At 66.5% G+C, this 53,705-nt stretch carries 55 protein-coding genes and 1 tRNA gene; 19 read left to right on the top strand and 37 right to left on the bottom strand.

The genetic code is table 11. The features are described from left to right. The 6 genes from ACLFRM_RS01100 to ACLFRM_RS01075 all read right to left on the bottom strand — a co-directional run. The coding region (locus ACLFRM_RS01100; RefSeq protein ID WP_410753747.1) for a hypothetical protein at window positions 1–797 on the bottom strand (797 nt) is incomplete at its 3' end. Beyond that, window positions 794–1,423: a histidine phosphatase family protein gene (locus ACLFRM_RS01095; RefSeq protein ID WP_410753746.1), complete on the bottom strand. Its 630-nt coding sequence runs from the start codon at window positions 1,421–1,423 to the stop codon at window positions 794–796. The genes ACLFRM_RS01095 and ACLFRM_RS01100, both read right to left, overlap by 4 nt. A 188-nt stretch (window positions 1,424–1,611) precedes the next feature. After that, window positions 1,612–1,818, bottom strand: a complete 207-nt coding sequence (locus tag ACLFRM_RS01090) for a DUF3185 family protein (protein WP_410753745.1) — start codon at window positions 1,816–1,818, stop codon at window positions 1,612–1,614. 133 nt (window positions 1,819–1,951) lie between these two features. Beyond that, complete coding sequence (locus ACLFRM_RS01085) at window positions 1,952–2,863, bottom strand: hypothetical protein (RefSeq protein WP_410753743.1); 912 nt, start codon at window positions 2,861–2,863, stop codon at window positions 1,952–1,954. 39 nt (window positions 2,864–2,902) lie between these two features. After that, entirely contained in the window at window positions 2,903–3,484 is a 582-nt protein-coding gene (ampD, locus tag ACLFRM_RS01080) for a 1,6-anhydro-N-acetylmuramyl-L-alanine amidase AmpD (RefSeq protein ID WP_410753742.1), read from the bottom strand. Beyond that, complete coding sequence (locus tag ACLFRM_RS01075; RefSeq protein WP_410753741.1) at window positions 3,460–4,128, bottom strand: CinA family protein; 669 nt, start codon at window positions 4,126–4,128, stop codon at window positions 3,460–3,462. Before ACLFRM_RS01075 ends, ampD begins: the two co-directional genes overlap by 25 nt. A 142-nt stretch (window positions 4,129–4,270) precedes the next feature. On the opposite strand from ACLFRM_RS01075, the gene mutS reads away from it, so the two are divergent. Continuing rightward, the gene (mutS, locus tag ACLFRM_RS01070) at window positions 4,271–6,853 is read left to right on the top strand and encodes a DNA mismatch repair protein MutS (RefSeq protein WP_410753740.1); all 2,583 of its coding nucleotides are present in this window, start codon (window positions 4,271–4,273) and stop codon (window positions 6,851–6,853) included. 12 nt (window positions 6,854–6,865) lie between these two features. Here mutS and ACLFRM_RS01065 read toward each other — a convergent pair whose 3' ends face one another. Both ACLFRM_RS01065 and ACLFRM_RS01060 read right to left on the bottom strand, forming a co-directional pair. Next, entirely contained in the window at window positions 6,866–7,126 is a 261-nt protein-coding gene (locus ACLFRM_RS01065) for a type II toxin-antitoxin system RelE family toxin (protein ID WP_410753739.1), read from the bottom strand. Beyond that, complete coding sequence (locus tag ACLFRM_RS01060) at window positions 7,113–7,346, bottom strand: CopG family transcriptional regulator (RefSeq protein ID WP_410753738.1); 234 nt, start codon at window positions 7,344–7,346, stop codon at window positions 7,113–7,115. The genes ACLFRM_RS01065 and ACLFRM_RS01060 overlap by 14 nt, the downstream gene beginning before the upstream one ends. A gap of 154 nt (window positions 7,347–7,500) precedes the next feature. Here ACLFRM_RS01060 and ACLFRM_RS01055 point away from each other — a divergent pair, with 154 nt between their 5' ends. From ACLFRM_RS01055 to ACLFRM_RS01040, 4 genes are read left to right on the top strand one after another with little or no spacing between them, the layout of a single operon-like run. Beyond that, window positions 7,501–7,962: an NUDIX domain-containing protein gene (locus tag ACLFRM_RS01055; protein ID WP_410753737.1), complete on the top strand. Its 462-nt coding sequence runs from the start codon at window positions 7,501–7,503 to the stop codon at window positions 7,960–7,962. Beyond that, window positions 7,959–9,086 (top strand): tRNA 2-thiouridine(34) synthase MnmA, encoded by a 1,128-nt coding sequence (mnmA, locus tag ACLFRM_RS01050; RefSeq protein ID WP_410753736.1) that lies wholly within the window; start codon window positions 7,959–7,961, stop codon window positions 9,084–9,086. The genes ACLFRM_RS01055 and mnmA overlap by 4 nt, the downstream gene beginning before the upstream one ends. Before the next feature lie 38 nt (window positions 9,087–9,124). Then, window positions 9,125–9,751 (top strand): lysogenization protein HflD, encoded by a 627-nt coding sequence (locus ACLFRM_RS01045; RefSeq protein WP_410753735.1) that lies wholly within the window; start codon window positions 9,125–9,127, stop codon window positions 9,749–9,751. 29 nt (window positions 9,752–9,780) lie between these two features. Further along, window positions 9,781–11,844 carry a site-specific recombinase gene (locus ACLFRM_RS01040; protein WP_410753734.1) on the top strand — a complete coding sequence of 688 codons (2,064 nt, stop codon included), beginning with the start codon at window positions 9,781–9,783 and terminating at the stop codon, window positions 11,842–11,844. Window positions 11,845–12,031: 187 nt separating this feature from the next. Here ACLFRM_RS01040 and ACLFRM_RS01035 read toward each other — a convergent pair whose 3' ends face one another. The 24 genes from ACLFRM_RS01035 to ACLFRM_RS00920 form a co-directional block, all read right to left on the bottom strand. After that, on the bottom strand, window positions 12,032–12,349 hold the full coding sequence (locus ACLFRM_RS01035; protein ID WP_410753733.1) for a DUF2818 family protein: 318 nt from the start codon (window positions 12,347–12,349) through the stop codon (window positions 12,032–12,034). A gap of 52 nt (window positions 12,350–12,401) precedes the next feature. After that, complete coding sequence (nuoN, locus tag ACLFRM_RS01030) at window positions 12,402–13,838, bottom strand: NADH-quinone oxidoreductase subunit NuoN (RefSeq protein ID WP_410753732.1); 1,437 nt, start codon at window positions 13,836–13,838, stop codon at window positions 12,402–12,404. Between the two features lie 10 nt (window positions 13,839–13,848). Next, a complete protein-coding gene (locus ACLFRM_RS01025) occupies window positions 13,849–15,369 on the bottom strand; it encodes an NADH-quinone oxidoreductase subunit M (RefSeq protein WP_410753731.1) in 1,521 nt (506 codons plus the stop codon). Between the two features lie 36 nt (window positions 15,370–15,405). After that, window positions 15,406–17,367, bottom strand: a complete 1,962-nt coding sequence (gene nuoL / locus ACLFRM_RS01020; protein ID WP_410753729.1) for an NADH-quinone oxidoreductase subunit L — start codon at window positions 17,365–17,367, stop codon at window positions 15,406–15,408. A gap of 4 nt (window positions 17,368–17,371) precedes the next feature. Continuing rightward, complete coding sequence (gene nuoK, locus ACLFRM_RS01015) at window positions 17,372–17,677, bottom strand: NADH-quinone oxidoreductase subunit NuoK (protein ID WP_058575727.1); 306 nt, start codon at window positions 17,675–17,677, stop codon at window positions 17,372–17,374. Beyond that, window positions 17,674–18,330, bottom strand: coding sequence for an NADH-quinone oxidoreductase subunit J (locus ACLFRM_RS01010; RefSeq protein WP_410753728.1), 657 nt, complete (start codon window positions 18,328–18,330; stop codon window positions 17,674–17,676). The genes nuoK and ACLFRM_RS01010 overlap by 4 nt, the downstream gene beginning before the upstream one ends. A gap of 129 nt (window positions 18,331–18,459) precedes the next feature. Beyond that, entirely contained in the window at window positions 18,460–18,948 is a 489-nt protein-coding gene (gene nuoI, locus ACLFRM_RS01005; RefSeq protein WP_410753727.1) for an NADH-quinone oxidoreductase subunit NuoI, read from the bottom strand. A 13-nt stretch (window positions 18,949–18,961) separates the two neighbouring features. Continuing rightward, a complete protein-coding gene (gene nuoH, locus ACLFRM_RS01000; protein WP_410753750.1) occupies window positions 18,962–19,984 on the bottom strand; it encodes an NADH-quinone oxidoreductase subunit NuoH in 1,023 nt (340 codons plus the stop codon). 32 nt (window positions 19,985–20,016) lie between these two features. Continuing rightward, on the bottom strand, window positions 20,017–22,407 hold the full coding sequence (gene nuoG / locus ACLFRM_RS00995) for an NADH-quinone oxidoreductase subunit NuoG (RefSeq protein ID WP_410753726.1): 2,391 nt from the start codon (window positions 22,405–22,407) through the stop codon (window positions 20,017–20,019). Between the two features lie 28 nt (window positions 22,408–22,435). Further along, window positions 22,436–23,743 (bottom strand): NADH-quinone oxidoreductase subunit NuoF, encoded by a 1,308-nt coding sequence (gene nuoF, locus ACLFRM_RS00990; protein WP_410753725.1) that lies wholly within the window; start codon window positions 23,741–23,743, stop codon window positions 22,436–22,438. Window positions 23,744–23,747: 4 nt separating this feature from the next. Then, window positions 23,748–24,245: an NADH-quinone oxidoreductase subunit NuoE gene (gene nuoE, locus ACLFRM_RS00985; protein ID WP_410753724.1), complete on the bottom strand. Its 498-nt coding sequence runs from the start codon at window positions 24,243–24,245 to the stop codon at window positions 23,748–23,750. Further along, the gene (locus ACLFRM_RS00980) at window positions 24,245–25,498 is read right to left on the bottom strand and encodes an NADH-quinone oxidoreductase subunit D (RefSeq protein ID WP_410753723.1); all 1,254 of its coding nucleotides are present in this window, start codon (window positions 25,496–25,498) and stop codon (window positions 24,245–24,247) included. The genes nuoE and ACLFRM_RS00980 overlap by 1 nt, the downstream gene beginning before the upstream one ends. A gap of 3 nt (window positions 25,499–25,501) precedes the next feature. Then, entirely contained in the window at window positions 25,502–26,197 is a 696-nt protein-coding gene (locus tag ACLFRM_RS00975) for an NADH-quinone oxidoreductase subunit C (RefSeq protein WP_410753722.1), read from the bottom strand. A 33-nt stretch (window positions 26,198–26,230) separates the two neighbouring features. Next, window positions 26,231–26,710, bottom strand: coding sequence for a NuoB/complex I 20 kDa subunit family protein (locus ACLFRM_RS00970; RefSeq protein ID WP_058575719.1), 480 nt, complete (start codon window positions 26,708–26,710; stop codon window positions 26,231–26,233). Next, window positions 26,701–27,057, bottom strand: a complete 357-nt coding sequence (locus ACLFRM_RS00965; RefSeq protein ID WP_410753721.1) for an NADH-quinone oxidoreductase subunit A — start codon at window positions 27,055–27,057, stop codon at window positions 26,701–26,703. Before ACLFRM_RS00965 ends, ACLFRM_RS00970 begins: the two co-directional genes overlap by 10 nt. 137 nt (window positions 27,058–27,194) lie before the next feature. Continuing rightward, window positions 27,195–27,279 (bottom strand) — tRNA-Leu (locus ACLFRM_RS00960). 55 nt (window positions 27,280–27,334) lie between these two features. Further along, a complete protein-coding gene (secG, locus tag ACLFRM_RS00955) occupies window positions 27,335–27,742 on the bottom strand; it encodes a preprotein translocase subunit SecG (protein WP_410753720.1) in 408 nt (135 codons plus the stop codon). Next, entirely contained in the window at window positions 27,739–28,509 is a 771-nt protein-coding gene (gene tpiA, locus ACLFRM_RS00950; protein ID WP_410753719.1) for a triose-phosphate isomerase, read from the bottom strand. Before tpiA ends, secG begins: the two co-directional genes overlap by 4 nt. Window positions 28,510–28,882: 373 nt before the next feature. After that, window positions 28,883–29,386 (bottom strand): 2-C-methyl-D-erythritol 2,4-cyclodiphosphate synthase, encoded by a 504-nt coding sequence (ispF, locus tag ACLFRM_RS00945; protein WP_410753718.1) that lies wholly within the window; start codon window positions 29,384–29,386, stop codon window positions 28,883–28,885. Further along, the gene (ispD, locus tag ACLFRM_RS00940; RefSeq protein ID WP_410753717.1) at window positions 29,379–30,149 is read right to left on the bottom strand and encodes a 2-C-methyl-D-erythritol 4-phosphate cytidylyltransferase; all 771 of its coding nucleotides are present in this window, start codon (window positions 30,147–30,149) and stop codon (window positions 29,379–29,381) included. The genes ispF and ispD overlap by 8 nt, the downstream gene beginning before the upstream one ends. Before the next feature lie 19 nt (window positions 30,150–30,168). Further along, window positions 30,169–30,510, bottom strand: a complete 342-nt coding sequence (locus ACLFRM_RS00935; RefSeq protein WP_410753716.1) for a septum formation initiator family protein — start codon at window positions 30,508–30,510, stop codon at window positions 30,169–30,171. Between the two features lie 103 nt (window positions 30,511–30,613). Further along, the gene (eno, locus tag ACLFRM_RS00930) at window positions 30,614–31,891 is read right to left on the bottom strand and encodes a phosphopyruvate hydratase (RefSeq protein WP_410753715.1); all 1,278 of its coding nucleotides are present in this window, start codon (window positions 31,889–31,891) and stop codon (window positions 30,614–30,616) included. Window positions 31,892–32,001: 110 nt separating this feature from the next. After that, entirely contained in the window at window positions 32,002–32,850 is an 849-nt protein-coding gene (gene kdsA / locus ACLFRM_RS00925; protein ID WP_410753748.1) for a 3-deoxy-8-phosphooctulonate synthase, read from the bottom strand. 2 nt (window positions 32,851–32,852) lie between these two features. Further along, window positions 32,853–34,502, bottom strand: coding sequence for a CTP synthase (locus tag ACLFRM_RS00920; RefSeq protein WP_410753714.1), 1,650 nt, complete (start codon window positions 34,500–34,502; stop codon window positions 32,853–32,855). Window positions 34,503–34,755: 253 nt separating this feature from the next. Here ACLFRM_RS00920 and ACLFRM_RS00915 point away from each other — a divergent pair, with 253 nt between their 5' ends. The 9 genes from ACLFRM_RS00915 (at window position 34,756) to ACLFRM_RS00875 (ending at window position 44,128) form a co-directional block, all read left to right on the top strand. Beyond that, window positions 34,756–35,220 (top strand): MarR family winged helix-turn-helix transcriptional regulator, encoded by a 465-nt coding sequence (locus tag ACLFRM_RS00915; protein ID WP_410753713.1) that lies wholly within the window; start codon window positions 34,756–34,758, stop codon window positions 35,218–35,220. A 76-nt stretch (window positions 35,221–35,296) separates the two neighbouring features. Next, entirely contained in the window at window positions 35,297–35,857 is a 561-nt protein-coding gene (locus tag ACLFRM_RS00910; protein ID WP_410753712.1) for a DUF2062 domain-containing protein, read from the top strand. A gap of 281 nt (window positions 35,858–36,138) precedes the next feature. Then, window positions 36,139–39,834, top strand: a complete 3,696-nt coding sequence (metH, locus tag ACLFRM_RS00905; protein WP_410753711.1) for a methionine synthase — start codon at window positions 36,139–36,141, stop codon at window positions 39,832–39,834. A 270-nt stretch (window positions 39,835–40,104) separates the two neighbouring features. Next, a complete protein-coding gene (gene zapD / locus ACLFRM_RS00900) occupies window positions 40,105–40,884 on the top strand; it encodes a cell division protein ZapD (RefSeq protein WP_410753710.1) in 780 nt (259 codons plus the stop codon). Window positions 40,885–40,986: 102 nt separating this feature from the next. Next, complete coding sequence (gene minC, locus ACLFRM_RS00895) at window positions 40,987–41,775, top strand: septum site-determining protein MinC (protein WP_410753709.1); 789 nt, start codon at window positions 40,987–40,989, stop codon at window positions 41,773–41,775. Between the two features lie 138 nt (window positions 41,776–41,913). Next, the gene (gene minD, locus ACLFRM_RS00890; RefSeq protein WP_410753708.1) at window positions 41,914–42,729 is read left to right on the top strand and encodes a septum site-determining protein MinD; all 816 of its coding nucleotides are present in this window, start codon (window positions 41,914–41,916) and stop codon (window positions 42,727–42,729) included. Between the two features lie 3 nt (window positions 42,730–42,732). Continuing rightward, the gene (gene minE, locus ACLFRM_RS00885) at window positions 42,733–43,017 is read left to right on the top strand and encodes a cell division topological specificity factor MinE (RefSeq protein ID WP_410753706.1); all 285 of its coding nucleotides are present in this window, start codon (window positions 42,733–42,735) and stop codon (window positions 43,015–43,017) included. A gap of 166 nt (window positions 43,018–43,183) precedes the next feature. Further along, on the top strand, window positions 43,184–43,699 hold the full coding sequence (locus ACLFRM_RS00880) for a YeeE/YedE thiosulfate transporter family protein (RefSeq protein ID WP_410753704.1): 516 nt from the start codon (window positions 43,184–43,186) through the stop codon (window positions 43,697–43,699). 3 nt (window positions 43,700–43,702) lie between these two features. Next, on the top strand, window positions 43,703–44,128 hold the full coding sequence (locus ACLFRM_RS00875; protein ID WP_410753703.1) for a DUF6691 family protein: 426 nt from the start codon (window positions 43,703–43,705) through the stop codon (window positions 44,126–44,128). Window positions 44,129–44,143: 15 nt separating this feature from the next. Here ACLFRM_RS00875 and ACLFRM_RS00870 read toward each other — a convergent pair whose 3' ends face one another. Continuing rightward, window positions 44,144–44,809: a glutathione S-transferase family protein gene (locus ACLFRM_RS00870; protein ID WP_410753702.1), complete on the bottom strand. Its 666-nt coding sequence runs from the start codon at window positions 44,807–44,809 to the stop codon at window positions 44,144–44,146. Between the two features lie 98 nt (window positions 44,810–44,907). Between ACLFRM_RS00870 and ACLFRM_RS00865 the strand changes: the two genes are divergently transcribed. The 4 genes from ACLFRM_RS00865 (at window position 44,908) to ACLFRM_RS00850 (ending at window position 47,776) form a co-directional block, all read left to right on the top strand. After that, a complete protein-coding gene (locus ACLFRM_RS00865; protein ID WP_410753701.1) occupies window positions 44,908–45,336 on the top strand; it encodes an RNA-binding S4 domain-containing protein in 429 nt (142 codons plus the stop codon). A gap of 73 nt (window positions 45,337–45,409) precedes the next feature. Further along, window positions 45,410–45,643: a nitroreductase family protein gene (locus tag ACLFRM_RS00860; protein WP_410753700.1), complete on the top strand. Its 234-nt coding sequence runs from the start codon at window positions 45,410–45,412 to the stop codon at window positions 45,641–45,643. Between the two features lie 194 nt (window positions 45,644–45,837). Continuing rightward, window positions 45,838–46,050: a hypothetical protein gene (locus ACLFRM_RS00855; protein WP_410753699.1), complete on the top strand. Its 213-nt coding sequence runs from the start codon at window positions 45,838–45,840 to the stop codon at window positions 46,048–46,050. A 508-nt stretch (window positions 46,051–46,558) separates the two neighbouring features. Next, window positions 46,559–47,776 carry an APC family permease gene (locus tag ACLFRM_RS00850; protein WP_410753698.1) on the top strand — a complete coding sequence of 406 codons (1,218 nt, stop codon included), beginning with the start codon at window positions 46,559–46,561 and terminating at the stop codon, window positions 47,774–47,776. Between the two features lie 167 nt (window positions 47,777–47,943). Here ACLFRM_RS00850 and ACLFRM_RS00845 read toward each other — a convergent pair whose 3' ends face one another. From ACLFRM_RS00845 to ACLFRM_RS00830, 4 genes are all read right to left on the bottom strand, one after another. After that, entirely contained in the window at window positions 47,944–48,570 is a 627-nt protein-coding gene (locus ACLFRM_RS00845; RefSeq protein WP_410753697.1) for a phosphoribosyltransferase, read from the bottom strand. 37 nt (window positions 48,571–48,607) lie between these two features. Next, on the bottom strand, window positions 48,608–48,946 hold the full coding sequence (locus ACLFRM_RS00840; RefSeq protein ID WP_410753696.1) for a zinc ribbon domain-containing protein YjdM: 339 nt from the start codon (window positions 48,944–48,946) through the stop codon (window positions 48,608–48,610). Window positions 48,947–49,017: 71 nt separating this feature from the next. Further along, window positions 49,018–50,469, bottom strand: a complete 1,452-nt coding sequence (locus ACLFRM_RS00835; protein ID WP_410753695.1) for an HDOD domain-containing protein — start codon at window positions 50,467–50,469, stop codon at window positions 49,018–49,020. A 92-nt stretch (window positions 50,470–50,561) separates the two neighbouring features. Then, window positions 50,562–51,512 carry a LysR substrate-binding domain-containing protein gene (locus ACLFRM_RS00830; protein ID WP_410753694.1) on the bottom strand — a complete coding sequence of 317 codons (951 nt, stop codon included), beginning with the start codon at window positions 51,510–51,512 and terminating at the stop codon, window positions 50,562–50,564. Window positions 51,513–51,963: 451 nt separating this feature from the next. On the opposite strand from ACLFRM_RS00830, the gene ACLFRM_RS00825 reads away from it, so the two are divergent. Then, a complete protein-coding gene (locus tag ACLFRM_RS00825) occupies window positions 51,964–53,631 on the top strand; it encodes an NADH-quinone oxidoreductase subunit L (RefSeq protein ID WP_410753693.1) in 1,668 nt (555 codons plus the stop codon). The last annotated feature ends 74 nt before the right edge of the window (window positions 53,632–53,705 follow it).

Below are 53,705 nucleotides of genomic sequence, written 5' to 3'. Positions count from 1 at the left end.
CCATGCGGCCAGAAGCTGCTGATAATGGGTTGCCCCCTGGCGGCGCGCGCGTCGTTGAGCGGCTGGGGGTACAGCCACATCTGCAGCTCGGTCAGCCATTGGCGCAGCACCGGGTCGCTGCGCTCCTCGTCGATGAACACGCCGGCATTGCGATTGAGCAGGCAGGCGAGCGGCGCACCCGCCCGATGGAAGGCCGCGCTCGCCGGGCCGACGCCGTCCACGCGGGATTCGGCCAGCAGATAGGTCTGGCGGCCGATGCGGACGGCCTGCATGCCATCCGCCGCGAGCCAGGGGTTGATCCCCTCGAGCAGGCCAACGAGTTCCTCTTCGCTCAGGGCGAGAAAGCGCGGACCAAAGGTGATGGCGTGATCGGTCTCGGGCTTCAAGTGAACCGGGTCGAGACACAGCAGGCGCGCAAAGCCCTGCCGGCGCCAGTCGGCGACCTGCACGGCAAAGCCATCACGCGTCCCACCGGCCAATCGCCAGTCCCCGAGGGCACGGGAGAGCGCATTGACCGGAGGCGGCGTGGCGTCACTCACGGTAGCCAAGGCGGCCACGGCGAGCGCGTCCGGGTCGTCGCAGACCACCTCGTTTTCGACTTCGCCGGCGCTGGGGCCGGGCTCGAAGCGACCGTCGAGGCATCGAGCCAGTGGATGGTCGGGCGACTCGCCGCCACCGGCCGGCTCCTGCGGCCAGGTCCAGACGGGATGCGAGAAACCGCTTTGCTCGTCGGCGGCGGCATCGAGCGGCTCCAGGCCGAGGATGCCCAGTTGCAGGTCGACGTCCTGGCGCGTCACGCCTCGTCTCCCGGCAGGGCGTTGTCGAGACACAACAGGCGTCGGCCGCGTGCGTTGTGGCGGATGGAGAGCATGGCAGCGTACTCGGTCTCGACCTTGGCGATCGCGGCCATCGGCGCACCCAGCACCCAGGCGCAGGCGGCGCGCATGACGATCGCGTGCGAGAGTACCAGCACGGACTGGCCGGCGTGGTTTCGCTCCAGGCGCTCGAGCCCGCGCGTGACGCGCTCGAAGAAGTCGCCCATCGGTTCGCTGCCCGGCGGGCGGCCGTCGACCGGGTCGGCGAGAAAGGCCGCGTGCTGTTCGGGATAGCGCTCGGGGATCTCGGCGTGGCGCAGGCCCTCCCAGGGACCGAAGCCGATCTCGCGCAGGTCCGGGTCGACTACCAGTTCAAGACCGCGACGCTCGGCCACCGAGGCGGCAAACGCCCGGCAGCGGCGCATCGGCGAGGTGGCGATCACGTCCCAGTCGGCCTGATCGCGCGCCTCGAGCATTTCCAGGCGCCGCTCGAGCTGCTGCCAGCCGAGCTCGCTCAGCGGGTCGTCGACGGCATCGCCGCGAAAACGGCGGCCGCCGACGGGCTCACCGTGACGAATCAGGTCGAGTCGGGTGGTCTGGGCGGTCATGGACGCTCGCGGTTCGAATTCGAGGCGGGATTCTATCAGTCACGCCAGGGGAACTCTGCACGAATGCCATACCGCTCTGCACGCTCTGAGCCGGGTGAATGCAAGGCGCTGTCCTCCGCCAGGACTTTGCGACGAAGGGTGAGCGACGGCGAGGACTGCCGCCAGAAAAGGCGGTTAGCGGGCGATCGTCATTTCTTGCCGAACACGAGCAGGACCAACCCGACCACGGTGCTTACGCCGCCGGCAATCCAGTAAAGCATCGTCTCGTCCGTGAACTCCCCGGTAACCGCCTCGGCAACCTGGTCATCGAGACCCTGCGAGGCCTGGTAGCCGAAAAAGAGCAGGATGAGGCCCAGCACCAGCAGTGCCAGACCGATGATTTGCTGCGTCTTCATGATTACTCCTCCTGGAGCGGAAAGCCGCTTCAAGTGTAGGCGTTCGCTCCAGCTTGCGCCCGGGCGTCCGGGCTGCAGCCGCGGTGTGTGCGTGCACGAACCGACCGTAGCAGGCACAGGAAACGGTGTTCGATCACGGCACCCAGCCGATCATGGTGAGCACCGCCACCAGCGCCATCCCGAACAGCAGGGCCCGCCACACAATGGCGTGGGCGGCCCGGTACCAGGTGCGCTGGTCGGCCAGGCAGGCGTTCTCGTCGAGACATTCGTCGGCGCGCTCGATGTCGATGACCGCGTGTCCGACTCGCGCGATCAGGCCGATCGAACCGGCCTCCCAGGTATCCAACGCACCGTGTTCCCAACCCTGGGATGCATCGCCACGCCAGGCGTTCAATCCACGCTGGAACGAGCCGGCCAGCAGCATCAGCACGGTGAACACGGGGGCGGCGGGCAGGACCAGCAGGGCATGGGCCTTTCGCTGCCAGCGACGCACCCACCCCGAGTCGTCTGTCTCGTCGGCGTCGCCCACCGGTTCCTGTGCCAGCCATTCGGTCAGGCGGTAGAACAGTGCCCCGGCCGGCCCGAGCAGCACGAACCAGAACAGCACCAGGAACCATTCGCTGAAGGCGAGCACGATGATGCGCTCGCCCGTCTGGCGGGTGGTCGCGGTGGCCGGGTCCACCGGCGTGCCGTCGAACAGCACGCGGCGTGCCGCCTCGACGGTCTCCTGATCGTCTTGCCCGGCGGCATCCAGCAACTGGCGGTTGATCTCCGAGGTGTTGCGCGGCGTGATCACCAGCAGCAGCACGAGCAGCGACACGACCCAGCCGATCCAGCCGTTACCGCCGGCCCCCAGCCAGGCCAGCAGCACCACGGGCAGTAGCAGCCAGACGAGCAACCGGGCGGTCGTGTCGCCGATCATGCCGGCGAGCGTATCGAACACCTCCACCGTAGCGCGGTGCGGCCAGCGCTCCGACCGCCATCGCTGGAAGAACTCCAGGAAGCGATCGATGGCGACGACGAGGATCAGGACCAGGAGTTTCATCGCGCGGTTGTCCTCAGGGGTGGCGGGAATGGAATGACGTCATGCCGTGGCCAGCCCCTCGGGCAGCCGGGAGGCCAGGTGCCCCCAGTCGAAGGCCGGGCCGGGATCGGTCTTTCGCCCGGGGGCGATGTCGCTGTGACCGCGCACCGCATGCACGCTCGGATACGCACGCTTGATCGCCGCGAGCACCCGGGCGAGCGTCTCGTACTGGACGGAGGTGTAGGGCTCGGTGTCCGTGCCCTCCAGCTCGATGCCGATGGCAAAGTCGTTGCAACGCGTGCGTTCGCCGAAGCGCGATTCGCCGGCATGCCAGGCGCGCCGATCGAAGGGCACGAACTGCGTCACCGAGCCATCACGGTAGATCACCACGTGGGCGGAGACACGCAGGTCGCGGATCTCCGCGAAATACGGGTGTTCGCCGGGGTCGAGCCGGTTGGTGAAAAAGCGCTCGATCGCCGTGCCGCCGTATTCGCCCGGCGGCAGGGAGATGCCGTGGATCACGACCAGCTCGATGCGCTCCTCGCGCGGGCGAGCATCGCAATTCGGCGAGGCGACGTAGCGCACGCTGTCGAGACGCTGGGTGGCAGGATCGATGTTCACGCAGTCGAGCCCTCGGACCATTTGAGACCGGCTACGGGCCAGTGTGCCGGCGACCAGCCATCGGCGGCCGGTACGCTCCATTCCTTGCCACCAAGATGCGCGCACAATCCCCGTAACGCCACATCGACCGCCGCCTCGCGGATCGCCCCGCGGTCACCGGGAAACCGAAACCGGGTGGCAAGGTCATGGATGCCGGCCTGAGGCGTCTCCCGCCCCGCGGACGGCCGCACCGCCCAGCCGATCCAGACCGTGCCGACCGGCTTGGCCTCGCTGCCGCCGCCCGGCCCGGCCACCCCGCTGATGGCGACCGCGTAGTCGACCGACGCGCGTTCGAGCGCCCCTCGTGCCATCGCCGTGACCACCTCGCCGGAAACCGCGCCCACCTCGGTGAACAACGCCGCCGGCACACCGAGGTCGCGCTGCTTGGCCCGGTTGCTGTAGGTGACCCAGCCGCCCTCGAACCACGCCGAGCTGCCGGCCAGCGCGGTGAGATTGGCGGCCAGCAGCCCGCCGGTGCAGGACTCGGCGACGGCCAGGCGCAGGCCGCGCGCGGCCAGTGCCTCGCCCAGGCAACGGATGCGCGCAGCGCGATCGAGGTCGTGATCGTCCATGGCATCCAGCCCGTGCCAGTCGGGTGGGTGTTGCGCCTCGTCGGGTTGAGTCATCCGGTTCCTCCGCCCCTCGTGTTACCCGTTCCGTGGCCGGGTTTTCGTTACAATGCCGCGCATGACGAAAACGACATCGCCCCGCCCCGCCCCGTCGTCGCAGACGGCCGGAGAGACGGACGACCTCAGCGCGCATACGCCCATGATGCAGCAGTTTCTCCGGATCAAACAAGACTATCCGGACGTCCTGCTGTTCTACCGTATGGGCGACTTCTACGAGCTGTTCTTCGAGGACGCGCGGCACGCGGCGAGGCTGCTCGACCTCACCCTGACACAGCGCGGCAACTCGGCCGGCGAGCCCATCCCGATGGCCGGGGTGCCGGTGCATGCCTACGAATCCTACCTCGCACGCCTCCTGAAGGCCGGCGAGTCGGTCGCCATCTGCGAGCAGGTAGGCGACGTGCAGGCCAAGGGGCCGATGAAGCGCGAGGTGGTCAAGGTGGTCACCCCGGGCACCGTCACCGACGAGGCCCTGCTCGAGCAGCGCCAGGCGCATCGGCTGGTGGCGGTCTCGCGCACCCGCGCCCGGGGCCGCGAACGCCTGGGACTGGCGCACCTGGATCTCTCCAGCGGCCGCTTCGCCATCATGGCCCCTGCTGGCCCCGACGAGCTGGCCACCGAGCTCGCCCGCGTCGACCCGCGCGAGCTGCTGCTGCCCGAGGGGCTGTCCATCGAGGCGCTGACCGACGGGCTGTTCCGCGCCGAGGGAATCAGCCGCGAACGCCCGGTGTGGCACTTCTCGAGCGACACGGCCAGCGAGACGCTGTGCGCGCAGTTCGGCACCCGCGATCTCGCCGGCTTCGGCATCCACGCGGACAACCGCCAGGCACTCGATGCCGCCCTCGGCGCGGCCGGCGCGCTTTGGCAATACGTCAACGACACGCAGAAGACGCATCTGGGCCACATCGACGGGCTGGCCGTGGAGCAGACCAGTGATGCCCTTCTGCTCGACGTGCACACCCGCCGTCACCTGGAACTGTTCGAGGACAGCCAGGGACGGCCGGACGGGGCCTTGATCGGACTGCTGGACCGCACCGCCACGGGCATGGGCGCCCGTCGCCTGCGCGAGTGGCTGGCCCGCCCGCTGCGCGATCACGAACGGCTTTCCGCCCGGCACCAGGCGATCGGGGAATTGCGCGAGCGCGCGTTGCCCGCGGCACTCTTCGAGGCCCTGCGCCAGGTCAACGACATCGAGCGGATCACCACCCGCATCGTGCTGCGCACCGCCCGCCCACGCGATCTGGCCGCCCTGCGCGACTCGTTGCACCAGTTGCCCTCGTTGACCGCGACGCTCGCCGGCTGCGAGCAGCCGCTGCTGGCCGAGCTGGTCGACGAGCTGGCCGACCTGCCGGAGGTGCGCGAACTGCTGGATGCGGCCATCGCCGAGAAGCCCTCGGTCTGGCTGCGCGACGGTGGCGTGATCGCAAGCGGCTTCGACGCGGAGCTCGACCGCCTGCGCGGGCTGTCCGAACGCGCCGACACCACGCTCACCGCCATGGAGGAGGACGCGCGCCGCCAGTCGGGAATCGAGAACCTGAAACTCGCCTACAACCGGGTGCACGGCTACTACTTCGAGGTACCGCGCAGCCAGTCGGCGCGCATGCCCGAGAGTTTCACCCGTCGCCAGACGCTCAAGTCCGTCGAGCGCTACACCAACGACACCCTGAAGACCTTCGAGCAGGAGGTCCTCACGGCCCGCGACAAGTCGCTCGCCCGCGAGCGCGAGTGCTTCGAGGCCCTGCTGGTCACCCTGGCCGGCCACCAGGGCGAACTGCGCCGACGGGCCAACGCCCTGGCGGACCTGGACACGCTGGCCGCGCTCGCCGACGTGGCCGAACACCACGGCTGGAGCGCGCCGCGGTTTCGCCGCGCGCTGGGCGTGGACATCCGCCAGGGGCGCCACCCGGTGGTCGAGGCCAGCAGCGAGGCGGTGTTCGTGCCCAACGACGCCGAGCTGGCGCCCGACCGGCGCATGCTCCTGATCACCGGCCCGAACATGGGCGGCAAGTCCACCTACATGCGCCAGACCGCGCTGATCGTGCTGCTGGCCCACGCCGGGGCGCACGTGCCGGCCGAGGAGGTCGAGATCGGCCCGATCGACCGGATCTTCACCCGCATCGGCGCCTCGGACGACCTGGCCTCGGGGCGCTCGACCTTCATGGTGGAGATGACCGAGACCGCCGAGATCCTCCACCACGCCACCGAGCGCTCGCTGGTGCTGATCGACGAGATCGGCCGCGGCACCTCGACCTTCGACGGCCTGGCGCTCGCCTGGGCGGTCGCCGAGCACCTGCTGCAGAAGAACCGGGCGATGACGCTGTTCGCCACCCACTACTTCGAGCTGACCACGCTGGCCGAGCAGTTCGAGGCGCTGGTGAACGTGCACCTCGAGGCGATCACGCACAACGGCGAGCTGGTGTTCCTGCACGGGGTCAAGGAGGGCCCGGCCAACCAGAGCTACGGCATCGACGTGGCCCGGCTGGCCGGCCTGCCCCGCCCCACCATTGGTCGGGCACGCCGGCTGCTGGAGAAGCTCGAGTGGCAGTCGCACGCCGGCGGCGAGGCGCCGCAGATGGACCTGTTCGCCGCCGAACCGGTCGCCGAACCCGTCGAGCCCGACCCCGACCCGTTGCTCGAGGCGATCGACGCGCTCGACCCAGACGAGATCAGCCCGCGGCAGGCGCTGGAGCTATTGTACGAGTGGAAGGCGCGGCGTCAGGAGTAAGGGTCACGACCATCAACGCCGGTAGACATGCCGGCGATGTCCAACCTTGACTACGGTCACCACGAGTTCGTCATCGACGATCTCGTACAGAATCCGGTAATTGCCCTGTCGGACGCGGTACCGCTCCTGTCCGGAGAGCTTCTCGCTTCCGACCGGACGAGGGTCGTCCGCCAATGCCTCGATCCGCTTGAGAATCCGCCGCACATCGCGCACGGGTATCGGGCGAAGGTCCCGCCTGACGGATTTTCGGAATCGCAGCCTAAAGCTTGCCATCGGCCTTCAGTTCATCGAGCAGTGCCTCGTAGCTGATCGTCGGCTCGGCCACCCTCTCCTCGAACGTCGCCAGGTCTTCCTGGTCTTCGGCCAACGCCGCACGCACCGCTTCGTTCACGATCTCGGAAATCGAGCGCTGTGACTGCGCCGCCTTCATGCGCAGGGCACGATGCAGGCTCTCGTCAAAGTAGATCGTGGATCGTCGGGTTTCCGTGGTCATGGCAAACGCCTCCGTTGAGCATGTCTGATATGGAACATAGCATCAAGACGTTATGACGTCACGGTGTCTTCAAGCCGTCCTTGCCGTCACCAACACCCGAGATGAACATCACGTATCCACCCTCCCGGCATGCACGGGCCGGTATAATGCCGGGATGGATATCGAGCATGCCGATCGCCCACTCGTCTCGCTGACCGTCGCCGGCATCGCCCGCCGGGGCCATGAATACCTGCTCGTCGAGGAGCACATCCGCGGCCAGCGGTTCCTCAACCAGCCGGCCGGGCACGTCGAGCCGGGCGAGACCCTGCTCGAGGCGGTGATCCGCGAGGTGCGCGAGGAGACCCGCTATGCCTTCGAGCCGACCGAACTGCTGGGCGTCTACCATGACAACCCGCGTGAAGGACGTCGGGTGCTGCGCGTGGCGATCATCGGCGAGATCGGCGACGACACGGACGACCACCCCCTGGACGACGGCATCCTCGCCGCGCACTTCATGAGCCGCGAGGCGCTCGAACGCACCGAGATCCCGCATCGATCGCCGTTCGTCACCGCCGCCATCCGCGACTTCGAACAGGGGAATCGCTATCCCCTCGACCTGCTGCACTCGATCCGATGACCGAAACCTCTCTGGACGATCCGATCCCCCCTGCCCCAAAGGACGCCCCCCGCATCATGGTGGGCCTGTCCGGCGGGGTGGACTCCTCGGTGGCCGCCCTGTTGCTCAAGGAGGCGGGCTATCGCGTCGAGGGCCTGTTCATGAAGAACTGGGAAGGCGACGACGATGACGAGTACTGCGCGGCCAAGGACGACATGCTCGATGCCATGGCCGTGGCCGACAAACTCGGCATCGAGTTTCATTACGTCAACTTCGCCGGCGAGTACTGGGACCGGGTGTTCGAGCATTTCCTGCACGAATACCGGGCCGGCCGGACACCCAATCCCGACATCCTCTGCAACCGCGAGATCAAGTTCCGCGCGTTTCTCGATCACGCCCGCTCGCTGGGCGCGGATGCCATCGCGACCGGCCACTACGCCCGACGGATCGACGATGCCGACGGCGTGCACCTGGCGCGTGGCGTGGATGCGAACAAGGACCAGAGCTACTTCCTGCACGCACTCTCCCGAGAACAGGTCGGGGCGGCGTACTTCCCGCTGGGCGAGCTGGAAAAACCGCGCGTGCGTGAAATCGCCGCCGCCCATGGGCTGATCACCGCGGAGAAAAAGGATTCGACCGGCATCTGTTTCATCGGCGAACGACGCTTCGCCGATTTCCTCAGGACCTACCTGCCGGCGCAGCCCGGCCCGATCGAGACCCTCGAGGGCGAGCGTCTCGGCACCCACCAGGGGCTGATGTACCACACCATCGGCCAGCGCCAGGGGTTAGGGATAGGCGGGACCAAGGCCCACGGCGAGGCGCCCTGGTACGTGGCCGGCAAGGACCTCGCAAGCAACACGCTGCTGGTGGTACAGGGCAAGAACCACCCGGCCCTGTTCGCCGACCGGCTCGAGGCCGAGCAAGTCCACTGGATCGAACCGCCACCGGCCGACCGGCCGCTGACGGCCAAGATCCGCTATCGTCAACCGGACCAGGCGGTGCGCATCGAGCAGGACGGCGACCGATTGTTCGCCACCTTCGAGGCCCCGCAACGCGCCATCACCCCCGGGCAGTCGATCGTGTTCTACGATGGGGCCATCTGTCTGGGAGGCGCGGTCATCACCCGCGCGCTGCCCCGGGCCTGAGACTGACCACCACTCATCACCACAGCGGCTTCGATTGCATGGCACGAGATACCGACGACCAACTGATCGCCATGGCCGGCATGACCCAGGCCTTGCAACTGATCCAGACACTCGCCTGGGAGGGGCGTGTCGCCGACCAGTCGGCGCTCGAGGCGAGCATCGGTTCGCTGTTCGCCTTCGACGCGCCGGACACGGCCAGCATCTACGGCGACCTGCCCGGGGTGCGCTTCGGCATGAAACGCCTGACCGAGCTGCTTGCCGGCAAGTCGCGCGAACCGAGGGACCTGGAACTGACCCGCTACGTGGTCACCCTGTTCGCGGTCACCAAGGCCTTCCGTCGCGATGACGAGATGGCGGCAAAGCTGTTCTCCCGCCTCGAGGAGCTCAAGCCCGCCTTCGACCAGCACGGCGCCGACAGCGGCCTGATGGCCGACCTGAACAACCTCTACCGCAGTACCTTGAGCAACCTGCCGCAGAAGTTCGTGATCAACGGCGAGAAGCACCATCTCGAGGACATGGCGATATCGTCAACGGTCCGCGCCCTGCTGCTCGCCGGGGTGCGCGCCACCATTCTCTTCGACCAGGTGGGCGGGCGGCGCTGGCGTCTGCTGTTCCAGCGCGGCAAGTATCTGGCCCGCGCCGAGGAGATGGCCCGACGCCTCTGAACCGCCCGCCCTTCCCACAGGATCGCCCCATGCCCCAGCAGTTGCTCCGGACACTTGTCGAACGCCATGCGGACGATCCCGTCGCCACGCTGGTCGCCATCATCGACTGGCTGCGTCCCGGCCCGGCGGAGGATGCCGCGGCGGCCATCGAGCGCATCGAGCGACTGCAGGCCGCTCTCGAGGCCGACCCCGGCGCGCAGCAGGCCCTGCACGAGCGCCTGGGGGAATGGCTCGACCAGGCACGCTTCTTCCAGATCCTGGCGGGACTGGGCCTGTTCTCCCGGCGCGGCTTTCTGCGCGAGCTGGGCCAACGTATCTACGAGCGCCTGAACCCCTCCCCTGCCGACCCGATGAACGCGCGAGACGTGTTCTACCTCGCCTTCCACGAGGCCGACGATCCCGACTGGGTGGCGCAGGTGCCGCCGGCCTGCTGGGAACGACTGATGCGCACGCTCTGGCCGTGGGAGCCTGACGAGGCCGGGCAGAGAGGCAGGGACCGCCTGACCCGCGAGGCACTCTACGCCCTGGAGATGCTGGCCATCTGGATCGCCGCCGAGGAATTCGAGCCCGACATCCTGCGCCTCGACCCAAACATGGCCACCCGCGATTCCAGCTTCATCGCCCTGCAGCGAGAGGTCGGCGCCTACGTGCGCGACTACATCGGCTGGCTGGAGGGCAAGCTCGAGGACTTCTACGACGACGCCCACATCCGCGTGCTGCTCGAGCAGTGCCGTGAGGAGGTCGAGCGCCTGCGCCGGCGCGCGGTCACGCGAGGTACCAGCATCTCGCTGACGCATTTGCTCGAACGGCTCGGCCAGACCATCGCCCGGATCGAACGCCTGCTCGACATCCTCGATCCCAAGGCCTGCGATCAGTGCAGCGACCGCGCCACCGCCCTGTTCACCGAGCTGGTCGAAGCCAGTTCAGAACGCCACGGCATCCGCCCGCTGATCCGCCGCAGCATGCGTCAACTGGCGCGCAGCGTCACCGAGAACGCCGGTGACAAGGGCGAACACTACATCGCCGCCGACCGCCCCGCCTATTTCCGAATGCTGGCTTCCGGACTGGCCGGGGGGCTGGTCATCGCCGTGATGGCCCTGATCAAGATCCACATCCTGGAAAGCGGCTTCGCGCGCCTGCCCGAAACCGTGCTGGTCAGTCTCAATTACGGGCTGGGTTTCGTCCTTATCCACATCCTGCACGGTACGGTGGCCACCAAGCAGCCGGCCATGACGGCGGCGAGCATCGCCGGACAGGTCGAGCTGGGCGAACGTGGCCGGGCGAATCCCCGCAAGCTCGCCGACCTGCTGCTGCGCGTCGGGCGTACCCAGTTCGTCGCCATCGCCGGCAACGTCATCGCCGCCCTGTCGCTCGCCTTCGTGATCGCCTGGTGGTGGCAGCAACAGGCCGGCACCGCACTGATCAGCCCCGAGCGGGCCGACTACATCCTCGAGGGCATCAACCCCGTGACCGGGCTGGCGCTGTTCTACGCCGCCATTGCCGGCGTCTGGCTGTTCCTCTCGGGGCTGATCGCGGGCTTCTTCGACAATCGCGCCGCCTACCTGGGCCTCGAGGCGCGCCTGCGCGAACACCCGCTGCTGCGACGGTTGCTGCCGGAAAGGGCGCGCCATCGTCTGGCCGCCTACATCGATGGTCATTACGGTGCCCTGATCAGCAACTTCGCCTTCGGCATCATGCTCGGCTCGACCGGTTACGTGGGCTACCTGCTCGGTCTGCCGCTCGACATCCGCCACGTGGCGTTCTCCTCGGCGGACCTGGGCTACGCCATGTCTCACGAATTCGCCGGCCCGCTGATGTTCGCCCTGTTGCTGGGATTCGTGCTGCTGATCGGCGCGGTCAACCTGACGGTGAGCTTCGCCCTGGCCCTCAACGTCGCCCTGCGGGCGCGCGGAACGCGTATCTCGCGTCCGCTCAACCTGTTGCGGGCCTACTGGCACCTCGTCCGTCAGCGCCCGTCCAGCCTGGTCTATCCACCGGCCGCTGACGGTGACACATCGACGGAGGACGCGCCCGACGACAGCGCACCTGGGACGCCATCTCGCGACGAGCCCGGCAACCACGGCGATCGATGACAGGGCGTCGCCGAACGGCCCGGCAGGGATTACCCCACCCATGGAGCAACGCTGGCGAGCGATCCCACTGCCGGCAGAGCCAGCGCGCCACACCGGCCACGAGTACGAAAAACCGCCAGTGAGCCTTGCTCGACTGGCGGTCTTTTCCGGCGCTTTCCTGGCGAGGCCCGGAGACCCGGGGCGACGATCAGGCCTGCAGGTACTTGCGCAACTGGTACTGCCAGATGAAGCCGATTACCGAGAATACCGCGAAGATCGACGCGCTCACGGCCCAGAACTCCCAGCCCTTGGGCTCGATGCCGCCGATCGAGTATTCGAGGTAGAGGCCGATGCCGATGCCGATCACGAAATACACCAGCCACTCGACGATACGCCACCAGAAGGACTTCTGCCGTCCCGGCGGCGCGACCGGGATCACCAGGAACAGGCGCTGATTGAGAAACGGCAGGTTCGCCAGTACGAACAGGCCGATCAGGTAACTCGCGATAATCCAGTCGGCGATCATGAAGGTCTCGTCTTGAAGGCTTGGTGAGCGTATTGGCCCCGGGGAGTTCCCCCTAGAGGCCGAAGGCGCCGGCGCTCAGCGCGGTCAGGCCGGTCGGGTACAGGCCGAAGACCAGCATCGACGCACCGCTGAGGATCAGCACGCCGCGCACGTTGGCATCGGCCTGGATGGGGCTGGTGTCCTCCGGCTGGTCGAAATAGACCATCTTGACGGCGCGCAGGTAGTAGAAGGCGCCGATGACCGCGGTGACCACGGCAAAGGTCGCCAGCCACCACAGCCCGACCCCTACGACAGCCTGCAGCACCGCAAGTTTCGCCCAGAAGCCGAAGGTGAACGGAATGCCGGCCATGGAGAACATGAGAAGCAGGAAGACGAACGCCATCACCGGGCTGCGATCGTTCAGCCCCTTGAGGTCGTCGAGACTCTCGGCCTCGAAGCCCTGGCGCGCCAGCAGCAGGATGATGCCGAAGCCGCCGACGGTCATCGCGGCGTACGCGATGGTGTAGAACAGCGCCGCGGCGTAGCCCTCGTTGGTGCCGGCCAGCACGCCCAGCAGGATGAAGCCGACGTGACCGATGGTCGAGTAGGTCAGCATCCGCTTGAAGCTGGTCTGGGCGATCGCGACCACGTTGCCGATCGCCATCGACAGCATCGCCACGACGATCAGCATCGGCTGCCAGTCGGCGAACAGCGGCCCCATGCCGTCGACCAGCAGGCGCAGTACCAGCGCGAGCGCGGCGATCTTGGGCGCGGCGGCAAGATACAGGGTCACCGCGGTCGGCGCGCCCTCGTAGACGTCCGGCAGCCACATGTGGAACGGGGCGATGCCCATCTTGAACACGGCACCGACCACGATCAGCACCACGGCGGCCTTGAGTGCCATGGAATCCTCGCCACCGGCGACCGACTCGGCGATGGCGGTCAGCGTCAGATCGCCGGTCACGCCGTAGAGCAGCGACATGCCGTAGAGCAGGATGCCCGAGGCGAGCGCACCGAGGACGAAGTACTTCATCGCCGCCTCGGAGGCCCGGCCGTCGTCGCGCTTGAACGCGGTCATGGCGTACATGGCCAGCGACATCAGCTCGAGGCCCAGATACAGCAGGAGCAGATGGTTCGAGGAGATGGTGATCATCATCCCCAGCACGCCGAACAGGCCGAGCATGTAGTACTCGCCCTTGTCGATGCCGCGCTGGCGCAGGTAGGTGCGCGAGATGACGAACACGGCGGCGACCATGACGTAGACCACCAGCTTCATCGTGTCGGCCATCGGGTCGTTGACCACCATGTCGCCGAAGCTCATGCGCACGCTGTCGTCCATCTGCACCAGGGTGATCACGAACAGCGCGATGAGCGTGAGGATCGAGAGCACGAAGCTGACCGCCGGCCCGCGCTTGGGCAGGAACGGGTCGACGAGCAGGATCAAACAGGCCATCGCCGCGAGGACGATTTCGGGCAGGACCGGTTGCAGGTTCAGTGAGGCGAGTGTCATAGGGAACGTCTTACAACTTGGTGGTCAGCGCCTGTTGCGCCAGGTTCTCGATCGAGGCGTGCATGACCTCGACCAGCGGGTTCGGCCAGACGCCGATCAGCACGATAAGGAACGCGAGCACGCCCAGGATCCACGCCTCGCGGAAGTTGAGATCCTGGAGGGTCTTGACGCCCTCGTTCTTCACCTCGCCGAAGATCACGCGCTTGACCATCCACAGCGTGTAGGCCGCGCCGATGATCAGGGTCAGCGCCGCGGCGAACGCGATCCAGAAGTTCGCCTTGAACGCGGCGAGGATGACCATGAACTCGCCGACGAAGCCCGAGGTGCCCGGCAGGCCCACGTTGGCCATCGCGAACAGCACCACCAGCGCGGCGAACCACGGCATGGTGTTGACCACCCCGCCGTAGGCCGAGATGTCACGGGTGTGCAGCCGGTCGTAGAGCACGCCGATCGAGAGGAACATCGCCGCCGAGATCAGCCCGTGCGAGATCATCTGCACCATCGCGCCCTCGAGCGCCAGGGTCACGCCGCTGGCCGAGGCGTTGTCCGGGTTGGCGACGATCATGTAGATCACGAACAGGCCCAGGGTCACGAAGCCCATGTGCGAGATCGAGGAATAGGCGACCAGCTTCTTCATGTCCGACTGGACCATGGCGACCAGACCGATGTAGACGATCGCGATCAGCGAGAGGGCGATCATCAGCCAGTCGAGCGTCGCGGCCGCATCCGGCGTCATCGGCAGCGAGAAACGCAAGAAGCCGTAGCCACCGATCTTGAGCATGATCGCCGCCAGGATCACCGAGCCGCCGGTAGGTGCCTCGACGTGGGCGTCCGGCAACCAGGTATGCACCGGCCACATCGGGATCTTGACCGCGAACGCGATCAGGAAGGCCAGGAAGATCAGGATCTGCTCGGTCAGCGTCAGCGGCAGCTCGTGAAGCACGGGAATCGCGAAGCTGCCCGACTGGAAGTACATGTAGATCAGCGCGACCAGCATGAACACCGAGCCGAGGAAGGTGTAGAGAAAGAACTTGATGGTCGCGTAGACGCGCTGCGGGCCGCCCCAGATGCCGATGATGATGAACATCGGGATCAGCATGCCCTCGAAGAAGAAGTAGAAGACGATGGCGTCCATGGCGGCGAAGGTGCCGTTCATCATCCCTTCCATGATCAGGAAGGCCGCCAGGTACTGGTGTGCCTTGTCCTTGATCACTTCCCAGGCGGCGACCACCACCAGCACGGTGGTGAACGTGGTCAGCACGATCAGCGGCATCGAGATGCCGTCGACGCCCAGTGCGTAGTCGATGCCGAAGGCCGGGATCCACGGCAGGTGCTCGACGAACTGCATCGCCGCCGTCTGCGTGTTGAAGCCGACGACCAGGCCGAGGCTGATCACGAACACCAGGACGGAGACGATCAGCGCGAACCAGCGCGCCGAGACGGCACGCCGTTCGCCGAACAGCATCACGGCGAGGCCTGCCGCGATCGGCAACCAGACCAGCAGGCTCAATATGGGCCAGGAGTTCAGCATCGAACCGTTATCCTTCGCTTGTTATCGGTATGGGCGTTACGCGCCGACGAACACGATCCAGGTCAAAAGGCCGATCAGGCCGAGGATCATGACGAACGCGTAATGGTAGAGGTAGCCGGTCTGGATCAGCCGCCAGGTGCGGGCCATGCTGCCCACGACCTTCGCCGAGCCGTTGACCAGCCAGCCGTCGATCGCGCCGAGATCGGCGCCCTTCCACAGGCCGCGACCCAGCATTCGCGAGCCGCCGGCGATCACGGTGTTGTTGAAGCTGTCAAAGCCGTAGCCTTCCTCGAGGATGCGCCTGGGCCAGGCGAAGACGCGAGCGAACAGCGGCGGCAGGACCTTGGGCAACCCGAGATACATGATCGCCGCGGTGGCCACGCCGGCCAGCGCCATCCAGACCACCGGCGTGGTCCAGCCATAGAGGAACATGCCCCAGGCGCCCTTGAACTGATCTTCCAGCGTGGCCATCGCGCCGTGGGTCGCCAGCACGCGGATCGAGTCGTCGAAGTAGGCACCGAACAGCATCGGCTCGATGACCAGGAAACCGATGATCAACGACGGCACGGCCAGGAGCACCAGCGGCACGGTGACAACCCTGGGCGACTCCTTGGCGTGCGAGGCCGTGTGCTCGTCCATGCGCGACTCGCCGAAGAACACCAGGAACAGCATGCGGAAGGTGTAGAAGGCGGTCACGAACACGCCGATGAACAGCGCCCAGTAGGCGAACTCGGCCCCCGGCAGCTCGGAGGCGGCCACGGCGTAGATGATCGACTCCTTCGAATAGAAGCCCGAGGTGCCGGGGAAGCCGATCAGCGCCAGCGCCCCGATGAAGAAGGTGGCAAAGGTGATCGGTAGCGTCTTCGCCAGACCGCCCATCCGGCGCATGTCCTGCTCGTGATGCAGCGCGATGATCACCGAGCCGGCCGCCAGGAACAGCAGGGCCTTGAAGAAGGCGTGCGTCATCAGGTGGAACAGCGCCGGGCTGTAGGCCGACACCCCCAGGGCGGCGGTCATGAAGCCGAGCTGCGAGAGCGTCGAGTAGGCGATCACGCGCTTGATGTCGTGCTGGACGATGCCGAGCAGCCCCATGAAGATCGCGGTCACCGCTCCGATCACCAGGATGAACGACAGTGCGGCATCGGAGAGCTCGAACAGCGGCGAGAAGCGCGCCACCATGAAGATGCCGGCGGTGACCATGGTCGCCGCGTGGATCAGGGCCGAGATCGGCGTCGGGCCTTCCATCGAGTCGGGCAGCCACACGTGCAGCGGCACCTGTGCCGACTTGCCCATCGCGCCGATGAACAAGAGGATCGCGATCACGCTGACCAGCGACCACTCCACGCCCGGCCAGTACTCGACGGTGATGTCGGCCAGCTCGGGCAGACGCTCGAAGACGGTCGCGTAGTGCAGCGAGTCCGTGTACATGAGGATCGCGGCGATACCGAGCAGGAAGCCGAAGTCCCCCACACGGTTGACGATGAAGGCCTTCAGGTTGGCGAAGATGGCCGACTCGCGCTTGTACCAGAAGCCGATCAGCAGGTAGGAGACCAGGCCCACCGCTTCCCAGCCGAAGAACAACTGCAGCAGGTTGTTCGACATCACCAGCATCAGCATGGAGAAGGTGAACAGCGAGATGTAGCTGAAGAAGCGCTGGTAGCCCGGGTCATCGTGCATGTAGCCGATGGTGTAGATGTGCACCATCAGCGAGACGGCGGTGACCACCACCATCATCATCACGGTGAGGTTGTCGACCAGGAAACCGATGTTGAACTCGAACAGGTCCGAGGCGATCCAGGTGTAGACCGTGCCGTCGAACGTGCCCAGCCCGCCGAAGACGTGCATGTAGAAGGCATACAGCGAGGCGGCCAGCGAGATCGCCACGCCGATGATGGTGACCCAGTGGGCGCCGGACCGACCGATCTGTCGTCCGAACAGGCCCGCGATGATCGAGGCGATCAGCGGGGCGAGCACGACGGCAAGATAAACCTTTTCCATTGAATCAGCCCTTCATCTCGGTCAGGTCTTCGACGTTGATCGTGCGTCGATTGCGGAACAGCGTCACCAGGATGGCCAGGCCGATCGCCGCCTCGGCCGCGGCCACGGTGAGAACGAAGAAGACGAAGGCCTGCCCGTCGATGTCGCCGGAGAAGTGCGAGAACGCCACGAAGTTCACGTTCACGGCCAGCAACATCAGCTCGATCGCCATCAGCAGCACGAGCACGTTCTTGCGGTTGAGGAAGATGCCGGCGACGCTGATCGAGAACAGCAGGCCGCCGAAGATCAGGAACTCGGACAGGCTGATCATGAGTTTTCCTTATCCTGTTTGGCAGAAGACTCGTCCGACAGGTCGCCACGGCGAGTCTTGTCGGCATCCAGCGAGGCGATGCGCACGCGATCCTCGGCACGCACCCGCACCTGGGCGTCGATGTCCTGGTAGTGAACGCCCGGCCGGCGACGGTGCGCCAGCGCGATCGCCGCGACGATGGCTACCAGCAGGATGAACGCCGCGATCTCGAACGGGTAGACGAACTTGGTGTAGAGCACCTGGCCGATAGCCAGGGTGTTGCCCGCGTCCGCCGGGGCCGGCTCCGGTGACGGGTAGAGCTCCAGGCCGAAGCTCGCCGGGCCGAGGATCAGCGCCAGTTCGATGATCATCACCAGGGCGACGAACACGCCCACCGGCAGGTTGCGGATGAACCCCTCGCGCAATGGCGCGATATTGACGTCGAGCATCATCACCACGAACAGGAACAGCACCATGACCGCGCCGACGTAGACGAGCAGCAGCACGATACCGAGGAACTCCGCCTCCATCAGTATCCAGATCAGTGCGGTCGAGAAGAACGTGAGCACCAGGTACAGGGCGGCATGCACCGGGTTCCTGACCGTCACGACCCGGATGGCGGCAAGCACCGCGACCGAGGCAAACACGTAGAAAAGGATCTGGTAGAGCGACATGACTATCCTTCTGCTGGGAGCGGGTGCCCGCCCCTGAGCCGGTTGACCGTTGTTTCGTTCGTTTCTCGGACCCGGGCCCGGCGGGACGTTACCACGACCGCACCCCTCCCGGCCCGTTACCGTACTGCGTTATCGATAGGCCGCGTCCGCGAGCCGGTCGGCGGCGATCTGCGACTCGAGGCGATCACCAATCTCGAGGAGCTTGTCCTTGGTCATGATGTTCTCGCCACGTTTCTCGAAGTGATACTCGTAAACCCTTGTCTCGACGATGGAATCCACCGGGCACGCCTCTTCGCAGAAGCCGCAGTAGATGCACTTGAACAGGTCGATGTCGTAGCGCGTGGTCCGGCGCGTGCCGTCCTCGCGCTGCTCGGACTCGATGGTGATCGCCAGCGCCGGGCAGACCGCCTCGCACAGCTTGCAGGCGATGCAGCGCTCCTCGCCGTTCGCGTAGCGACGCAGGGCGTGCAGGCCCCGGAACCGCGGTGACTGCGGGGTCTTCTCTTCCGGGTACTGGACGGTGTACTTGTGACCGAAGAAGTACTTGCCGGTCACCGACATGCCGAGGAACAGCTCCCACAGGAACCATGTCTTGAAGAAATGCTTGATCGCGTTCATAGCAAGCTACCCCTTAGCCGAACCACGGGCCGAGTTCGAAATAGAAGAACACGCCCTCGACCGCGATCCACAGGATGGTCAGCGGGATGAATACCTTCCAGCCCAGGCGCATGATCTGGTCGTAGCGGAACCGCGGGAAGGTCGCCCGCAGCCAGATGAAGACGAACAGGAGCAGCGAGATCTTGAGCAGGAACCAGACGATGCCCGGCACGAAGGCGAACACCGGCTCGAGGAAGGTTCCCTGGAACGGCGACAGCCAGCCGCCGAGGAACATGACCGCGGCCAGTGCCGAGATCAGGATCATGCTGGCGTACTCGGCGAGCATGAACAACGCAAACGCGATCCCCGAGTACTCGACGTGGAAGCCGGCGACGATCTCGGACTCGCCTTCGGAGATGTCGAAGGGCGCGCGATTGGTCTCGGCCACGCCGGAGACGAAGTAGACCACGAACATCGGCAGCAGCGGCAGCCAGTACCAGTGCAGGATGCTGCCGTCCTGGCCGCGGACGATGTCGGAGAGGTTGAGGCTGCCCGCCACCATCAGCACGCCGACCAGCGCAAAGCCCATTGCCAGCTCGTAGGCGACCTTGTGTGCCGCCGAACGCATGCCGCCGAGCAGCGCGTACTTCGAGTTCGAAGCCCAGCCGGCGAGGATCACGCCGTAGACGCCGGCCGCGCCGATCGCCAGCACGTACAGCAGACCGGCGTTGATGTCGGCCAGCACCCAGCCGTCGTCGAACGGGATGACCGCCCAGGCGACCAGTGCGGCGACCAGGATCAGGATGGGTGCGAGGTAGAAGATGAACTTGTTGGCGACCGTCGGGGTGATCACCTCCTTGAACATCAGCTTGAACACGTCCGCGAACGGCTGGAACAGCCCGCGCGGGCCGACCCGGTTCGGGCCGATGCGCACGTGCATGTAACCGATGACCTTGCGCTCGGCGAGGGTCAGGTAGGCGACCGCCACCACGATCGGCATCACGATCACCAGCGTGAGCAGCACGTGCACCACGAAGTACTGCCACGAGGGCGACATCCAGCCGATGACCGGGGAAAGCCATTCGGTGATCATGCGGCGACCTCCACCTGAATTTCTACCGAGCCGGCACGCGGCGCGAGCTCACCGGCGTGCGTGCCGCTGAACACGACCACGCTGCCCGGCGCGACGCGCGGATCGATGCGCATCGGCAGCTCGGCCCGCCGGCCGTCCTGTTCGATGGCCGCGGTCATGTCGTCCGCCCAGCCCTCGCGCTCGGCATCTGCCGGGTTGACCAGCACGTGACGCTGTAGCTCCGCCTTCTCGGTGCCCTGCAGCGGCGTGGCACGACGGATGACCGGATCGATGCCGTACATGGCGACCGGCGCGATGCGGTGGTAACCGCCCTGCTCGCCGGCTGACGGCAATTCGAACCGGGCCTCGGCAAGTGATGTGGTCTTGTTCTCCAGCGCCACCTCCTGGCAATGGCTCTGAAGCTCGCGGCGCACCTCGGTGACGGCCATGTAATCGAATCCGTTGAGGTCGAGCAGGTTGCCCAGCACCCGCAGGATCTTCCACGCCGGGCGCGACTCGCCCAGCGAACGTACCGCCCCGTTGACCGATTGCCAGCGGCCTTCGCCGTTGACCCAGGTGCCAGCCGTCTCGACGGCGGTGCCCATCGGCAACAGCACGTCGGCATAGCGCTTCATCGCCGGGGTGACGAAACTGGTGATCGAGACCACGCAGCCGGCCGCCTCGAGTCGATCGATCGCCGCCAGGCCGGCGGCCGAGTCGTGCTCCGGTTCCACGCCCTGCAGGATCATCGCCTCACAAGGCGAGGCCAGCATGTCGGACGCGTTACGGCCGTGACCGACGGCGTCGGCGCCCCCGGCGGCACGATGCGGCACGGCACCGGCCAGCCAGGCACCGGCGGCGTTACCGCCCTGCGAGACGATGCCGAGCTGCGTGCCGGTCAGGCGAGCGAGTTCGGCGGCCACCGCCCGGATCGCGGCAAAATCCGGCGCGTTCTGCGCCACGGCACCGAGGAAGATCGCCCCGTTCTCGGCTGACTTGAGTTCCTCGACGATCGTCGCGGCATCCTCGACGTTGGCGACCGGGTGATCGGCCAGGCTCGAGGGGATTTTGCCACCGGCGGCCTCGAGGAGCGCCAACAGGCTGCCCAGCTCGCCACCCTCGCCTACCCGGCTCGGGGCCTGGCGCGCCGGGAAGGTCAGCTCCTGCTCGTAGGGGTGAATCAGGGTAATGCGTGCCTGGTTGTTCAGTGCGGTCTGGCGCAGGCGGTGCCCGAACAGCGGCACCTCCTCACGCACGGCCATGCCCACGGTCAGTGCCGCATCGAGCTCGGCGATCGCCGGGATGTCCATGCCCAGCCACGGCATGACCGGATCGTCGGCATCACCGGAGAAGTCGGTCTGGCGCAGGCGGTGATCGATGTTGTTCGAGCCCATGCCGCGGACGATGCGGGCGGCGAGGTACTGCTCCTCGAGGCTCGCGTTCGGCGAGACCAGCGCGCCGAGCGCGGTCGGGCCCTGCTCGTTGACGATCCGCTGGATGCCTTGGGCGGCCGCCTCGAGGGCCTCGTCCCAGCTGGTCGTCACCCATTCGCCGTCCCGCTTGACCATCGGGCGGGTCAGTCGATCGTCGGTGAACAGACCGGTGTAGGCGTAGCGGTCGCGGTCGGCGATCCAGGTCTCGTTGACCGCGTCGTTGTCGCGCGGAACGGTGCGCATCACCCGCCCTTCGCGGGTGTGGATGTAGAGGTTCGAACCGAAGGCGTCGTGCGTGGACAAGTGCTTGTGCTGGACCAGCTCCCAGGGACGGTGCGTGTAGCGCGACGGCTTGGCGGTCAGCGCACCGACCGGACAGAGATCGATGACGTTCCCGGAGAGCTCGGAGGTGACGCTCTTGGAGATATAGGTGCCGATCTCCATCTGGTCGGAGCGACCGGTCGCACCGAGCTCCTTTAGCCCCGCGATTTCCTCGCCGAAGCGCACGCAGCGCGTGCAGTGGATGCAACGGGTCATGTCGGTGGCGATCAGCGGGCCGATGTCCTTGTCCTTGACCACGCGCTTGGCCTCGGAGTACTGGCCCACGCCCTCGCCGTAGCCCATGGCCACGTCCTGGAGCTCGCACTCGCCGCCCTGGTCGCAGATCGGGCAGTCGAGCGGGTGGTTGATCAGCAGGAATTCCATGGTCGAGCGCTGGGCGCTGATCGCCTTGGGGCTGCGCGTGGAGACCTTCATGCCCTCGGAAATGGGGGTCGAACAGGCCGGCAGCGGCTTGGGCGCGCGCTCGACTTCCACCAGGCACATGCGGCAGTTGGCCGCGATCGACAGCTTGCGGTGATAACAGAAGCGCGGGATGTTGATCCCGGCCTTGTCCGTCACCTCGATCAGCATGTCCCCCGGGTTGCCCTGGAGGGTCATGCCGTCGACTTCAAAGGTAATCTGCTCGTCACTCATACCTGGAAACCTGCTTGCACGGCCGGCCTTAGGCCGCCTGGGATGCGCGGTCGACCATGCTGTGGCCGTGCTTGATGTAGTACTCGAATTCCGGTCGGAAGTGCTTGATGAAGCTCCGTACCGGCGTGGCCGCCGCGTCGCCGAAGGCGCAGATGGTGCGCCCCTCGATCTTGCTGGCGACGTCGTCGAGGCGGTCGAGATCCTCGAGCGTGCCCTTGCCGTCGATAATGCGATTCAGCATGCGGAACAGCCAGCCGGTGCCTTCGCGGCACGGGGTGCACTGTCCGCAGGACTCCTTGTAGTAGAACCGGGCGATACGCCGCAGGGCCTTGACCATGCAGGTGTCCTCGTCCATCACGATCAGCCCGCCCGAGCCGAGAAAGGTGCCGGCCTTGGCGATCGAGTCGTAGTCCATGTTGGTCTCGAGCATGATCTCGCCCGGGATGACCGGCGAGGACGTCCCGCCCGGGATCACGGCCTTGCACTTCTTGCCGTCGCGCACGCCGCCGGCCATTTCCAGGAGATCGGCGAACGGCGTGCCCATCGGAATCTCGAACACGCCCGGCTTGTTGACGTGGCCGGAGACCGACCAGATCTTCACGCCACCGCTGTTCGGCACGCCCAGATCGGCGAACCACTGCCCGCCGTTGCGCATGATCGCCGGCACGGAGGACAGCGTCTCGGTGTTGTTGACCGTGGTCGGCCGACCGTAGAGGCCGAAGTTCGCCGGGAACGGCGGCTTGAAACGCGGCTGGCCCTTCTTGCCCTCGAGCGATTCGAGCAGCGCGGTCTCCTCGCCACAGATGTAGGCGCCGGCACCGAGCGAGCCGTAGAGGTCGAAGTCGACACCCGACCCCTGGATGTTCTCGCCCAGCACGCCGTACTCGTAGGCCTCGCGCACGGCCTGCTCGAAGCGCTGGAACACCAGGTCCGAGAACTCGCCGCGCATGTAGTTGTAGCCCTTGGTCGCGCCGATGGCGTAGCCGGCGATCGCCATGCCCTCGACCAGCGCGTGCGGGTTGTTCATCAGGATCTGGCGGTCCTTGAAGGTGCCCGGCTCGGACTCGTCGGAGTTGCAGACGATGTACTTCTGCCCCGGCGCGTTGCGCGGCATGAACGACCACTTGAGCCCGGTGGGAAAGCCCGCCCCGCCACGACCACGCAGATTCGAGGTCTTGACCTCCTCGATAATCAGCGCCGGGTCGGTCTTCTCCTCGAGGATCTTCTTCCAGGCCTGGTAGCCGCCGGACTCGAGGTAGGCCTCCAGCGACCACGGCTGCTCGTGGTCGAGCGTGGCGAAGCAGACCGGGGTGGAACTGACGTAATTGAAACTCATGGCGTCAATCCAGCTTGTCGAGAATCTCGTCGACCTTTTCAGGCGTCAGATTCTCGTAGTAGACGTGATCGACCTGCATCATCGGGCCGCCGCCGCAGGCCGCGAGGCATTCCTCTTCCTTCTTGAGCAGGATCCGGCCGTCGGGGGTCGACTCGCCGGTCTTGATCCCCAGCTTCTTCTCGCAGTGCTCGACGATCTCGTCCGAGCCCATCAGCGAGCAGGCGATGTTGGTGCACACCGAGACATGATGGCGGCCGCAGGGCTTGGTCTCGATCATCGAGTAGAACGAGGCCACCTCGTAGATCGAGATGGGCTCCATGTCGAGGTATTCGGCGATCGCGTCCATCAGGTCGACGGTGACGTGACCGTCGTTCTGGTGCTGAACGATCCGCAGGGCAGCCAGCGAGGCCGACTGCTTCTGGTCCTCGGGGTAGCGCGCGAGCCAGCCGTCGATCTCCTCGCGGGTGTGATCGGTCAGCAGGTGGAGTTTGCTCTCGGTCATCAGCGGTCGACCTCTCCGAATACGATGTCCTGGGTGCCGATGATCGCCACGACGTCGGCCAGCATGTGGCCGCGCGACATCTCGTCCAGCCCCGACAGGTGGGCAAAGCCCGGCGCCCGAATCTTGAGACGGTACGGCTTGTTGGCCCCGTCTGAGACCAGGTAGATGCCGAACTCGCCCTTGGGGTGCTCCACGGCCGCGTAGGCCTCGCCCTTCGGCAGGGTGTAGCCCTCGGTGAACAGCTTGAAGTGGTGGATCAGCGACTCCATGTCCGCCTTCACCTCTTCGCGGCGCGGCGGCGCGACCTTGTGGTCCTCGACCATCACCGGGCCCGGGTTCTTGCGCAGCCAGTCGATGCACTGGCGGATGATGCGGTTCGACTGGCGCATCTCCTCGACACGCACCAGGTAGCGGTCGTAGCAGTCACCGTTAACCCCTACCGGGATGTCGAACTCGAGCTGGTCGTAGACGGCGTAGGGCTGGTGCTTGCGCAAATCCCACTCCACGCCGGAACCACGCAGCATCGGGCCGGTGAAGCCCATCTGCAGCGCACGCTCCTTCGAGACGATGCCGATGTCGACCGTGCGCTGTTTCCAGATGCGGTTGTCGGTCAGCAGGGTCTCGTACTCGTCGACGTACTTCGGGAAACGCTCGGTGAAGTCCTCGAGAAAGTCGAGCAGCGAGCCCTGACGGGCCTCGTTCATGCGCTTGACGTCCCGCTCGCTGTGCCACTTCGAGGCCTGGTACTTCGGCATGCTGTCCGGCAGGTCGCGCGCCACGCCGCCCGGGCGATAGTAGGTGGCATGCAGGCGGGCACCCGAGACCGCCTCGTAGCAGTCCATCAGGTCCTCGCGCTCGCGGAAGGCGTACAGGAACACCGCCATCGCGCCGATGTCGAGCGCATGGGCACCGAGCCACAGCAGGTGGTTGAGGATGCGGGTGATCTCGTCGAACATCACCCGGATGTACTGGGCACGCTCGGGGAGCTCGAGATCCAGCAACTGCTCGATGGCGCGCACGTAGGCGTGCTCGTTGCACATCATCGAGACGTAGTCGAGCCGGTCCATGTAGCCGATCGACTGGTTGTAGGGCTTGCTCTCGGCGAGCTTTTCCGTGGCACGGTGCAGCAGGCCGATGTGCGGGTCGGCACGCACGACCGTCTCGCCGTCCATCTCGAGCACGAGGCGCAGCACGCCGTGGGCCGACGGATGCTGGGGACCGAAATTCAGGGTGTAGTTGGCGATTTCCGGCATCTATCAGCCCTCGTCGAGGTCAATGTAGCGGCTGTCGTCGCGGTGCACCTTCGGCACCAGCACGCGCGGCTCGATCGAGACCGGCTCGTAGACCACGCGCTGCTTCTCGTCGTCGTAACGCACCTCGACGTGGCCGATCAGCGGGAAGTCCTTGCGGAACGGGTGACCGACGAAGCCGTAATCGGTCAGGATCCGACGCAGGTCCGGGTGATCGTCGAACAGGATGCCGAACAGGTCGAACGCCTCGCGCTCGAACCAGTTGACCCCGGCCCAGACCGACACCACCGACGGCACCGCCGGGGCCTGGTCGTCCGGGCAGTAGACCCGGACACGCAGGCGCCAGTTGTGGGTATAGGACAGCAGGTGCGCGACCACGGCGAAACGCGGACGACCCAGGTCGCCCACGGCCGGCTCGTCGCCGAACTTCAACCAGCCGCTGGTGTTGGGCTCGACGCCCCGGCTGTAGCCGGTGTAGGACACCGTCTCCTCGCCGGCCCACTCGTCGCGACCGTACTCGAGATAATCGATGCCGCAGATATCGACGCACTGCTCGAAACGCGTGGCCTCGCTCGACTCGAGGCGCTGGGCGACCTCGCGCCAGTGCCTGGCCTCGACCTCGATGGTCAGCTCACCACGATCGAAGGTCTGATCGACGATGTAATCGCCGATGGTTTCCTTGAGGGCCGTTTGCAGGTTCATGGATGAGGCTACCCCTGTGCTTGCCGGTACCCGTCAGGCACGCGCGATGGTGTTGGTGCGACGGATCTTGTTCTGCAACTGGATGATCCCGTACAACAGGGCCTCGGCCGTCGGCGGGCAGCCGGGCACGTAGATGTCGACCGGCACGATCCGATCACAGCCGCGCACCACCGAGTAGGAATAGTGGTAGTAACCGCCACCGTTGGCGCAGGAACCCATCGAGATCACCCAGCGCGGCTCGGCCATCTGGTCGTAGACCTTGCGCAGTGCCGGGGCCATCTTGTTCACCAGGGTGCCGGCCACGATCATCACGTCCGACTGACGCGGACTGGGACGGAAGACCACCCCGAAGCGGTCGAGATCGTAGCGGGCCGCGCCGGCATGCATCATCTCGACCGCGCAGCAGGCCAGGCCGAAGGTCATCGGCCACAGCGAGCCGGTGCGGGCCCAGTTGATCAGCTTGTCGGCCGAGGTGGTGACGAACCCCTTTTCCAGAACGCCTTCTACTCCCATTCCAGCGCCCCCTTCTTCCACTCGTAGATGAAGCCGATCACGAGCACGCCGAGGAAGATCGCCATCGCGCCCAGGCCGAAACCGCCGATGTCCTCGAGCGCGACGGCCCAGGGGAACAGGAAGGCGATCTCCAGGTCGAAGATGATGAACAGGATGGCGACCAGGTAGTAGCGGATGTCGAACTTCATGCGCGCGTCCTCGAAGGGCGCGAAACCGCACTCGTACGCATCCAGCTTGGCCGCATCCGGCCGGTTGGGTGCCAGCACCTGACCGACGACCAGAAGCCCCAGGGAGAACAGGGTGGCCACACCGAAGAAGATCAGGATAGGAATGTAGCCTTCAAGCATCTGACACCCTCTTGCTCGAAACCCGGCCGGGTCGATCCCGACCGGTTTTTTCTGCGCGTTCGACCGCCTTGCGCGCGCCGCGGCAATATCTCCACGGCAACGTACAAGAATAGCGAATCGAACCGGAAAAGTGTGTTTGGTGCGGACGGTGGGACTCGAACCCACACGGCTTTCGCCACTACCCCCTCAAGATAGCGTGTCTACCAGTTCCACCACGTCCGCTTTGATTGTCAACCGAATCAACGCTAGATCCGGCCGTAACGGCGATTGCCCGCCGTTACTGTCCGGGCACGTCCGACGGCGATTGGGTGCTGCCGTCTTCGTCCCCAGAGGGTGCCGCCGAGTTCGAGGATGGGACGTCGGTCGGCTTGTCGGACGGGGTGTCTCCGTCCTTGTCTGACGCGTTTCCACTCTCGGAAACGGGTGCAGAATCTACCACGCTCGAGGGCTCCTGGGAAGTGTTAATCACGTAGGCAAGCAACAGACTGGTGCCGAAAAAGGCCACCACCATCCACCCCGTCACCTTCTGCAGGGTGTTTGCCGGCCCACGCGCCCCGTGAACGGTGCCGGACGCGCCCGAACCGAACGCGGCGCCGGCATCCGCACCCTTGCCGTGCTGGATGAGCACCAGCCCGATCAGGGCCAGTCCCAGCAACACGTGGATGATGATTACGATTGTCGTCATTGCTTACCTACCGTGTCCGCCGCGGCGCGGCAGATTCCCAGAAAGTCTTCGGCCTTCAGCGAGGCCCCACCGATCAGCCCGCCGTCGATGTCGGGCTGCGCGAGCAGCTCGGCCGCGTTGCCCGGCTTCATCGAGCCACCGTACTGGATGCGCACCGACTGGGCGATGCCCGCGTCGTGATCGGCCAGCTGCCCGCGGATGAACGCGTGCACGGCCTGGGCCTGCTCGGGGGAAGCCGTGCGCCCCGTGCCGATCGCCCAGACCGGCTCGTAGGCGATCACGATGCGAGCGAACGCCCGGATGCCGTTGCCACTGATCACCGCGGCAAGCTGGCGGCGCACGACGGCCTCGGTCTCGTCGGCCTCGCGTTCCTCGAGCGTCTCGCCGACGCAGAGGATCGGGGTCAGCCCGGCCGCGAGTGCGGCCTTGACCTTGGCACTGACGATCTCGTCGGTTTCGCCATACATCGTACGGCGCTCGGAGTGGCCCAGGATCACGTAACGGGCGCCGACGTCGGCGAGCATCGGCGCGGCGACCTCGCCGGTGAAGGCGCCCTTGTCGTGCTCGGAACAGTTCTGTGCGCCAACGTCCAGCCCGGTCGAGCCCGAAAGCCGAGCGACCTCGTGCAGATAGACGAACGGCGGGCAGACGGCCACGTCGATAGCCTCGAGGGCCGGCATGCCGTCGAGCACGCCCAACACCAGCGATTCACTGTCGGCCAGCGTGCCGTTGAGCTTCCAGTTTCCTGCGACGATCGGTTTACGCATCCGATGGTTCCACTTGTTTCGATGAGCTGTCCGTCAGGTCCCCGACCGACGGTCGCGGACCCCCGAGGAACCTCTGCCCGAATGCCAAACCGCTCTGCGCGTCTTGAGCCGGGTAGATGCAAGGCGTTCGTCCGCAGCGGAAGGGTCTTTCCCTTTCCAAGGACGACAACGCAGCAGATACCCGGCTCAAGGCGCGCCCTTCGGGGCCTGTCGAGCCGCCCGTGCTCGGCGTTGCGTCGTCTTGACGTGGCCACCGGCACGCCGGCGACCACGCGCCTTGATCACGAACGGCTCGACAGGCCAGAGCGGCATGGCATTCGTGCTGAGGTTCCTTAAAAACGGGCGACAAGCCTACTTGGCCGCCCCCCATAAATCAATCCGCCGGTGCCCGGCGCGCCAGCATGGCTACCGCCTCGGCCGCAATGCCCTCGCCCCGACCGGTAAAGCCGAGTTTCTCCGAGGTGGTCGCCTTGACGTTCACCTGTCCGACCCCCCAGCTACCGGCCGCGGCGATCGCCTCGCGCATCGGCTCGATCCAGGGCGCCAGCTTCGGGGCCTGGGCGATCACCGTCGCGTCCACGTTGACCAGGCTCCACCCGGCCTCCTCGACCAGCGCGACCACGCGCGCCAGCAGGTCGCGGCTGTCCGCACCCTCCCAGGCGGGATCGGTGTCCGGGAAGTGCCGGCCGATATCGCCCTGCCCCGTCGCGCCCAGCAGGGCATCGCAGATGGCGTGGAGCAGCACGTCCCCGTCCGAATGCGCGCGAAACCCCCGATCAAACGGAATGCGGCAACCACCGATCCAGAGGTGATCCCCCGGCTCGAAGGCATGCACGTCGAAACCGTGGCCGATACGAAAGGCAAGCGGGTCAGTCATGCAGCACTCCCTGGCGCCGGAGGATGGCATGCGCGATACCAAGATCCTCCGCGTGGGTGATCTTGAGGTTGTCGGTGGCACTGTCCACCGCCCGCGGCGACAGGCCCAGGCGCTCGATTGCCGATGCCTCGTCGGTGATCGGCGCACCCGCGGCCAGTCCCCGCTCGATCGCGGCGAGCAATACCCCTACCGGGAACAGCTGCGGGGTCAGGGCATGGCGCAGCGTCTCCCGATCGACGGTGGCAGTCACGCGCCCCTCGGCATTCACACGCTTGATGGTGTCGCGCACCGCTGCGGTCAGCAGTGCCCCGTCGGGGTAACGAGCCGCGGCCAGCAGCCGATGCAGGTCGCCTGGCGCCACGCAGGGCCGCGCCGCGTCATGGACCATCACCCATTCGGCCAAGCCTTCGCCCGGCAATCCCCCGGACAGCACGTCCCAGCGATCCCGGAACCAGGCCAGACCGTTGCGCACGCTCTCGGCGCGAGTCTTGCCGCCGGCGACCCGGTGGATCGGCACGCCGGCGACATCAAGCGCTGCCAGCGCACCACTCGGCGCCCCTTCGCCGGTGACCAGCACCACGCCGGCCAGGCCCGGCAGCCCGGCAAAGCGCGACAGGGTGATCTCCAGCACCGACCGACCGCCCAGCTGCCGGTATTGCTTGGGCGTATCGCCACCCATGCGCGCACCGAAGCCGGCGGCCGGCACCAGGAGCCACCAACGACCGGCCGCCGCCGGCGTGGCGGCGGCCGGGGGCCATGTCATGCCGTCGGCATTCATCGGTTCAATCGTCGATCGACGGAGCGGTCACCCGGGCCGGGTCGACCACGGGGGGCGTGATGGTGTCGGGCCGCACGCCTTCGACCACCTGGTAGAAGTCCTCGTCCTCCCGGACCAGGCCCAGCGTCAGACGAGCCTGCGCCTCGACGGCGTCGACCCCCTCCCGCAGGCTGTCGACCTCGGCGGCCAGTGTCTCGTTGCGTCGCTCGAGACGCGTCTGTTCGGCCTGGAGCACCTCCAGCCGTTCCTGCTTGGCCCGCACCTCGCCCACCGATGCCTCGCTGAACCAGACCCGCCACTGCAGCCCGGCCACCATCAACACCAGGATGACGGTCAGCAGCCGCATGGCTGTCTCGGCAAGAGCGCCATCACGACGACCGACGGGGTGTGATGGCGCCGCGTCAGCGATGGCGTGGGCGACATGGGTTCCCCGCGACCCGACCGCTGCCTTACTGGCCGAACGCCGTGCGGCCCGGGAAGCGGGCCTTGTCGCCCAGGCGCTCCTCGATGCGCAGCAGCTGGTTGTACTTGGCGATCCGATCCGAGCGCGACAGCGACCCGGTCTTGATCTGGCCGGCGTTGGTCGCCACGGCGAGATCGGCGATGGTGGTGTCCTCGGTCTCGCCCGAGCGGTGGGAGACGACGTTGGTGTAGCCGTTCTCCTGCGCAAGTCGCATGGCGGCCAGCGTCTCGGTGAGCGTGCCGATCTGGTTGACCTTCACCAGCATCGAGTTGGCGATCTTGCGCTCGATGCCCTCGCGCAGGATCTTCTCGTTGGTGACGAACAGGTCGTCGCCGACCAGCTGGCACTTGTCGCCGAGGCGCTCGGTGAGCAGCGCCCAGCCGTCCCAGTCGTCCTCGGCCATGCCGTCCTCGATCGAGAGGATCGGGTACTTCTCGACCCACTCGGCCAGCAGATCGACCATGCCGGCGGCATCCAGGGTGCGGTTCTCGCCGGTCAGGACGTACTTGCCGTCCTTGACGTACTCGGAGCTGGCCGCATCCAGGCCGAGGAACACGTCCTTGCCCGGGGTGTAGCCGGCCTTCTCGATCGCCTCCATGATCGCCTCGATCGCCGCCTCGTTGGACGGCAGGTCCGGTGCGAAACCACCCTCGTCGCCGACGGCGGTCGACAGGCCGCGCGCGGCCAGCACCTGCTTGAGGGCGTGGAACACCTCGACGCCGTAGCGCAAGGCCTCGGAGAAGCTCGGCGCCCCGGCCGGGATGATCATGAACTCCTGCATGTCGATGGAATTGTCGGCGTGCTCGCCGCCGTTGATGATGTTCATCATCGGCACCGGCAGGGTCACGGCCGCGTCACCACCGAGGTAGGAGAACAGCGGCTGACCGCGCTCGAGCGCACCGGCCTGCGCGGCGGCAAGCGACACGGCGAGAATGGCGTTCGCGCCCAGACGCGACTTGTTCTCGGTGCCGTCGAGCTCGATCATCTTGTTGTCGATGTCGGCCAGCGCGTGGACGTTCATGCCCTTGACGGCATCATTGATCTCGCCGTTGACGTTGGCGACCGCACGCGTCACGCCCTTGCCGAGGAATCGGCTCTTGTCGCCGTCGCGCAGCTCGATCGCCTCGCGCGCGCCGGTCGATGCCCCCGAGGGCACGATCGCCCGACCCACGATACCGCCGGCCAGATGGACCTCGGCCTCGACGGTGGGGTTGCCGCGTGAATCGATCACTTCGCGTGCGTGCACTCGCTCGATGGATGGCATGCAGTGTTCTCCTGATCTTGATGTTCGGTTGAGATGGGGTTGCGAACCGCGCCTGCCCGGCCCGGCTCAAAAATCGTTGCGCGGCCGCGTCGTTAACGGCCGCGGCAGGCTCAGTCCGTCAGACCCAGCCGGGCGTTCTCCGGAAAGCCCGAGGCCTTGACCGTGCGATCGAGCGTGGTCAGCGTCAGCAGCAGGTCGGCCATCTCGTCCAGCGGCCAGGCGTTCGGCCCGTCGGACAGCGCCTTGGCGGGATCCGGGTGGGTCTCCATGAACAGGCCCGACACCCCGGCCGCCACCGCCGCACGCGCCAGCACCGGCACGAACTCGCGCTGACCGCCGGAGGCCTTGCCCTGCCCGCCCGGCTGCTGGACCGAATGGGTGGCGTCGAAGACCACCGGTGCGCCGGTCTGGCGCATGATCGCCAGCCCGCGCATGTCCGAGACAAGCGTGTTGTAGCCGAAAGACACGCCGCGCTCGCAGACCATCACCTGATCGTTGCCGACCGCCCGGGCCTTCTCGACCACGTTGGCCATGTCCCAGGGCGCCAGGAACTGACCCTTCTTGATGTTCACCGGCTTGCCCTGGCGGGCGACGTTCTGGATGAAGTTGGTCTGGCGACAGAGAAACGCCGGGGTCTGCAGCACGTCGACCACCGAGGCGACCTCATCGAGCGGCGTGTCCTCGTGCACGTCGGTGAGCACCGGCAGGCCGAACTCGCGCTTGACGTCCTCGAGGATCGCCAGCCCCTTCTCCAGCCCGGGGCCACGGAAGCTCTCGGTGGACGAGCGATTCGCCTTGTCGAAGGAGCTCTTGTAGATCAGTCGGATACCGGCGGTTTCCGCCATTTCCTTCAAGCGGCCGGCGGTTTCCTGCGCGAGATCCGCGGATTCGATCACGCAGGGGCCGGCGATCAGGAACAGGGGCTGTTCCAGCCCGACCTCGAAATCCAGAAGCTTCATCGTCATGCGTCGTCCAGGGCCTCGGCCTTGCCCACCCGCTGGGCATGGGCCGCGTTGACAAAGGCGACGAACAGCGGATGGCCGTCGCGGGGCGTGGAGCGGAACTCCGGGTGGAACTGGCAGGCGAAGAAGAACGGGTGGTCCGGCAGCTCGACCGTCTCGACCAGTTCGTTCTCCGCCGACCAGCCGGCGAACACCAGCCCGGCGTCCGCCAGCGTCTGCTGGTAGCCGTTGTTGAACTCGTAGCGGTGGCGGTGACGCTCGCTGATCTCGTCTTGGCCGTAGATGCGGTGCGCCAGCGTACCCGGCTCGATCCGGCAGCGCTGTGCGCCAAGGCGCATGGTGCCGCCCATGTCGACATCCTCGCTGCGCTCGATCCGGTTACCCTGCTCGTCGCGCCATTCGGTGATCAGCGCGATGACCGGATTTTCCGCCTCGCGGTCGAACTCGGTCGAGTGCGCGCCCTCAAGACCGGCGACATGACGAGCGTACTCGATCACGGCCACCTGCATGCCCAGGCAGATACCCAGGTACGGCTTGCCGGACTCGCGCGCGTACTTCACCGCGGCGATCTTGCCCTCGACCCCGCGCGAGCCGAAACCGCCCGGCACCAGGATCGCATCCATGCCCTCGAGGCGGGCGATGCCGTCGCGCTCGAAGGACTCGGAATCGAAGTAATGGATGTTCACCCGGGTTCGGGTCTGGATGCCGGCGTGCAGCAGCGCCTCGTTGACGCTCTTGTAGGCGTCGACGAGATCCACGTACTTGCCCACCATCGCGATGTCGACGATGCGGTCGGGCTTGGTCTGCGCCTCGACCACACGATCCCACTCGCTGAGATCCGCCGGTCCGGCGGAGAGATGCAGCTTGCGCAGGACCGTCTCGTCCAGGTTCTGCGCATGCAGCAGCCGCGGGATGCGGTAGATCGTGTCGGCGTCGATCGAGGAGATGACTGCGTCGTGCTCGACGTTGGTGAACAGCGCGATCTTGCGTCGTTCCTCCTCGGGCAGCGGCACTTCGGCGCGGCAGACCAGCACGTCCGGCTGGATGCCGATCGAGCGCAACTCCTTGACCGAATGCTGGGTGGGCTTGGTCTTGACCTCGCCGGCGGCCTTGATGAACGGCACCAGGGTCAGGTGCATGAAGATGGCGCGATCGCGGCCCATCTCCACCCCGAGCTGACGGATTGCCTCGAGAAACGGCAGCGACTCGATATCACCGACCGTGCCACCGATCTCGATCAACGCGACATCGTAGCCCTTGGAACCCTCGACCACTCGACGCTTGATCTCGTCGGTGACGTGCGGAATGACCTGCACGGTGCCACCGAGATAGTCACCACGGCGCTCACGCCGAATGACCGTCTCGTAGACCCGACCGGTGGTGAAGTTGTTGCGGCGACCGACCGGGGAGCGCACGAAACGCTCGTAGTGACCCAGGTCGAGGTCCGTCTCCGCGCCGTCGTCGGTGACGAACACCTCGCCGTGCTGAAAGGGGCTCATCGTGCCGGGATCCACGTTGATGTAGGGATCCAGCTTCATCAACGTCACGCGCAGGCCGCGCGATTCGAGCAGCGCACCCAGCGAGGCAGCGGCGATTCCCTTGCCCAGTGACGAGACGACCCCACCGGTAACGAAGACGAACTTGGTCATTAACGAACCATTTCCAGACGAAGTAAAAGGCGGACCGACGGGCCCCGAGTCGAGGTCGGAATGGTACCGCAAACGCCATGAGGCGGCAATTGGCGTCGCCGCGTGGCCGCCGGTTTCGCCCCGGTCTGAATCCGTCCGTTCGAGCAGACGATCCGGAGGTTTTTTCTCGCCGAAACGGGCGCCGGGATGGCGAAACTGGCCGAGTAGTGCCACCATACGGCTGGTTGATTCCCATGACATCCGGCACCCGTCCATGACCCATTTCACCGACCCGGCCACCGACCCGGTCCAGCAACGCGAAGACGAGATCACCCGCCTGGTGTTCGATGTATCCAGGCTCTGGCGCGTGCAGGTCAACGAGACCCTGAGCGAATTCGACCTGACCGCCTCGGCCTGGGCCGTGCTGCGCATCCTGCGTGACGAGGGTGAGGGACGCACCCAGAAGGAACTGGCCGGCGAACTGGCCATCGAGGGCCCCACCCTGGTCAAGCTGCTCGACGGCCTGGAAAGGGGCGACTGGATCGAGCGCCGGATCTCGGAGACCGACCGCCGCGCCAAGACCATCTGGCTCCGCCCCGAGGCCCATGCACGTATCGAGGCGGCCGACAAGGCACTTGCCCGTTTTCGCCACCAGGTTCTCGGCGCGCTGACGGATGAGGAAAAGCGCGACTACATGACCTTGAGTCGCAAGGTGCGGGATCTGCTCAAGAGTCTGTGAGGCCGAGCCGGCAGCGCGGTGGCCGAATATCGCCGTCGCCACGACCATCGGCGAACCGACGTTCGACGAGGCCCCAATGCCACGCAAGTTCTTTCGTCGCCTGACACCCAGCCGAAACCGGATCGTCAACCAGCCGTTCCTGCGGCCCGTGGCGCAGTTTCTCGGCGATCCGAATCTCTGGCACCTCAATCGCCGATCGGTCTCCGGCGGCGTCGCCCTCGGGCTGTTTCTCGCCTTCATCCCGTTGCCCGGACAGATGTTGATCGCGGCAGTCGCCGCCATCGCCATGCGCGTCAACATCGCGCTGGCCGTCGCCCTGGTCTGGACCACCAACCCCCTGACCATCCCACCCCTGCTCTGGGTGGCCTACCAGGTGGGCGCCCTGCTGACCGGCGCCTCGCTCGACCCGCCTACCGGGGAACAGGGCGCGATGAGCATCAGCTACGCGATGAGCCAGCTGCCGGTGATATGGCTGCCGCTCGGCGTCGGACTGGTCACCCTGTCCTTCGTCAGCTCCCTGCTGGGTTTCAGCATCATCCGTCTGCTGTGGCGACTCAACATTGCCGCCCACAAGCGCCGACGCCAGGCGCAGCGCCGCCAGAGGCTGCGACAATCCCGCCCGGAGCAGCGACACTGACCGCGGCGCCACGCCCGCGCCGCCCTCAATGACGTTATACTGCGGGGTTTACAGGGAACCCCTGCCCGAATGCCATTCCGCTCCGCGCACCTCGAACCGGGCGGATGCAAGGCGGCCATCCACAAGCACGACTCGCGCCAAACGCCAGGCCGGCCACGCAGCCGATGCCCGGTTCAGGGGGCACCCCGGGGCCCGGCCGCCGCGCGGGGCTTCCCTCAAACCAATTCACCCGTCGCCCGGCACACATGGCCCGCGGGGCGACTCAGGATGCCGTTTCGCCCATGACTTCGATCGACCGCGACCACCCCGTTTTCGACCAGCTTCGTGACCTGATGCGCCAGCGCATTCTGGTGCTCGACGGCGCCATGGGCACCATGATCCAGAACGCGCAGCTCGAGGAGGCCGATTTCCGCGGCGAGCGTTTCGCCGACTGGCCGATCGATCTCAAGGGCAACAACGACCTGCTGGTGCTGACCCGTCCGGACGTGATCGAGGACATCCATCGCCAGTACCTCGATGCCGGCGCGGACATCATCGAGGCGAACACCTTCTCGGCCACACGCATCGCGATGGCCGACTACCGGATGGAGGAGCTCTCGCGGGAGATCAACGTCGTCGCCGCAGAGATCGCCCGCCGCGCCGCCGACGCCAAGACCGCCGAGACGCCCGACAGGCCGCGCTTCGTCGCCGGCATCCTCGGCCCCACCAACCGCACCGCCTCGATCTCCCCGGACGTCAACGACCCCGGTTACCGCAACACCAGCTTCGACGAACTGGTCGAGGCCTACCGAGAATCGGCCGAAGGTCTGCTAGAAGGCGGCGTCGACATCTTCCTGATCGAGACCATCTTCGACACGCTCAACGCCAAGGCGGCGGTGTTCGCGCTCGAGGAGCTGTTCGCCGACCGTGGCCAGCGCTGGCCGGTGATGATCTCCGGGACGATCACCGACGCCTCCGGGCGCACGCTTTCGGGGCAGACCACCGAGGCGTTCTACAACTCCCTGCGTCATGCCCGGCCGCTCTCGATCGGGCTGAACTGCGCGCTCGGCCCGGACCTGCTGCGCCAGTACGTCGCCGAACTCTCTCGAGTGAGCGAATACCCCGTCTCGGCCCACCCCAACGCCGGACTGCCCAACGAGCTGGGCGAATACGATCTCGAGGCCGACCCGATGGCCGCCTCGATCGGCGAATGGGCCGAGGCGGGCCTGATCAACATCATCGGTGGCTGCTGCGGCACCACCCCGGCACACACCGCCGAGATGGCCCGCCGGGTCGAGGGCGTCACGCCGCGCAAGCTCAAGACGCCGGAAGTCGCCTGCCGCCTGTCCGGGCTCGAGCCGTTCAACATCACCGCCGACTCGCTGTTCGTCAACGTCGGCGAGCGCACCAACGTCACCGGCTCGGCACGCTTTCGTCGCCTGATCAAGGAAGGCGATTTCGATGCCGCGCTCGACGTCGCCCGCCAGCAGGTGGACAACGGCGCGCAGATCATCGACGTCAACATGGACGAGGGCCTGATCGACGGCGTCGAGGCGATGCAGCGTTTCCTGAACCTCGTCGCCGCCGAGCCGGACATCTCGCGGGTGCCCATCATGATCGACTCCTCGAAGTTCGAGGTGATCGAGGCGGGCCTCAAGTGCGTCCAGGGCAAGGCGGTGGTCAACTCCATCTCGCTCAAGGAGGGCGAGGACGCCTTCCTCGAGCACGCGCGCACCGTCCAGCGTTACGGCGCCGCGGCCGTGGTGATGCTCTTCGACGAGAAGGGCCAGGCCGACAGCCTCGAACGCCGCCGCGAGATCGCCCAGCGGGCCTACGATCTGCTGACCGAGATCGGCTTCCCGCCCCAGGACATCATCTTCGATCCCAACATCTTCGCCATCGCCACGGGCATCGAGGAGCACAACAACTACGCGGTCGACTTCATCGAGGGCACGCGCTGGATCAAGGAAAACCTGCCGCACGCGCTGGTCTCCGGCGGGGTCTCCAACGTGTCGTTCTCGTTCCGCGGCAACGAGGCGGTGCGCGAGGCGATCCACAGTGTCTTCCTCTACCACGCCACCCGCGCGGGCATGGACATGGGCATCGTCAACGCCGGCCAGCTGACGGTGGTCGACGAGATCCCCGAGGAACTGCGCGAGGCCGTCGAGGACATCGTGCTCAACCGCCGCGATGATGCCACCGATCGCATGCTGGAGCTGGCGGACAAGTACCGGGATTCGGGCGGCGAGAAGTCCAGCGGGCCGGATCTCGCCTGGCGCGAGTGGCCGGTGGAAAAGCGGCTCGAGCACTCGCTGGTCAAGGGCATCGACGAGTACGTGATCGAGGACACCGAGGCCGCTCGCCAGAACGCCGAGCTGCCCCTGCACGTGATCGAGGGACCGCTGATGGACGGCATGAACGTCGTCGGCGACCTGTTCGGCGCCGGCAAGATGTTCCTGCCGCAGGTGGTCAAGTCCGCCCGGGTGATGAAGAAGGCCGTCGCCCACCTGCTGCCCTACATGGAGGCCGAGAGCTGCAACGCGCAGTCGGCGGGCAAGGTGGTCATGGCGACGGTCAAGGGCGACGTCCACGATATCGGCAAGAACATCGTCGGCGTGGTGCTCCAGTGCAACGGCTTCGAGATCGTCGATCTCGGCGTGATGGTGCCGGCGCAGAAGATCCTCGATACCGCCCGCGAGGAGAAGGCCGATCTTATCGGCCTGTCCGGGCTGATCACCCCGTCGCTCGAGGAGATGACCAACGTCGCCGCCGAGATGCAGCGCCAGGGCTTCGACATTCCGCTGATGATCGGCGGAGCCACCACCTCCAAGCTGCACACCGCGCTCAAGATAAACCCGGTCTACGACCAGCCGGTCATCCACGTGCTCGACGCCTCGCGCGCCGTGGGCGTGGCATCGAAGCTCCTGGGCAAGAACAAGCAGGCCTTCGTCGACGAGGTCGAGGCCGAGTACGCCAAGGTGGTCGCGCGCCGCCAGGCCAACCAGAAGGAGGCCAAGCGCGTCTCGATCCAGCAGGCACGCGACAACCGCCAGCGGGTCTCGTTCGACGACTACACCCCCGTTGCGCCAAGGCAGCCCGGCGTGCACGTCCTGGAGGACTATCCGCTCGGGGAACTGATCGAACGCATCGACTGGACACCCTTCTTCCAGAGCTGGCAACTGTTCGGCAAGTATCCCGCCATTCTCGAGGACGAGAAGGTCGGCACCGAGGCCAGGAAGCTGTTCGACGATGCCCAGAAGATGCTAGCGCGGATCATCGAGGAAAAGTGGCTCACCGCCAGCGCCGTCTACGGCTTCTGGCCGGCCGCCGCGATCGACGACGACATCCGCGTGTTCGTCGACGAGAAGCGCCAGGGCGTGCGCACGACCCTGCACCACATCCGCCAGCAGATGCCGCGCTCTGGTGACAAGCCCAACCAGTGCCTGGCCGACTTCATCGCGCCCACCGGGAGCAAGGTCAGGGACTGGATCGGCGGGTTCGCGGTCACCACCGGCCACGGTATCGAGCCGCACGTCAAGCGCTTCGAGGAGGCGAACGACGACTACCACGCGATCCTGCTGCAATCGCTGGCCGACCGGCTGGCCGAGGCCTTCGCCGAGCGATTGCACGAGCGGGTACGCAAGGAGTTCTGGGGCTACGCGCCCGACGAGCAGCTTTCCAACGACGAGCTGATCGCCGAAAAGTACCAGGGTATCCGGCCCGCACCCGGTTATCCCGCCTGCCCGGATCACACGGAAAAGGGCCTGCTCTGGGAACTCCTGGAGCCCGAACGCATCGGAATGGAATTGACCGACTCGTACGCCATGCATCCGGGCGCGTCCGTCTCCGGCTGGTACCTGGCGCACCCCGAGGCGCGTTACTTCGGTGTCGGGCGTATCGGTCCGGACCAGGTCGACGACTACGCCAAACGCAAGGGCTGGAGCCGCGCCGAGGCCGAGAAGTGGCTGGCGCCGATCCTGGGGTACGAGCCCGACTGACCGTCAGTTCGCCTGTCTCGTCCATGGGAGTTGAGTTATTCCGCGGGCGGGCAGAGAATGGCCAGAGAATAGCTTGGGAAACCCTGCACGAATGCCACATGGCTCTGCGTGGCTTGAGCCGGGTGGATGCAAGGTGATCGTTCGCCGCGGAGGAGTCATCGCTCTTTGCCATGGTTCCAGGGACGATGACGCGGCAGAAGCCCGGCTCATGCGTACAGAGTTTCCCAAACGCGAGACGGCCGACACACCCTTGACCCGGATCGGCATCCAATGGATCGGAACGCACCTCTGAAAATCTACGAGCAACCACTGAACGAACGGATCCGGGCCTGTCTGAGGCTCGACCATCTGTTCTCTCGCATCGATCATCACCTGGCGAGCAGCTCACGCGACGACACGCTTTGCACGGTGCTTCTGCTGCTCGAGGCCGCCGACGTACTCTCGCGCATCGACATCAAGCGTGAACTGATCAAGGAGCTCGAGCGCCAGCAGGCGCGCTTGATGAACGTGCCCGACACGCCCGGCGTCGACCGCGACAAGCTCAACGCCCTGCTCGATCAGCAGAACGGCCTGATCAAGGCCCTGCACGGGTATCACGCCCAGCCCGGGGCGCACCTGAAGAATCACGAACTGCTCAATGCCGTACGCCAGCGGGCCTCGATCCCCGGCGCACTGTGCGAATTCGACATACCCGGCCTGCATTACTGGCTCGGACTGCCGGAGGACGAACGTCGCCAGGACATCGACACCTGGCTCGAGCCGTTCGCCGACATTCGCCAGGCCAACGAACTGGTGATCAGCCTGATCCGCGACAGCGTCGACACCATGTCGGTGACCGCCGAGGAAGGCTTCCTGCAGCAGAGCATCGAGAGCGCGACGCCCTACCAGCTGCTGCGGGTGATGATCGACGACGAGATCGACGCCTACCCGGAAATCAGCGCCGGCAAGCACCGCTTCACCGTGCGCTTCATGACCCTGGGTCGCGAGAACGGCCATCCGCGCCAGATCCACGAGGATGTCGAATTCCGCCTCGCCCTGTGCCGCCTCTGACCAACGGCGCCCCGGACGACGCCCAGACGACGCCACGGTTGGCCGCCGGTGCCGGCGAACATTGCCTTACCCTTGAAATCAGGACGACAATCGAGTTCATCCATGACCGCAACCTCCCCCAGGGCCGCCAGGAGCAGCGCCCCCGCCCTCGACATCGACCAGCGTTCGCTGACGCTCACCCACGTCCACCTCTACGAGACGCACCTGCTCAAGCTCACCCGCAGCCTGAGCGAGCGCTTCGGCAACCCCGGCGTCGGTGACGAGCGCGACCCCTGCGTGATCGATCTGGCGGCCATTGCCGACAGCGGCAAGTGGATCGACTTCCCGGCCCTGGTCAGCCTGTTGCGCAACTACCGCCTCGAGCCGGTCGGGGTGGTCCACGGCAACGAGCAGCAGAAAACCCAGGCCCGCAGTGCCGACCTGCCGGTCTTCGACGACCAGGCCGCGTCCGCCCCCGAGACGACACCGACCGAAACGGCACCGGAATCCGTGGCTGCCCCCGAACCGACGCCCGAAACCACGCCGGAACCGGCGCTCCCGACTGCCCCGGCCGGCCCGGTCGCGCCGATGATCCTGCGTCACCCGGTGCGCTCGGGCACGGAACTGTACGCCCAGGGCCAGGACATGGTGGTGATGAACACCGTCGGCGCCGGCGCGCGCGTGGTCGCCGACGGCTCGATCTACGTCCATGGCGCACTCAAGGGCACCGCCGCGGCCGGTGCCGGCAACCAGGCGCAAGCACGCATCTTCTGCGAATCCTTCGAGCCGGAGATCATCGCGATCTGCGGTACGTTCCTCGATGGCGAGCAGCTTGCCCGGCACCCGGCCTGGGGCAAGCGCGTCGTGGTAGAACTGATCGACGGCCGACTGGTGGTCGAGGCGTTCGACTGACACCATACCGGCCAAACCCGAACGGACCGTTGGGAATGCGGTGGCTTTGTGGCACAGTCCGGGCCACCTGACCCCGCCCGAACGGGTCCGGCGGGATCGACAAACGACAACAACCTTTCGCGAACAGGGAGACAATCCGTGTCCAAAGTTCTGGTGGTAACTTCCGGCAAGGGCGGCGTTGGCAAGACGACGACCAGTGCCGCGATTTCGAGTGGCCTGGCCATGGCCGGCAAGAAGACCGTGGTGATCGACTTCGACGTCGGCCTGCGCAACCTCGACCTGATCATGGGCGTCGAGCGACGCGTGGTCTACGACATCGTCAACGTCATCCAGGGCGAGGCAGGCCTCAACCAGGCCCTGATCCGGCACAAGGAGGTCGACAATCTCTACGTCCTTCCCGCCTCGCAGACCAAGGACAAGGACGCCCTGACCGAGGAAGGCGTCGGCAAGGTCCTCGACGAGCTGCGCGAGGAAGGCTTCGAGTACATCGTCTGCGACTCGCCCGCCGGCATCGAACGTGGCGCACAGCTGGCGATGTACTACGCCGACGAGGCGATCGTGGTCTCCAACCCCGAGATCTCCTCGGTACGGGACTCCGACCGCATGCTGGGCATCCTCGCCTCCAAGTCACGCCGGGCGAAGGAAGGCGAGACGGCGATCAAGGAGCACCTGTTGATTACCCGCTACGCCCCCGATCGGGTCGGCACCGGCGAGATGCTCTCGGTCGAGGACATGCTCGAGATCCTGGCCGTACCGCTGCTGGGGGTGATCCCGGAATCCAATGCCGTGCTGCAGGCCTCCAACGCCGGCCGGCCGGTGATTCTCGACGAGAACACCGATGCCGGCCAGGCCTACCAGGACGCCGTCGCCCGCCTGCTGGGCGAGGAACGCCCGATGCGATTCATCGAGACCGAGAAGAAGGGCTTTCTCGGTCGCCTGTTCGGTCGGAGTTAAGTCATGGGATTGCTGGATATCTTTCGTAACCGTACACAGGAGCCCTCGGCCAAGATGGCCAAGGAGCGCCTGCAGATCCTGATCGCCCACGAGCGTGCCCAGGGCCAGCAGCGTGCGCCGCACTACCTGCCCGAGATGCAGAAGGAGATCCTCGAGGTGATCCGCAAGTACGTCCACGTCGAGGACGATGCGGTCAAGTTCGAAGTCGAGCACAACGAGCAGTTCGAGCTGTTCGAACTCAACATCACCCTGCCGGAGAAAGGCGAGCCCGGCGACCGGACCGACTGACGACTCAGACTCGAGCCGCCCGCCGGCGGCCCGTTACCGCTCATGCACCCTCGGCCCGTCCGAGGGTGTTTGTCGTTATGGGCCGGTAAAAAACATCTGTTGGCGCCGATACGCGAGGGTCGCTACCGTATCCGGATCCCCGCAACCCGAGTTGACCCCGTCGACAATGGAAATCGCAACATTCATCGAGGCGCTGTTCTCTCCGCTGTGGACGCCCGTTCTGGTGGGGGCGCTGATCGCCCTGCTCGCCTTCGCGCAACGCTGGCTGGCCGACCAGCCGCTGTCCTGCTCGACCGGATTCGCCACTCTCGCCTCCCTGCTTCGACCCGGCGCGAAGCGCGACAGCGAGGCCGACTGGCGGATCGTGTTCCTGCTGGGGATAGTGCTCGGCGGTCTGCTGGCCGCCCTGACCGACGGCACCCCGGGCTGGGAAGGCACGGCTGCTGAGTTCGGCGCGTTCTATGCTGCGCTGGTGCCGGACTCCGCGCTCGGCTCGGCGGCGTGGTGGCTGTTCGGCGGTCTGCTGATCGGTCTGGGGGCACGACTGGCCGGCGGCTGCACCTCGGGGCACACCATCGCCGGCGTCGCGATGGGTGCCCCGGCAAGCGTGGTCTCCTCGGCGGTATTCTTCGCCGTCGCCGTGGGCAGTGCCCAGCTGGCCGCCTGGCTGCTGGGGGTCTGAACAATGCTTTCCCGACGCAACCTGCTGTTTCTCGCCTTCGGCATCGGATTCGGCTTTCTCCTGAGCCGCGCCGGGGCGACCAGTCCGGCCATCATCAGTGATCTCCTGCTTTTCGAGGACCTGCGGCTGTTGTGGGTCATTGCCACCGCGGTCGCCCTGGGCGGGGCATTGACCTGGATTGCCGCCCGCCGGGGCTGGCGGGCGCGCAACACCGGCAAGCCGATCACGATTCGTCACAAGCCGTTCAAGCGCGGCCTGATCGTGGGCTCGGTGCTGTTCGGTCTGGGTTGGGCCGCCACCGGGGTCTGCCCGGGCACGGCGCTGGCGATGATCGGCGAGGGCAAGGGATTCGCCCTGTGGGTGGGGGCCGGCATCGTGCTGGGCGCCGGTGCCGGCAGCGCGATCAATCGCCGCCTCGAACGAGGCTAGGCGCAAGGCCGGTTTTCAGTCGGCCAGGTGCTGCTGCGCGTACCAGCCGTTCTGTTTCTTCAGCATCATCGGGAACAGTTCGTCGAAGCCCTCGGGCAACGAGTCGCGGATCACCGGCTCGTCGGCCAGTCGCTCGCCCCAGCGCATCACCGTCGGGACTCTGTTCCAGTCGAGCAGGGATTCCGGCAGCGCGAACAGTCGCTGGAAAAGCGGGGCGAACGACGTATCGACCAGCGAGAGCGTCTTGCCGGAGAAGAACGGAGTCGGCGGATTCTGGGCCAGGTGTCTTTCCAGGTGACCGAACAGCTTGGCCAGCTCGTCGCGCTTGGCGGTGCTGGCGGACTCCTCCGGGGCGGTGATCGCGCCGAACATCGCCATGATCGCTGCCGAGCCCAGCTCGATCCAAGCGCGCTGCTGGGCGCGCTCGAGGGTGTTGTCGGAGAGCATGCGCTCGCCGAAGGATTCATCGAGGAATTCGTTGATCACGGCCGACTCGAACAGTACCTCGTCATCGACCTTGAGCACCGGCACCTTGCCCAGCGGCGAGACCTCGTCGAACCACGCCGGCGGATCGTTGAGCTGGATGAAGGTGGTGTCGAACGGGACGCCCTTGTGCTTGAGGGTGATCACCGAGCGCTGGACAAAGGGACAGAGCTTGAAGCTGATCAGTTCGAGTTGCATGATGCCTCCACATAGAGAAAACCGCGGTCGACGCGCGAGCGTCGTCCTGATCCGACCCGCATCGTAGCCTACCGGCCGCCGCTATTGCCGCAGTTGCAGTGAAAAAATCCGCCAAGCACCAACAAACCGCTACCGCCTCGAACGCCCAGGACAGCCAACGACTCGATACCTGGCTGTGGGCCGCACGCTTCTTCAAGACCCGCCAGCTCGCCTCGGCGGCCATCGACGGCGGCAAGGTCGAGCTCAACGGCCAGACGGTGACCAAGCGCGGCAAGTCGGTGCGCCCCGGCGACCGGCTGACCATCGGCAAGGCCGGCATGCGGTTCGTGGTCGACGTCGAGGGGCTCAACCCCAAGCGGGGCCCGGCCAGCGAGGCCGAGAAGCTCTACCGCGAGACGCCCGAGAGCTTCGAGCAGCGCCGGCTCGTCGCCGAGCAGCGCCGCGCCGAACGCGAGCTCAACCCCCACCACAAGCCCGCCAAGCAGGCACGCGCCCTGCTCCGCGCCCTGCGCGGCAAGTCCTTCTGACCTTTCCTCTGCGCCACGGGCGATGACCGCCTAGACTCCGGGTCACGATGCACGTCAACCGGGTGGTAATCGCATGCAAGTCTCCGAGGCCATCGAGAGCCGGCTGATCGAACTGGCCATGAAGTCGCCCACGGCCTTCAACCTGCAGCACTGGCGCTTCGTCGTGGTCCGGAATCCCGAGCGGCGGCGGCAGATCCGCGAGGTGACCGGGGACCAGGTTACGAATGCCTCGGTACCGATGCCCCTGCGGACGCCGCGATGTCCGGAGGCACGATGCCGAACGCGTCTGGCGGGACCCACGAGATGATGACCGGCGCGATCGACGCCTGCTCCCGGGACCGCCCCGAGGTCGAACGCGACGAGGTCATGCGGGTCTGCGGATTCTGAACTTGTCGGCACCGGTTGCCTCCAAGGGCCGGCAACGACGATTGCCGCCCCTTCGATTTTCGACTCCGACATTCATTGGCCGGTAGTTTCCGGCACGAGCGAGGAGGACAGACGATGAAAGCACGCAATGCACTGATCGCACTGATGATGGCCACGAGCCTCACGATCGCCGGCTGCGGCGAGGACCAGGGTCCGGCCGAGGAAGCCGGCGAGGAGATCGACGAGACCATGGAAGAAACCGGTGACCAGGTCGAGGAAGAGACCGACGAGATGGGTGGCGAGGCCGAAGAGGCCGGCGACGAAATGGAAGAGGAAACCGACTACTGACCCGCGCAAGCGCCGTCACCTTCGAGCCCCGGCCTGCCGCCGGGGCTTTTTCGTGCCCGTGGCGAGGCAACCATGGCACCCGCCCTGTTCGGCGCCGGATCTGCGAACAAGCTGACGAATCGATCGGGACCCCACCCATGTGGCAAACGGGAACCCCATGACGATCGCGATTGCAACCATCATCTAGGCGCCCTGCATCCCGCTCTGGCTGCTGGTCATTCCCTTCTGCTCGGCCCGGCCAACCTGGGCGGCAAGGTCTTTCCTTCCTTCCGGACGTGTTCATCGAGGCCGGCCGGACCGCCTAAGGATTCTTTGAACGAATGCCGTGCCACTCTGGCCTGGCGGATCGTTCGTGATCAAGGCGAGGCGTCGCCGGCGTGCCCGTGGTGACCGGTGCGCCTCGGCGGTGAACATCTTCGGCGCTACACTCCACGGCATGGCACGTGATCCCGACGTACAGCAGGAACCCCGCACCGAACCTCAAGGTCTCCCGGCGCCGCGACAGGCCGTGCTCCAGCGTGAACTCGGACCGGTACTGCTGACGCTCTACGGGCTGGGCACCATCCTCGGGGCCGGCATCTATGTGGTGATCGGCGAGGTGGCCGGCGCAGCCGGCCTGCTCACGCCGTTTGCCTTCGTCCTCGCCGCGCTGGTCGCCTCGCTCACGGCGCTGTCGTTCAGCGAACTCACCGCCCGCATTCCAGAGGCGGGCGGGCCGATCGAATACGCCCGGCAGGCATTCGGTCGGCGGGGTCTGTGCATCGCCATCGGCTGGGGGCTGGTGGCCACGGGCATCGTCTCGGGGGCGACCATCCTCACCGGCTTCGAGCGGTATGCCTCGTTGTTCGTCGACCTGCCGCGTGCCGGGACCCTGGTCATCGTCACCCTGGCCCTCGGCGCCATCGCCATCGCGGGCATGCGCGAAAGCGCCTGGTTCATGGCCATCACCACCCTGCTGGGGATGGCCGGTCTGGGTTACGTGGTGTGGGTGGCCGCCCCGGTGATGGGCGATGCGCCGCTGCGGCTGGCCGAATCGCTGGGCGGGCTCGAGTTCGGCATGCTCACCGGGCTGTTCCTGGGGGCCTTTCTCGCCTTCTACTCGTTCATCGGCTTCGAGGACATGTCGAACCTCGCCGAGGAGGTCCATGACGTCAAGCGCAACATGCCACGCGCCATCGCCAGCGCCGTCGTGATCTCGCTTGTGGTCTACGCGCTGGTCGCCGTCGCCGCGACCAGCGTGCTTTCGCCGGACGATCTGGCCGGTGCCCGTGCCCCGCTGGTGGCCGTGGTCGAGGCGACGGGCCACCCGGGCGTGCCGCTGGGGCTGGTCAGCCTGTTCATCATCGTCAATGGCGCGCTGGGCCAGATGATCATGGCCACGCGCCTGCTGATGGACATGGGCCGCGATCGCGCCGGCGCCCCGCCACTGCTGGGGCGAGTCCACCCGCGGACCCACACCCCAGTGATCGCGACTCTCGCGGTGACTGGCGCCGTCCTGCTGCTGGCCCTGTTCCTGCCGCTGGCCACGCTGGCGAACCTGACCAGCGCGATCATGCTGGCCGTGTTCGTCACGGTGAATGCCTCGTTGATCGTGCTCAAGCGCCGCGGGCAACCCGAGGACGTGCCTGACGTGCCACGATGGATTCCCTGGGCCGGGCTGCTGTTGTCTGCCGGCGCGCTGGTCACCCAGGGCGTGCTCACGGCGACCGGTGGCCCCGCAGGCTGAACACGGGACCACTCCCCCTCACCCACCAGGTCTCGCCACCTGAAAGCCGTCCGCTTCTCGGGCTGCTCGATTGGACCTCTTTCTTGGCAGAGGCATGCATCTCTCACGTGTCGACACCGATCCCGATGCCGCCAGATGCCTGAGCCGAGCGACTAATTCCGCGCCAGTCAGTCCTGATCGAACCGGATGCCGCCAAAGAACAGCACGCGGCCGAGCTCGGCATCGTCGAGTTCCAGGCCATGATCGACATTGAGCCTGGACACGGCCTCCCCGCGCGTGGCCGGCGGCGGATCCATGTCGCGCAGGAACTGGCCGACGTCCTCGACCACCGCCCAGGGGTAGAGGATCCAGCGCCACTCGTCGATGGTATGGACCGCGAAGTCCGCCCGGCAGGTAGTGTTGGTCTTCTCGTGCAGCACCGCCGTCCGGATCTCGGCCGGCTCCAATCCCTCGAGGTAGGGACGGGCGGCCTCCAGCGTGTCGCCGCTGTCGTTGACGTCATCGACGACCAGCACCCGCTCGCCGCGAATCTCGCTGCCGAGCGGGCTGGTCACCTCCGCGCGCTGCTGCATCTGTGCCCCTGCCCCGTAGTGCTGCACCTTGATGCTCAGCAACCGGGAGACATCCAGGAAGTCGCAGACGAAGCGGGCCGGCATGAAACCACCCCGGGCGATCGCCACCACGGTGTCGGGCACGAACCCGGACGACCGGATCACGCGGCACAAACGGTCGCAGGCGGCGACCACCTCCCCGGTGGAGATCTTCTGCACCGGCAATGTCTCGCCTCGGGTCATCTCGCGTCTCCCTTCGTCCCGGATTCGACCACGTCGCTCATGCCTTCTTGACGAACTCGGACTTCAACTTCATCGGCCCGAATCCCTCGATCTTACAATCGATGTCGTGGTCGCCCTCGACGAGGCGGATGTTCTTGACCTTGGTGCCCACCTTCACGGTCCCGGAGCCACCCTTGAGCCGAAGATCCTTGATCACGGTCACGGTGTCACCGTCGGCCAGCGGGTTGCCGTTGGCATCGCGTGCCGCCGGCTCATCCGCGCTGTCCGACTCGGCCGCTCCCGACCACTCGTGCCCGCACTCCGCGCAGACGTACAGCGTGCCGTCGTGGTAGGTAAAGGTCGAGCCGCACTCGGGGCAAGGGGGCATGTCACTCATCGGTCGATCCTGTGTTGGTCAGACGAACGATGCATGGTAACCCGTCCGACACGACGGTATGACCGCCCCCGTCAACGGCTGGAGCGCGACTTTAGGGCCAGGGCGGCCTGGTTGCGCAGGGTGCGCAGACTGTTGAGGTTGCCTTCGCTGAAAGCCACGGCCGGGCCCTCGAGGTAGAACAAGCCGAACGGGGCGCGGTTGACGTGCAGCGGATAGACCATCGCCAGATCGCCTCGCCCCTTGAACTGCCAGTCAAGGATGTCGTCGCTGGCCATTCTCGGCCGGTGGATGGCGCGATCCTCCCCCGACTGGAAGATCTGCGCAACGCGGCTGGTCTCGGACAGGGTCACGGTCATGCGCGGCTTGAACTCGGCGAAGGACGTGCCCTGACCCAGGCGAGGCAGCAGCTTCCAGGCCTTGCGCTCGAGCATGTAGAGCACGGCCAGGTCGAGCTCCAGCCCCCCGTGCATGGCCTCGAGCATGCGCGTGAAGATCTGCCCGAGCGGTTCTTCCTCGGTCAGGGACTGGGTGGTCTGCTCGATACAGGCGATCAGACGCTCCGAGCGGGCCTCCGGGTCCGGACTACTGGAAACCGACTCGTCGGTCGGCATGGGCGTATCCTGGTCGGCCTCCATGCGCTGCAGGAACGCCGGGCGTTCGGCGGATGACAACAGCTCCTCGTATTCGAGCATATGGTCGCGCGCCTTGTCGCTCGCCTCCTCAAACACCGATGCTTCCACCTCGCAGCGTCGAGCCAGGTCGAGCGTGTCGCGGCGGATCGCCTCGACCGACTCGCCCCGGGCGATCACCTCGGCCGAATCGCGCGCCAGCTGGGCCAGGCGCAGGGCACGCGCCTCCGGAGTCAGGCGGGTGATCCTGCCCGAGGAACGCGCCGTGGTGAGGAAGCGCCGCGCGGACTCGGGCAGGCCCCACTGTCGACAGACGTCGCGGGCAAGCGCCACCGGCAGCACCCCGACCACCTTCTGGATGGCGGTGTCCTCGTCGAGCCCGTCCTCGCGGCGGGCGCGCTCGATCTCGGCCAGGTGCTCGGGGGCGTGACGGTAGACCAGCAGCGCGCCGAAGTCCTGGAACAGTGCGCAGAGGAACATCTCCTCGGTGGACAGCCCCCCCAGCTCGCGTGCCAGCCCCTGGGCGAGGAAGGCCTGGTAGACGGCCTGCATGAAGCGGCTCTGCAACAGGCGGCTGTGGCGCTTGCTCTCGATCTGCTCGAACAGCGACAGCGCCAGGGCGGCCAGGCGCACTTCTTCGAAGCCCAGCACCGTCACCGCGCGGGTGACCGTGTTGATCTGGCCGCCGAGGTGTCGGTAGTGGGCGGCATTCGCCAGGCGCAGGATGCGATGGGTCAGCGCCGGGTCGCGCAGGATCAGCGCGGAGAGATCGTTGGCCGAGGCCAGCTCGTCGTCGGTCAGCCGATAGGCCTCCTGAACCGTCCGCGCGAACGCCGGAAAGTCCGGATTACGCGCGATGCGCTTGAGCAGGGTTGATCGAAAACTCTCTTTCACGTCGGGGTCTGGGGCCTCGGGCGGGGTCCGGGTTTGAGCGGCGAGACTTTACCATGCGGCGTCCCTGCCGACGGGCGTCCTGTCGGCACGACTCAGCCGATCTTGAGGTAATCACCGCCGTGTTCCTTGAGAAAGGCAAGGAATTCGCGGGCGATCACCGACAGGGACTTGCCGCGCGGGTAGACGATGTTCCAGTAGCGCTGGAGCGGAAAGCCCTCCACGTCGAGCTTGACCAGCGGCCCCGCCTCGCTCTCGAGGTTCAGGGCATGCTCGGAGACCACCGAGACACCCAACTGGCCGACCACGGCGTGCTTGATCGACTCGTTGCCCTCCAGCACCAGCCGCTGCCGCAGCTTGAGTCCGTGCTGGGCGAAGTGCTCCTCGACCTTGTGGCGGATGCCCGACCCCGGCTCGCGCATGATGAACGGCTCCTCGGCGATCCGCTCGATGGGGATGTTGCGCTCGCGGGCCAGCGGGTGATCGCGGTGGGCGATCACCACCAGCGGGTTGGGCGCGAAGGGGATCAGTTCGAGATCGATCCCGCTGTCGGGCACGTGGCCGATGATGTAGAGGTCCGAGAGATTGTCCTCGATACGCTTGAGGAGCGTGTCGCGGTTGGAGACCTTCAGTTCCATCTCGATATCCGGGAACTGCTTGGCGAAATCCCCCATCGCCAGCGGCGCGAAGTACTTGGCGGTAGTGATCACCGACAGGCGCAGCCGGCCCTTCTTCAGTCCCTTCAAGTCGTTGAGCGACATCTCGAGGTTGGAAAGCGCGTCGATCACGTCACGACAGCCGCGGGCGACCAGGTTGCCGGCGTCGGTGAGAAAGATCTTGCGGCCGATCTGCTCGAACAGCGGCATGCCGACCGTTTCCGAGAGGCTTTTCACTTGCGCCGAGACGGTCGGCTGGGTCAGGAACAGCTCCTCGGCCGCCCGCGTGAAGCTGCCCAGGCGGGCGACCGCCTCGACGATCTCGATCTGCCGCAGGGTGGCGTGGCGCAGGAGATAGCGCGCCTCTGTTTGACGGGACTCGTCAGCCATCATGCCCCTCCTTCATCTGTGCGTCCTGCTGTATAGAAAGGATTCTATGCAACACCGGGCCAAAGATCGATTCGCAGGCCCTGTTCGATGCGTTACAGGACGGTTTCACCATGCGCGGGGCACGACCGATGCCGCGATTTGCATTGGGATTTCCAATCGTACCCATTTACCTGGATCTATCCATAGAGCATTTCCGTCCGAGCCATCGAACGACGTCTATGCTCCGAACAAAGCCCGGCATGACGGGCACGAGGGCCGGTCACCACGGCAAACCGGGCGATTCATTGGTGGAAATGCGGCACACAAATCCTCGCATAGACAAATACCAATGGTTTGCTTCGGGAATTCGTATTGGTGATTGCGTCGTCCCGTCACTACCGTTCGTCCTGCCGGCGGGACCGTCTGGATTCCTCCAGCCGACCCGATCCAACAGCCTGACCGGAGGGACACCATGAACACACTGACCAACTGGCCGCTTGCCGGCGCCCTGCTCGCCCTGATGCCGCTGCTCCTGCTGCTCGCGGCCATCCCCGCCACGGCCGCGGGCATCGAGGCCGCGCGCCGCTATCGCGTTCGCGTGCGCCGGGCGGCCATCGGCGCCCTCGGTCTGGCCATCGTGGCCACCCTCCTCTTCCTCGCCGGCGACCGGGCGCCGCTGACGCTTGCCGCCCTGCCCCTGCCCGGCGGCATCGGCGACTTGGCGCTGTCGATCCAGGTCGACCAGCTCACCATGGCGTTGGCCGTGCTGGTGGCCCTGGTCGTCACCCTGATCGCCCGCTACAGCGAGAAGTACCTCGACGGCGACCCGCAGCAGGCCCGCTTCTTCCGCCTGTTGGCGCTGACCGCCGGTTTCTTCCTGCTGGTCGTGATCGCGGCCAACCTCGCGCTGTTCACGCTGGCGATCATCCTGACCGGCTTCTCTCTGCACAAGCTGTTGCTGTTCTACCCGGACCGCCCGCGCGCGGTCATGGCCACGCACAAGAAATCCCTGTTCAGCCGCACGGCCGATGCCTGCCTGGTCGGTGCCACCATCCTGATCGGTCACCAGGTCGGCAGCCTGCAGTTCGACGCAATCGCCGAGTGGGCCCACGCCCAGGACGGCATGCCGCTCGGCATGCACGCCGCCGCCTTCCTGATCGTGCTCGCCGCGATCCTCAAGAGCGCCCAGTTCCCGTTCCACGGCTGGCTCTTGCAGGTCATGGAGGCGCCCACCCCGGTCTCGGCGCTGATGCACGCGGGCATCGTCTACAGCGGTGCGATCATCGTGCTGCGCACCAGCGAGTTCCTGGCGATTCAGGGCAGCGCGCTGTTCCTGCTCGCCATCATGGGCCTGGTCACGCTGGTGATCGCCTCGCTGGTGATGCTCACGCAGACGGCGGTGAAGTCCTCGCTGGCCTGGTCGACCACCGGCCAGCTCGGCTTCATGCTGCTCGAGCTGGGCCTGGGGCTGTTCGCGCTGGCCCTGCTGCACCTGGTCGGCCACTCGCTCTACAAGGCGCACGCCTTCCTCGCCGCCGGCAGCATCCCCGACCAGCTGCGCCAGCCCAAGCCGGCCGCGCGCCGCCGGGTAGGCTTCGGCACCTGGGCGGTGACGATCGTCGCGAGCCTCGCCCTGACCGCGGCACTGGCCGCCGTGCTGGGACTGTCGGTGAGCCACGAACCGGCGCTGATCGCCCTGGTCGCGATCGTCGCCCTGGCGGTGGCCCAGCTGGTGCTCAAGGCGATCGCCGTCGCCCCGGGTAGCGCCGGCATCATGCGTGCGACCGGGCTGGCCGCCATCATGGCCGCGGTCTACTTCGCCCTGCACGAGGTGTTCGTGACCCTGTTCGGGCCGACCGTCGCCGCGATCCCGGACACCCTGACGCCGGCCTACGGCCTGATGCTGGCGCTGACCACGATCAGCTTCCTGTTCCTCGCCTGGCTGCAGGGACCGGGGCGCGATCACTTCAACGGCTCAGGCCGCAAGGGGCTGTTCGTGCACCTGTACAACGGGCTCTACGTCGATCTGCTGGTCGAGCGCGCCGCACACCGGCTCTGGCCGCACAAGGTCGGTCAGCAGCGCACGCGCCACGAGCTCGGCAGCGAGCGGACCCGCCCGGCCGTGACCACGCCGCCCTGATCGCGCGGCCGTGATCCGTCACCGTCAACCGAACACGTCATCAATCCCTGGACCGGCCGGCCCTGAACCGGCCG

This window comes from Guyparkeria sp., from assembly GCF_046540515.1.
GTDB lineage: Bacteria > Pseudomonadota > Gammaproteobacteria > Halothiobacillales > Halothiobacillaceae > Guyparkeria.
Note: the sequence above shows the minus strand (reverse complement) of the source record. Positions and strands in the feature narration are given on the sequence as shown.

Excerpts from the sequence above, each read along its gene's own strand:
- ACLFRM_RS00830 (WP_410753694.1), bottom strand. The coding sequence starts at position 51,512 with ATGGCTGACGAGTCCCGTCAAACAGAGGCGCGCTATCTCCTGCGCCAC.
- ispF (WP_410753718.1), bottom strand. The coding sequence starts at position 29,386 with ATGACTGACCCGCTTGCCTTTCGTATCGGCCACGGTTTCGACGTGCAT.
- ispD (WP_410753717.1), bottom strand. The coding sequence starts at position 30,149 with ATGACATGGCCCCCGGCCGCCGCCACGCCGGCGGCGGCCGGTCGTTGG.
- ACLFRM_RS00845 (WP_410753697.1), bottom strand. The coding sequence starts at position 48,570 with ATGACCCGAGGCGAGACATTGCCGGTGCAGAAGATCTCCACCGGGGAG.
- ACLFRM_RS01090 (WP_410753745.1), bottom strand. The coding sequence starts at position 1,818 with ATGAAGACGCAGCAAATCATCGGTCTGGCACTGCTGGTGCTGGGCCTC.
- ACLFRM_RS01060 (WP_410753738.1), bottom strand. The coding sequence starts at position 7,346 with ATGACCACGGAAACCCGACGATCCACGATCTACTTTGACGAGAGCCTG.
- minC (WP_410753709.1), top strand. The coding sequence starts at position 40,987 with ATGACCGCAACCTCCCCCAGGGCCGCCAGGAGCAGCGCCCCCGCCCTC.
- ACLFRM_RS00860 (WP_410753700.1), top strand. The coding sequence starts at position 45,410 with ATGCAAGTCTCCGAGGCCATCGAGAGCCGGCTGATCGAACTGGCCATG.
- nuoL (WP_410753729.1), bottom strand. The coding sequence starts at position 17,367 with ATGGAAAAGGTTTATCTTGCCGTCGTGCTCGCCCCGCTGATCGCCTCG.
- ACLFRM_RS00875 (WP_410753703.1), top strand. The coding sequence starts at position 43,703 with ATGCTTTCCCGACGCAACCTGCTGTTTCTCGCCTTCGGCATCGGATTC.
- nuoI (WP_410753727.1), bottom strand. The coding sequence starts at position 18,948 with ATGAACGCGATCAAGCATTTCTTCAAGACATGGTTCCTGTGGGAGCTG.
- ACLFRM_RS00870 (WP_410753702.1), bottom strand. The coding sequence starts at position 44,809 with ATGCAACTCGAACTGATCAGCTTCAAGCTCTGTCCCTTTGTCCAGCGC.
- ACLFRM_RS01095 (WP_410753746.1), bottom strand. The coding sequence starts at position 1,423 with ATGACCGCCCAGACCACCCGACTCGACCTGATTCGTCACGGTGAGCCC.
- nuoF (WP_410753725.1), bottom strand. The coding sequence starts at position 23,743 with ATGAGTTTCAATTACGTCAGTTCCACCCCGGTCTGCTTCGCCACGCTC.
- ampD (WP_410753742.1), bottom strand. The coding sequence starts at position 3,484 with ATGGTCCGAGGGCTCGACTGCGTGAACATCGATCCTGCCACCCAGCGT.
- ACLFRM_RS00975 (WP_410753722.1), bottom strand. The coding sequence starts at position 26,197 with ATGAACCTGCAAACGGCCCTCAAGGAAACCATCGGCGATTACATCGTC.
- ACLFRM_RS00920 (WP_410753714.1), bottom strand. The coding sequence starts at position 34,502 with ATGACCAAGTTCGTCTTCGTTACCGGTGGGGTCGTCTCGTCACTGGGC.
- ACLFRM_RS01075 (WP_410753741.1), bottom strand. The coding sequence starts at position 4,128 with ATGACTCAACCCGACGAGGCGCAACACCCACCCGACTGGCACGGGCTG.
- kdsA (WP_410753748.1), bottom strand. The coding sequence starts at position 32,850 with ATGAAGCTTCTGGATTTCGAGGTCGGGCTGGAACAGCCCCTGTTCCTG.
- ACLFRM_RS00935 (WP_410753716.1), bottom strand. The coding sequence starts at position 30,510 with ATGCGGCTGCTGACCGTCATCCTGGTGTTGATGGTGGCCGGGCTGCAG.
- ACLFRM_RS00965 (WP_410753721.1), bottom strand. The coding sequence starts at position 27,057 with ATGCTTGAAGGCTACATTCCTATCCTGATCTTCTTCGGTGTGGCCACC.
- nuoN (WP_410753732.1), bottom strand. The coding sequence starts at position 13,838 with ATGACACTCGCCTCACTGAACCTGCAACCGGTCCTGCCCGAAATCGTC.
- nuoG (WP_410753726.1), bottom strand. The coding sequence starts at position 22,407 with ATGAGTGACGAGCAGATTACCTTTGAAGTCGACGGCATGACCCTCCAG.
- nuoE (WP_410753724.1), bottom strand. The coding sequence starts at position 24,245 with ATGACCGAGAGCAAACTCCACCTGCTGACCGATCACACCCGCGAGGAG.
- zapD (WP_410753710.1), top strand. The coding sequence starts at position 40,105 with ATGGATCGGAACGCACCTCTGAAAATCTACGAGCAACCACTGAACGAA.
- ACLFRM_RS00970 (WP_058575719.1), bottom strand. The coding sequence starts at position 26,710 with ATGGGAGTAGAAGGCGTTCTGGAAAAGGGGTTCGTCACCACCTCGGCC.
- metH (WP_410753711.1), top strand. The coding sequence starts at position 36,139 with ATGACTTCGATCGACCGCGACCACCCCGTTTTCGACCAGCTTCGTGAC.
- nuoH (WP_410753750.1), bottom strand. The coding sequence starts at position 19,984 with ATGTCGCCCTCGTGGCAGTACTTCGTGGTGCACGTGCTGCTCACGCTG.
- mutS (WP_410753740.1), top strand. The coding sequence starts at position 4,271 with ATGATGCAGCAGTTTCTCCGGATCAAACAAGACTATCCGGACGTCCTG.
- ACLFRM_RS00880 (WP_410753704.1), top strand. The coding sequence starts at position 43,184 with ATGGAAATCGCAACATTCATCGAGGCGCTGTTCTCTCCGCTGTGGACG.
- secG (WP_410753720.1), bottom strand. The coding sequence starts at position 27,742 with ATGACGACAATCGTAATCATCATCCACGTGTTGCTGGGACTGGCCCTG.
- ACLFRM_RS00910 (WP_410753712.1), top strand. The coding sequence starts at position 35,297 with ATGCCACGCAAGTTCTTTCGTCGCCTGACACCCAGCCGAAACCGGATC.
- ACLFRM_RS01065 (WP_410753739.1), bottom strand. The coding sequence starts at position 7,126 with ATGGCAAGCTTTAGGCTGCGATTCCGAAAATCCGTCAGGCGGGACCTT.
- mnmA (WP_410753736.1), top strand. The coding sequence starts at position 7,959 with ATGACCGAAACCTCTCTGGACGATCCGATCCCCCCTGCCCCAAAGGAC.
- minE (WP_410753706.1), top strand. The coding sequence starts at position 42,733 with ATGGGATTGCTGGATATCTTTCGTAACCGTACACAGGAGCCCTCGGCC.
- ACLFRM_RS00825 (WP_410753693.1), top strand. The coding sequence starts at position 51,964 with ATGAACACACTGACCAACTGGCCGCTTGCCGGCGCCCTGCTCGCCCTG.
- nuoK (WP_058575727.1), bottom strand. The coding sequence starts at position 17,677 with ATGATCAGCCTGTCCGAGTTCCTGATCTTCGGCGGCCTGCTGTTCTCG.
- ACLFRM_RS00915 (WP_410753713.1), top strand. The coding sequence starts at position 34,756 with ATGACCCATTTCACCGACCCGGCCACCGACCCGGTCCAGCAACGCGAA.
- ACLFRM_RS01040 (WP_410753734.1), top strand. The coding sequence starts at position 9,781 with ATGCCCCAGCAGTTGCTCCGGACACTTGTCGAACGCCATGCGGACGAT.
- ACLFRM_RS00855 (WP_410753699.1), top strand. The coding sequence starts at position 45,838 with ATGAAAGCACGCAATGCACTGATCGCACTGATGATGGCCACGAGCCTC.
- ACLFRM_RS01055 (WP_410753737.1), top strand. The coding sequence starts at position 7,501 with ATGGATATCGAGCATGCCGATCGCCCACTCGTCTCGCTGACCGTCGCC.
- ACLFRM_RS01010 (WP_410753728.1), bottom strand. The coding sequence starts at position 18,330 with ATGTCGCTCTACCAGATCCTTTTCTACGTGTTTGCCTCGGTCGCGGTG.
- ACLFRM_RS01085 (WP_410753743.1), bottom strand. The coding sequence starts at position 2,863 with ATGAAACTCCTGGTCCTGATCCTCGTCGTCGCCATCGATCGCTTCCTG.
- eno (WP_410753715.1), bottom strand. The coding sequence starts at position 31,891 with ATGCCATCCATCGAGCGAGTGCACGCACGCGAAGTGATCGATTCACGC.
- tpiA (WP_410753719.1), bottom strand. The coding sequence starts at position 28,509 with ATGCGTAAACCGATCGTCGCAGGAAACTGGAAGCTCAACGGCACGCTG.
- ACLFRM_RS00840 (WP_410753696.1), bottom strand. The coding sequence starts at position 48,946 with ATGAGTGACATGCCCCCTTGCCCCGAGTGCGGCTCGACCTTTACCTAC.
- ACLFRM_RS01025 (WP_410753731.1), bottom strand. The coding sequence starts at position 15,369 with ATGCTGAACTCCTGGCCCATATTGAGCCTGCTGGTCTGGTTGCCGATC.
- ACLFRM_RS00980 (WP_410753723.1), bottom strand. The coding sequence starts at position 25,498 with ATGCCGGAAATCGCCAACTACACCCTGAATTTCGGTCCCCAGCATCCG.
- ACLFRM_RS01035 (WP_410753733.1), bottom strand. The coding sequence starts at position 12,349 with ATGATCGCCGACTGGATTATCGCGAGTTACCTGATCGGCCTGTTCGTA.
- ACLFRM_RS01045 (WP_410753735.1), top strand. The coding sequence starts at position 9,125 with ATGGCACGAGATACCGACGACCAACTGATCGCCATGGCCGGCATGACC.